The organism is Pelagicoccus mobilis (assembly GCF_016595505.1).
In the GTDB taxonomy this organism is placed as follows: Bacteria; Verrucomicrobiota; Verrucomicrobiia; order Opitutales; family Opitutaceae; genus Pelagicoccus; species Pelagicoccus mobilis.
Genome location: NZ_JAENIL010000012.1, coordinates 1 through 57671, shown reverse-complemented (window position 1 = coordinate 57671; position 57671 = coordinate 1). Strand labels below are relative to the sequence as shown.

The 57671-nt window shown below is 56.7% G+C and carries 52 protein-coding genes (1 of these 52 running past the window's edge); 33 read left to right on the top strand and 19 right to left on the bottom strand.

Translation table 11 applies throughout. From position 1 onward, the window contains the following. The 3 genes in view from JIN87_RS08000 to JIN87_RS07990 are tightly spaced (at most 52 nt apart) and all read right to left on the bottom strand, a layout consistent with a single transcriptional unit that may run on beyond the window. Positions 1-189 carry the 5' portion of a TusE/DsrC/DsvC family sulfur relay protein gene (locus JIN87_RS08000; protein WP_200355021.1) on the bottom strand. The gene continues 129 nt to the left of window position 1, outside the view, so only the first 189 of its 318 coding nucleotides appear in the window; its start codon is at positions 187-189; its stop codon lies off the left edge, out of view. Positions 190-218: 29 nt separating this feature from the next. After that, positions 219-1490 carry a type III sulfide quinone reductase, selenoprotein subtype gene (sqr, locus tag JIN87_RS07995; RefSeq protein WP_200355020.1) on the bottom strand — a complete coding sequence of 424 codons (1272 nt, stop codon included), beginning with the start codon at positions 1488-1490 and terminating at the stop codon, positions 219-221. A gap of 52 nt (positions 1491-1542) precedes the next feature. Beyond that, complete coding sequence (locus JIN87_RS07990) at positions 1543-2928, bottom strand: OmpP1/FadL family transporter (protein ID WP_200355019.1); 1386 nt, start codon at positions 2926-2928, stop codon at positions 1543-1545. A gap of 102 nt (positions 2929-3030) precedes the next feature. On the opposite strand from JIN87_RS07990, the gene JIN87_RS07985 reads away from it, so the two are divergent. Together JIN87_RS07985 and JIN87_RS07980 are read left to right on the top strand one after the other, a co-directional pair. Further along, complete coding sequence (locus JIN87_RS07985; protein WP_200355018.1) at positions 3031-4029, top strand: helix-turn-helix domain-containing protein; 999 nt, start codon at positions 3031-3033, stop codon at positions 4027-4029. Positions 4030-4098: 69 nt separating this feature from the next. Continuing rightward, the gene (locus JIN87_RS07980; protein ID WP_200355017.1) at positions 4099-4773 is read left to right on the top strand and encodes a spermidine synthase; all 675 of its coding nucleotides are present in this window, start codon (positions 4099-4101) and stop codon (positions 4771-4773) included. A gap of 104 nt (positions 4774-4877) precedes the next feature. Here JIN87_RS07980 and JIN87_RS07975 read toward each other — a convergent pair whose 3' ends face one another. The 3 genes from JIN87_RS07975 to JIN87_RS07965 all read right to left on the bottom strand — a co-directional run bounded on the left by JIN87_RS07975 (position 4878) and on the right by JIN87_RS07965 (position 10773). Continuing rightward, positions 4878-8213, bottom strand: coding sequence for a DNA polymerase III subunit alpha (locus JIN87_RS07975; protein WP_200355016.1), 3336 nt, complete (start codon positions 8211-8213; stop codon positions 4878-4880). Positions 8214-8294: 81 nt separating this feature from the next. Further along, positions 8295-9902 carry a Y-family DNA polymerase gene (locus JIN87_RS07970; RefSeq protein ID WP_200355015.1) on the bottom strand — a complete coding sequence of 536 codons (1608 nt, stop codon included), beginning with the start codon at positions 9900-9902 and terminating at the stop codon, positions 8295-8297. A gap of 49 nt (positions 9903-9951) precedes the next feature. After that, positions 9952-10773: a hypothetical protein gene (locus JIN87_RS07965; protein WP_200355014.1), complete on the bottom strand. Its 822-nt coding sequence runs from the start codon at positions 10771-10773 to the stop codon at positions 9952-9954. A gap of 202 nt (positions 10774-10975) precedes the next feature. Between JIN87_RS07965 and JIN87_RS07960 the strand changes: the two genes are divergently transcribed. Continuing rightward, entirely contained in the window at positions 10976-12481 is a 1506-nt protein-coding gene (locus JIN87_RS07960; RefSeq protein ID WP_200355013.1) for a hypothetical protein, read from the top strand. A gap of 163 nt (positions 12482-12644) precedes the next feature. Next, positions 12645-14711: an alpha/beta hydrolase family protein gene (locus JIN87_RS07955; RefSeq protein WP_200355012.1), complete on the top strand. Its 2067-nt coding sequence runs from the start codon at positions 12645-12647 to the stop codon at positions 14709-14711. Positions 14712-14719: 8 nt separating this feature from the next. Here the strand turns inward: JIN87_RS07955 and JIN87_RS07950 are convergent, their stop codons facing one another. Further along, positions 14720-15061 (bottom strand): YkgJ family cysteine cluster protein, encoded by a 342-nt coding sequence (locus JIN87_RS07950; protein ID WP_200355087.1) that lies wholly within the window; start codon positions 15059-15061, stop codon positions 14720-14722. A 65-nt stretch (positions 15062-15126) separates the two neighbouring features. Between JIN87_RS07950 and JIN87_RS07945 the strand changes: the two genes are divergently transcribed. Then, entirely contained in the window at positions 15127-15546 is a 420-nt protein-coding gene (locus JIN87_RS07945) for a cupin domain-containing protein (protein ID WP_200355011.1), read from the top strand. A gap of 70 nt (positions 15547-15616) precedes the next feature. Here the strand turns inward: JIN87_RS07945 and JIN87_RS28895 are convergent, their stop codons facing one another. Next, positions 15617-15811 (bottom strand): zinc ribbon domain-containing protein, encoded by a 195-nt coding sequence (locus tag JIN87_RS28895; protein ID WP_200355010.1) that lies wholly within the window; start codon positions 15809-15811, stop codon positions 15617-15619. 78 nt (positions 15812-15889) lie between these two features. Here JIN87_RS28895 and JIN87_RS07935 point away from each other — a divergent pair, with 78 nt between their 5' ends. Continuing rightward, on the top strand, positions 15890-16312 hold the full coding sequence (locus tag JIN87_RS07935; RefSeq protein WP_200355009.1) for a cupin domain-containing protein: 423 nt from the start codon (positions 15890-15892) through the stop codon (positions 16310-16312). 49 nt (positions 16313-16361) lie between these two features. Here the strand turns inward: JIN87_RS07935 and JIN87_RS07930 are convergent, their stop codons facing one another. Next, entirely contained in the window at positions 16362-16871 is a 510-nt protein-coding gene (locus tag JIN87_RS07930; RefSeq protein ID WP_200355086.1) for a glutathione peroxidase, read from the bottom strand. A 245-nt stretch (positions 16872-17116) separates the two neighbouring features. Here JIN87_RS07930 and JIN87_RS07925 point away from each other — a divergent pair, with 245 nt between their 5' ends. Beyond that, complete coding sequence (locus JIN87_RS07925) at positions 17117-18274, top strand: pyridoxal phosphate-dependent aminotransferase (RefSeq protein ID WP_200355008.1); 1158 nt, start codon at positions 17117-17119, stop codon at positions 18272-18274. 247 nt (positions 18275-18521) lie between these two features. Further along, positions 18522-19277, top strand: a complete 756-nt coding sequence (locus JIN87_RS07920) for a fibronectin type III domain-containing protein (RefSeq protein WP_200355007.1) — start codon at positions 18522-18524, stop codon at positions 19275-19277. Here JIN87_RS07920 and JIN87_RS07915 read toward each other — a convergent pair. Continuing rightward, entirely contained in the window at positions 19274-20428 is a 1155-nt protein-coding gene (locus JIN87_RS07915) for a Nal1-like putative serine protease (RefSeq protein WP_200355006.1), read from the bottom strand. The genes JIN87_RS07920 and JIN87_RS07915 overlap by 4 nt on opposite strands. 212 nt (positions 20429-20640) lie before the next feature. Here JIN87_RS07915 and gpmI point away from each other — a divergent pair, with 212 nt between their 5' ends. The 11 genes from gpmI to JIN87_RS07860 all read left to right on the top strand — a co-directional run bounded on the left by gpmI (position 20641) and on the right by JIN87_RS07860 (position 29701). Then, the gene (gpmI, locus tag JIN87_RS07910) at positions 20641-22215 is read left to right on the top strand and encodes a 2,3-bisphosphoglycerate-independent phosphoglycerate mutase (protein ID WP_200355005.1); all 1575 of its coding nucleotides are present in this window, start codon (positions 20641-20643) and stop codon (positions 22213-22215) included. A gap of 231 nt (positions 22216-22446) precedes the next feature. Continuing rightward, positions 22447-22908 carry a GNAT family N-acetyltransferase gene (locus JIN87_RS07905; protein WP_200355004.1) on the top strand — a complete coding sequence of 154 codons (462 nt, stop codon included), beginning with the start codon at positions 22447-22449 and terminating at the stop codon, positions 22906-22908. Between the two features lie 4 nt (positions 22909-22912). Next, positions 22913-23203, top strand: a complete 291-nt coding sequence (locus JIN87_RS07900; RefSeq protein ID WP_200355003.1) for a hypothetical protein — start codon at positions 22913-22915, stop codon at positions 23201-23203. Then, positions 23193-24227, top strand: a complete 1035-nt coding sequence (locus tag JIN87_RS07895; protein WP_200355002.1) for a GNAT family acetyltransferase — start codon at positions 23193-23195, stop codon at positions 24225-24227. Before JIN87_RS07900 ends, JIN87_RS07895 begins: the two co-directional genes overlap by 11 nt. Before the next feature lie 132 nt (positions 24228-24359). After that, positions 24360-24776 (top strand): GNAT family N-acetyltransferase, encoded by a 417-nt coding sequence (locus JIN87_RS07890; RefSeq protein ID WP_200355001.1) that lies wholly within the window; start codon positions 24360-24362, stop codon positions 24774-24776. An 18-nt stretch (positions 24777-24794) separates the two neighbouring features. Beyond that, the gene (locus JIN87_RS07885; RefSeq protein ID WP_200355000.1) at positions 24795-25610 is read left to right on the top strand and encodes a GNAT family N-acetyltransferase; all 816 of its coding nucleotides are present in this window, start codon (positions 24795-24797) and stop codon (positions 25608-25610) included. A 19-nt stretch (positions 25611-25629) separates the two neighbouring features. After that, entirely contained in the window at positions 25630-26088 is a 459-nt protein-coding gene (locus tag JIN87_RS07880; protein ID WP_200354999.1) for a GNAT family N-acetyltransferase, read from the top strand. A gap of 40 nt (positions 26089-26128) precedes the next feature. Next, on the top strand, positions 26129-26620 hold the full coding sequence (locus JIN87_RS07875) for a cupin domain-containing protein (protein ID WP_200354998.1): 492 nt from the start codon (positions 26129-26131) through the stop codon (positions 26618-26620). A gap of 123 nt (positions 26621-26743) precedes the next feature. Continuing rightward, on the top strand, positions 26744-27271 hold the full coding sequence (gene pyrR / locus JIN87_RS07870) for a bifunctional pyr operon transcriptional regulator/uracil phosphoribosyltransferase PyrR (RefSeq protein WP_200354997.1): 528 nt from the start codon (positions 26744-26746) through the stop codon (positions 27269-27271). A gap of 67 nt (positions 27272-27338) precedes the next feature. Further along, complete coding sequence (locus tag JIN87_RS07865) at positions 27339-28277, top strand: aspartate carbamoyltransferase catalytic subunit (RefSeq protein ID WP_200354996.1); 939 nt, start codon at positions 27339-27341, stop codon at positions 28275-28277. A gap of 125 nt (positions 28278-28402) precedes the next feature. After that, entirely contained in the window at positions 28403-29701 is a 1299-nt protein-coding gene (locus JIN87_RS07860; RefSeq protein ID WP_200354995.1) for a dihydroorotase, read from the top strand. A 251-nt stretch (positions 29702-29952) separates the two neighbouring features. Here the strand turns inward: JIN87_RS07860 and JIN87_RS07855 are convergent, their stop codons facing one another. Further along, positions 29953-32667, bottom strand: a complete 2715-nt coding sequence (locus tag JIN87_RS07855; protein WP_200354994.1) for a tetratricopeptide repeat protein — start codon at positions 32665-32667, stop codon at positions 29953-29955. An 83-nt stretch (positions 32668-32750) separates the two neighbouring features. Between JIN87_RS07855 and JIN87_RS07850 the strand changes: the two genes are divergently transcribed. Continuing rightward, positions 32751-33683 carry a metallophosphoesterase family protein gene (locus tag JIN87_RS07850; RefSeq protein ID WP_200354993.1) on the top strand — a complete coding sequence of 311 codons (933 nt, stop codon included), beginning with the start codon at positions 32751-32753 and terminating at the stop codon, positions 33681-33683. Positions 33684-33690: 7 nt separating this feature from the next. Here JIN87_RS07850 and JIN87_RS07845 read toward each other — a convergent pair whose 3' ends face one another. Further along, positions 33691-34707, bottom strand: a complete 1017-nt coding sequence (locus JIN87_RS07845) for a hypothetical protein (RefSeq protein ID WP_200354992.1) — start codon at positions 34705-34707, stop codon at positions 33691-33693. A gap of 94 nt (positions 34708-34801) precedes the next feature. Here JIN87_RS07845 and JIN87_RS07840 point away from each other — a divergent pair, with 94 nt between their 5' ends. The 7 genes from JIN87_RS07840 (at position 34802) to JIN87_RS07810 (ending at position 43757) form a co-directional block, all read left to right on the top strand. Then, on the top strand, positions 34802-35983 hold the full coding sequence (locus tag JIN87_RS07840; RefSeq protein WP_200354991.1) for a VWA domain-containing protein: 1182 nt from the start codon (positions 34802-34804) through the stop codon (positions 35981-35983). A gap of 143 nt (positions 35984-36126) precedes the next feature. Continuing rightward, positions 36127-36876, top strand: coding sequence for an undecaprenyl pyrophosphate synthase (gene uppS, locus JIN87_RS07835; protein ID WP_200354990.1), 750 nt, complete (start codon positions 36127-36129; stop codon positions 36874-36876). Positions 36877-36908: 32 nt separating this feature from the next. Next, the gene (locus tag JIN87_RS07830; RefSeq protein ID WP_200354989.1) at positions 36909-37742 is read left to right on the top strand and encodes a phosphatidate cytidylyltransferase; all 834 of its coding nucleotides are present in this window, start codon (positions 36909-36911) and stop codon (positions 37740-37742) included. A gap of 163 nt (positions 37743-37905) precedes the next feature. Then, positions 37906-39069: a 1-deoxy-D-xylulose-5-phosphate reductoisomerase gene (gene dxr, locus JIN87_RS07825; RefSeq protein ID WP_200354988.1), complete on the top strand. Its 1164-nt coding sequence runs from the start codon at positions 37906-37908 to the stop codon at positions 39067-39069. A 79-nt stretch (positions 39070-39148) separates the two neighbouring features. Continuing rightward, on the top strand, positions 39149-40618 hold the full coding sequence (gene rseP, locus JIN87_RS07820; RefSeq protein WP_200354987.1) for an RIP metalloprotease RseP: 1470 nt from the start codon (positions 39149-39151) through the stop codon (positions 40616-40618). Positions 40619-40684: 66 nt separating this feature from the next. Next, positions 40685-42802, top strand: a complete 2118-nt coding sequence (ispG, locus tag JIN87_RS07815; RefSeq protein WP_200354986.1) for a (E)-4-hydroxy-3-methylbut-2-enyl-diphosphate synthase — start codon at positions 40685-40687, stop codon at positions 42800-42802. A gap of 124 nt (positions 42803-42926) precedes the next feature. Then, positions 42927-43757 carry a BadF/BadG/BcrA/BcrD ATPase family protein gene (locus JIN87_RS07810; protein WP_200354985.1) on the top strand — a complete coding sequence of 277 codons (831 nt, stop codon included), beginning with the start codon at positions 42927-42929 and terminating at the stop codon, positions 43755-43757. Positions 43758-43870: 113 nt separating this feature from the next. Here JIN87_RS07810 and JIN87_RS07805 read toward each other — a convergent pair whose 3' ends face one another. Beyond that, positions 43871-44557 (bottom strand): zinc metallopeptidase, encoded by a 687-nt coding sequence (locus tag JIN87_RS07805; RefSeq protein ID WP_200354984.1) that lies wholly within the window; start codon positions 44555-44557, stop codon positions 43871-43873. A gap of 224 nt (positions 44558-44781) precedes the next feature. On the opposite strand from JIN87_RS07805, the gene JIN87_RS07800 reads away from it, so the two are divergent. Further along, the gene (locus tag JIN87_RS07800; RefSeq protein WP_200354983.1) at positions 44782-45480 is read left to right on the top strand and encodes a Gfo/Idh/MocA family protein; all 699 of its coding nucleotides are present in this window, start codon (positions 44782-44784) and stop codon (positions 45478-45480) included. 108 nt (positions 45481-45588) lie between these two features. Further along, complete coding sequence (locus JIN87_RS07795; protein WP_200354982.1) at positions 45589-45885, top strand: hypothetical protein; 297 nt, start codon at positions 45589-45591, stop codon at positions 45883-45885. Between the two features lie 111 nt (positions 45886-45996). On the opposite strand, the gene JIN87_RS07790 is transcribed toward JIN87_RS07795, so the two are convergent. Further along, positions 45997-48060, bottom strand: a complete 2064-nt coding sequence (locus tag JIN87_RS07790) for a M3 family metallopeptidase (RefSeq protein WP_200354981.1) — start codon at positions 48058-48060, stop codon at positions 45997-45999. 106 nt (positions 48061-48166) lie between these two features. Between JIN87_RS07790 and JIN87_RS07785 the strand changes: the two genes are divergently transcribed. Next, entirely contained in the window at positions 48167-48952 is a 786-nt protein-coding gene (locus JIN87_RS07785; protein WP_200354980.1) for an AAA family ATPase, read from the top strand. Positions 48953-48965: 13 nt separating this feature from the next. Then, complete coding sequence (locus JIN87_RS07780) at positions 48966-49445, top strand: cupin domain-containing protein (RefSeq protein ID WP_200354979.1); 480 nt, start codon at positions 48966-48968, stop codon at positions 49443-49445. Here the strand turns inward: JIN87_RS07780 and JIN87_RS07775 are convergent. After that, on the bottom strand, positions 49424-49984 hold the full coding sequence (locus JIN87_RS07775) for a GNAT family N-acetyltransferase (RefSeq protein WP_200354978.1): 561 nt from the start codon (positions 49982-49984) through the stop codon (positions 49424-49426). The genes JIN87_RS07780 and JIN87_RS07775 overlap by 22 nt on opposite strands. Before the next feature lie 114 nt (positions 49985-50098). Between JIN87_RS07775 and JIN87_RS07770 the strand changes: the two genes are divergently transcribed. Both JIN87_RS07770 and JIN87_RS07765 read left to right on the top strand, forming a co-directional pair. After that, on the top strand, positions 50099-51091 hold the full coding sequence (locus tag JIN87_RS07770) for an MDR family NADPH-dependent oxidoreductase (protein ID WP_200354977.1): 993 nt from the start codon (positions 50099-50101) through the stop codon (positions 51089-51091). A 120-nt stretch (positions 51092-51211) separates the two neighbouring features. Next, positions 51212-51595, top strand: coding sequence for a DciA family protein (locus tag JIN87_RS07765; RefSeq protein WP_200354976.1), 384 nt, complete (start codon positions 51212-51214; stop codon positions 51593-51595). Position 51596: 1 nt separating this feature from the next. Here the strand turns inward: JIN87_RS07765 and JIN87_RS07760 are convergent, their stop codons facing one another. The 4 genes from JIN87_RS07760 to JIN87_RS07745 form a co-directional block, all read right to left on the bottom strand. Beyond that, positions 51597-53252 (bottom strand): RNA polymerase sigma factor, encoded by a 1656-nt coding sequence (locus JIN87_RS07760; protein WP_200354975.1) that lies wholly within the window; start codon positions 53250-53252, stop codon positions 51597-51599. 64 nt (positions 53253-53316) lie between these two features. Beyond that, the gene (locus JIN87_RS07755) at positions 53317-54057 is read right to left on the bottom strand and encodes a Bax inhibitor-1/YccA family protein (RefSeq protein ID WP_200354974.1); all 741 of its coding nucleotides are present in this window, start codon (positions 54055-54057) and stop codon (positions 53317-53319) included. Between the two features lie 105 nt (positions 54058-54162). Continuing rightward, a complete protein-coding gene (locus JIN87_RS07750) occupies positions 54163-55806 on the bottom strand; it encodes a fumarate hydratase (protein WP_200354973.1) in 1644 nt (547 codons plus the stop codon). Positions 55807-55927: 121 nt separating this feature from the next. After that, positions 55928-57337 (bottom strand): UDP-N-acetylmuramate--L-alanine ligase, encoded by a 1410-nt coding sequence (locus JIN87_RS07745; RefSeq protein WP_200354972.1) that lies wholly within the window; start codon positions 57335-57337, stop codon positions 55928-55930. Between the last annotated feature and the right edge of the window lie 334 nt (positions 57338-57671).

The following is a 57671-nucleotide window of genomic DNA, read 5'->3' as shown; positions in this document are numbered from 1 at the left end:
CCCCGTCCCCTTCTCTTCGTATACTCTGCGGAGATACTCTATCACCATGAAGTGACGGTCATTTAAAAGCCCTACCCCTTCTTCTTCAGCCAGGGCGGCCGCAATGCTCTCGTCCCAGTCATTATGATTCACCATGAAGTTCTCATCGTCGAAACCGACAATCCTACCTGCTATTTCTCTTTGGTTCATTTTCGTATTGATTAATTGATTACTGCGACTCAGCGAGCACCCGCTAAGACAGGAGAGTTCCGCTTCAAAAGGTCAGTTCGCTTCCCCTTGAGCGACATATGAGGCCCTATCCCCAAGGGCAAACCAGGCAACAGAGCATGCCAATAGACATGGCGAAACATGAGTTTCCCCCAGTGGTTTATTCGCGATTCCTTGAGCAAGGGCATAGGCCCCAATTTCGCGAACGGAAAGGTGCCAGGCAGAGGTTCGGTCTCGTAGTTAAAGTCGATCAGCATACCCTTGCCGTACCCCGTTTCCACGAAACAGTTCGAATGTCCGTCGAACCGCGCTTCAAGCTCCTTACCCGCCACAACCGCGAGCAAATTCTCCTCCAGAATCTCCGCTTCGAAGTGGGCCACAGAACCAGCCTTCGAAGCTGGCAAATCCGTAGCATCACCGATCACAAAGATATTCTCTCTAGCAAGCGACCTCAGCGTCTCTTTATCAGTCGGCACAAAGTTCAACTCATCACCGAGTCCAGAACGCTCCATCGCATCCGCCCCCATGTTCGTCGGCACCGCAACCAACAAGTCGTAATCCACCGCCCTGTCATCCCAGGAGACGATTCGCTTTTTGTCGTTATCCACTGAACCGATCGCAAAATCAGTCTCCACATGGATCCGACGCTCGTCCAACATATGTTGTAGTCGTTCCGTGGCGACAGGCTTGGTAAAAGCCCCTGAAAGAGGAGTAACATAATGGATCTCCGTTTTATCGCGAAGTCCATTTTTCGTCAGCCACCAGTCCGCGAGAAACGCGAACTCAAGCGGAGCGACCGGACACTTAATCGGCATCTCCGCCACATTGATCACCATTCGGCCACCTTTCCATTCTCGCAGCCGACGGGCCAATTTACAGGACCCATCAAAGGTATAGAATTCATGGACATCACGGCCCCAATCGTCCCCTTCCATTCCTTCAATCTCATCCGGTCTCGGAGTAGTACCCGTAGCGATCACCAACAAGTCGTAGTGGACAGAGTCACCATTTTCCAGATACACCTTATTCGTATCCGCATCGATCCTCTCAATGGTACCCATCCTCAGATTCACCTTTCGAGAAAGGAAACGCTTCTTAGGCTTAACCACATCCTTTTCGCCATAGATCCCGAAAGGCATGAACAGAAAACCGGGTTGATAGTAGTGAACCGGGTCCTGATCCACCACTTCCACCTGCCACTCTTTCGCAGGCAACTTCCGTACCATCTTATTGGCTATAACCGTACCAGCCGTACCGGCCCCTAATATCAATAGCTTCTTCATTCCTCTTCCTTTCCTAGCATCCTCAAATGCCTATAGCTTTGAACGGGTTGCTCTACTCGCCCCAGAACCTTGAATACATGATCTGGAAATTCGTTTGCCCGTGCTCGGAGACGATTCCAAACGCCGGATTCGTTTCCTTCTGCGTCAGCCCGATCGTTCCCGACCAACTAATACTAGACTTCCTTCCCACCTGGTGCTCTCCACCGATAGTCACATGATCCTCGACCGTCGCCGGGAAGAGCGGATTCAAAAAGTGATCAGGGATCGGATTAGTAGCATGATTAAAGCCAACGCGATACGCGCCTCGCTCCGCCGTTGCGTACTCCACTCCCACAGAGTACACAGTCTGGTCGCTCCAATTCTGATAGAGCTCTGCCGCGATATCCATTCCAGCCATTGGCCCGTTGCTAGGAAGGTCGTTCGCTACAAAACTCATTCGAAACGAATCCATAACCTCTGACCACTCGATCTGCTTTATGTCACCTACGATTCTCCAACGGGTCGCAGGACGATACATCACACCTACCGCATAAGTCGCGGGCCATTGAAAGTCATTTATGGATACATCGCCATCTAAGCCCATCTCCATGTAGCCCATCGGATTCGTGCCACCCACGGAAACCTTCGCCGCATCCGTCGTAAGATCACCCAGCGAGGTTGCCGAGTGATACACCGCGCCAAACCTCAACTCATGACTCAAATCGTAGGTCACGCCCAGATTCGCCGCAAATCCATCCCCCTTCGCTTCCCCAAAAAACTTGTTGCCGTTCTTGAAGTCGAAATAGGCGAACTCAGGCTGCATCTGCATCGAATTCATCGCGTTCAACAAAGTGCCTGAAGCTTTGCCCGACATTTGACTCATCGGATTCGCCATGTCCATCAACTGCTGCCCAGACATAGCCATACAAAGGTCCATTCCAGCCCAAACATAGTCAACAGAACCACCGACCCCTAGCTTCTCGTTAACCTGGTAAGCATACGGCAACATCATACGGCCAACCGAAACCTCCGTCATGTTTCCCAAACCGCGTCCCAATCCCATAAACGAGTCCCCCGAATACTCCGTGCCCATGCCCCCTTGGCCGTAGATGGACAAACCCCAGGCATGATTGCCGCGACGTTTCGCATAGCCCACCGTAGGCATGAAAAACGCATCCGAGCCAGATTCCACAGATCCATAACCCGGCATCGAAGCCGAAACATCCGGCCCCAAAAACCCCAAAGCCGCATCCAGTCGCGCCTCCTTCTTCTGCAACAGAAGCGTAGCAGGGTTGTTCATCGGAGCCGCAGTCCCCGTATCAATCGCAGCCCCAGCGCCTCCAAGCGCTGTCGCCCGAGCCCCGTACCCCTCCATATTCATGCCGTTAGTGCCAAATAGCGAAGTCGCTATTCCGACAGTTCCAATCGCGAAGGTGAGGACTGTTTGGGGCATCTTCATAACGCTTGCTAATATAGTGTCTTTCGTAGATAAGTTCTTCTCAGTCCTTGCGAAGTCGCGCTCACTAATTGCGATTCCCAGTTTTTCCCTCAAAATTCCCTTATGCCTCTTACCCCCGAAAAGGCCGCCTACTACGAAACCGTGATCGAAAAACTCCGCTCCACCGCGGACTACCGGGAGTACGAGGAAGCATTCCAAGACGCCACCGGCCTCCCGCTCACCCTCGAGCCAGCCTCCCAACTCACCATGGCCCTCTGCTCCAAGCATCAAGCACGCACCAGCTTTTGCTCCCTCATGAACAAAGCCGGGCACAGTTGCTCGACCTGCCAAGCCCTGCACCGAGGCATCGAAAAAGAGATGGGTATCGCCGACTCCGACTCCACAGAACGCTCCGCAGCCGAAGGCACCACCCTAACTGAAAAATCCCCCACCAGCGTCGGAGCCGTCAACCAAGCCTTCGGCGACGCGCCTCGCACCTTCGAGTGCTTCGCCGGACTCTGCGAAACCATGGTCCCCGTCAAAGCCGGCAATCAACTGCTCGCCTTCCTCAAAACCGGACAAGTCATGGTCAAAGAACCCACCCGTGACGCCTTCCGCCAGGCCATGGCCCGCCTCCACGACAACAAGCCCGACGCGCAACTCTCCGATCTCGAACAAGCCTACTTCGCCACCCCCATCGTCCCACCCGAAAAATATCGGGCCATGACAACCCTCCTCAAGACCTACGCCAAACAACTCTCCATAGCCAGCGAACGCATCCTCACCGAACTCGACAACAGCGAACCCGACTCCATCCGCAAAGCCAAAGAGTATCTAGCCAACAACTACAGCCAAGCGATCACCCTAAACGACGTCGCCAACGCCGCCGGCATCAGCCCCTTCCATTTCAGCAAACGCTTCAAAGAAACCGTCGGTATCGGCTTCGCCGAATACCTCGGACGCCTCCGCATCGCCGAGTGCAAAAAGCTCCTCTGGAACCCCAATCTCAGCATTACCGAAGCCGCCTTTGAAGTCGGCTTCCAATCCATGGCCTCCTTCAACCGCACCTGGCGAAAATTCGAGCCCCAATCCCCCAAAGAATACCGCCAAACGAAGAATTGAGAACGCCGAATGAAGAACCACTCGCTTAAAACGACTTCTTCATTCTTAACTCTTCATTCTCAATTCACCATGAAGCCACGTATCAAACTCGCCGAAACCAAAACCGACTCCGGACGCGCCCTCGCTCTCTACGAGCAAGACGGAGCCTTCTCCATCAACTACGCCGGACAGGAGCTCATGCACTCCAAAGCATCCGCCTCGGAAAAGTTGCTGGGCAAAATCGGCGGCGAACTCCTCCCCCACGAAGTCCCCTCCCGTCTCCTCATCGGCGGACTCGGCCTCGGCTACACCCTAGCCGCCGCCCTAGAGACGGCCCCTGAAAACGCCACAATCGAAATCATAGAACTCGCCCCCGAGGTCATCGACTGGAACCGCACCCATCTCAAAGAACTCAACGGCACCGCCCTTGACGACCCGCGTGTCCAGATCCAAATCGCCGACGCCACTGCCATCATCCGCAAAGCCGAGCCCGAAAGCTACGACTGCCTCCTACTCGACGTCGACAACGGTCCCGTAGCCATGGTCCAACAAGGCAACGCCAACCTGTATTCAAAATCCGGAGTCCGCACCCTCAAGTCCGTCCTCAAGCCAGGTGGCCATGCCATCTTCTGGTCCGCCGGCCCCGACGAGAAATTTTCCAAGCGCCTCGAGCAAGCCGGTTTCCAAGTCAAAGCCATCCCCGCCAAGACCCACGAAGGCGCCAAACGCGCCGCCTACCGCCTCTACCAAGCCACGAAAAGGTAGGGCGTGACCGCCGGGCACGCCGCACACAACCAGTGAATATTGCACCACAAAAGCCCTTCCCATTCTTCGTGCAACTTCGTGCCCTTAGTGGGTAAACACATAACTCAGTGGAAATCATAACTCGCCGAAGCCGGCGTCGCCCCAGCCACCAACGCCTCGATCCGATCCGCCTTCACATGAGTCACACCCTTGGCTCGTTGCAGTTGCCCTGAGATCACCAAAAACTTCTCCTGCGTAATCGTCAGGCGAAATTTTTCGAACATCTTCGGCATCACGATCGAGTTCGAAATCCCCGTCTCATCCTCCAGCGAGATGAAAACGAACCCCTTCGCCGTCCCCGGCCGCTGACGGCAAATCACCTGCCCCGCCACCTTCACTCGAGCCCCATTCGGCGTCGTATCCAAATCGACCGCACGCCAAACACCAGCCAACTCGCCACGCAGCGACGCCATCGGATGACGCCCCACCGTCACGCCCACACCTTCGTAGTCAGCCTGCAGACGCTCCAAATGCGTCATCACCTCCAGCGGGCTCAAGTTCTCGTCTTCCACTTCCTCCACATGGGCAAACAAGTCATCCTCATCAAGCAAGGTCTCCACCTCCCAAAGAGCAGTACGCCGATCCCCGCAGAAACAATTCAAAGCCCCGATCGACGCCAACTGCCTCAGCTCATCCTTATTGAATCCCGTCCGAAACCGAAAATCCTTCAACGACCGAAACGCCCGCTTCTCCCGCTCCAAAACCATCGCCTTCCCCCTCTCCGAAGCAAGCCCCTTCACCATCACCAGCCCCAATCGAAGCTCCTCCCCCAAGGTAGCGTCCGCTGTCCCAGCGGACACCCCAACCCGATCCTCCCCATTACCCCTTTCCCCAACTTCGTGGTCTTCGTGTCCTTGTCTCTTCGTTTCACTCATCGAGTGTCGCTCCGCTCGGTAGTGGGCAAAATCATCCCAACTCGCCACACACCGCCAATCCGACTCCACCACACAAACCGGCCTCACCCGGATCCCCATCCGCTTCGCATCTTGAATCAAAGTCGCCGGCGAGTAGAACCCCATCGGCTGATTATTCAAAAGCCCCGCAAAAAACTCCGATCCGTAGTGACACTTCAAATACGTGCTCGCATACGCCAACAAACCAAACGAAATAGCATGACTCTCCGGAAAGCCATAGTGAGCAAAGCTAGAGACCGACTGCACCACCTGCTCAATCTTCCCCTCTTCAACTCCCTTATCCCGCATCGCTCCCACAAGTTTTCCCAAGACCTTCCGCATCCGCTTCTCATTCGTGCTAAACGTACTCACCGCACGCCTTAGCTCCTCCGCCTCAGCCCCAGTAAAGCCCGCCATCACCATCGCCACCTTCAGGATCTGCTCCTGAAAAATAGCCACCCCAAGCGTACGCTCCAAGGTCTCCACCAAACGCTCATCGATATACTCGACCTTGCTTGGATCCTCCCGTCGCTCGAGATACGGATGCACCATTTTTCCCTGAATCGGCCCCGGACGAATAATCCCCACTTCCACCACCACATCATAGAAAGTCCTCGGCTTCATGCGCGGAAGCGTCGCGATCTGAGCTCGGCTCTCGATTTGAAATACTCCCACCGTATCCGCCCGACACATCATATCGAAAGTCGCCTCATCATCCTTAGGGATCGTAGCCAGCTCTATCTCTACTCCCTTCGCGTTCAAGCTCTCCATCGTCTCCTGCATCACGGCCATCATCCCCAGCCCTAGCAAATCCACCTTCACGATGCCGAGGTCCTCACAATCATTCTTGTCCCACTGCACCACCGAACGTCCTGGCATGGACGCGGGCTCCAAAGGCACCACCGTATCCAACGTACCTTGGCAAATCACCATCCCCCCCGAGTGCTGCCCCAAGTGACGCGGCAAACCGAGCACCTGCTGACACAGCCTCACCAAAGCCTTCCCACGCGGATGCCCCTTCGCGATCCCCGAGCCCTCAAGCTGCTCCTCCAGTCCCACGCCATGATCGTAGTTATGGCTCCCATACAAAGAAGAAAAACGCCCTAGAGCCTCCTCCTCAAACCCCAAAACCTTACCCACTTCACGAGCCGCGCTCTTCCGTCGATAAGTAATCACATTCGCCGTCATCGCCGCGCCATGTCGCCCGTAGCGACGATACACCTCCTGGATCACCCGCTCGCGCCGACTTCCACTCGGCAGATCAATATCGATATCCGGCCAACTCCTCCGCTCCTCATTCAAGAACCGCTCAAACAACAAGCCCGCCCCCACCGGATCCACCGGCGTAATCTCCAAGCAAAAGCACACCACGCTATTCGCCGCGCTGCCACGGCCTTGAGCCATGATTCCGTTCTCGCGACAATACTTCACCAAATCCCAAACGATCAGAAAATAGCCCTCGAAACCCAGTTTCTCGATCACCCGCAACTCATGCTCGATTTGCCTCAACACCTTCGCGCTCGGCTGCCCTCGATATCGCTTCTTCGCTCCAGCAAGCACCACCTTCCGCAAATAAGTCGCCATCGATTCCCCCGCCGGCACATCGAAGCTCGGGAACTCGTATCCAAGATTCTCTAACGAGAATTCCACTTGCTCCGCAATTCGCAGCGTGTTTTCCACCGCCTCCGGAATATCCCGGAACAGATACCGCATCTCCGCCGGAGCCTTCACAAACCGCTGCCCATTCCGACTCAACAATCCACCAGCCCCGTCCAGCTTCACCTTTTCCCGCAAGCAGGTAAACACATCCATCAAAGCCCGCTCGTTCGGCCGGGCATAGCTCACCCCATTGGTCGCCACCACAGGCAGACCTTCCGCCACCGCCAAGTCCCGCAGGCCCGACACAAGCCGCTCTTCGCCTCGCTCATGCCGACGCTGCAGCTCCACGAAAACATTGCCCTCACCAAAAGTCCTTCGCAGCTCCGCCACCCTCAAACGCATTCCATTCCCGTCACCACTCCTCCAATACTGACTCAAAACCCCTTCCTCATCCCCCGTCAAAGCCGTCAATCCCTCCACGCGCCCCACCAAGTCAGACCAAGCCACCCGCCCCTCGCCCTTCCTCAATTCATTGTGGGAAGCGGCCTTGTGCCGCGATTCTCCAACCATTACCCCCTTCTTCGTGGGAGCGTGCTTGTCACGCGATTCTCCCAAATGCGTATCCGTCAACAACCGACACAGATTCTGATAACCACTCCGAGTCCGCACAACCACCGGCAGCACCGTCCCATCCGCCATCGGCAATTCGCACCCAACAATCCCTCGAATTCCCTGCTCCAAACAAGCCGAATGAAAGCGAGCCGATCCATAAAAACCACCCCGATCACAGACCGCCATCGCCGCCACGCCCCGATCCGCGCACGCCTCCGCCAAGTCATCCGGCTGCGACGCCCCCCGCAAAAACGAAAACGCCGACCGCCCATGCAACTCTACATACCCTTCACTCATAACAGGTAGCGTCCGCTGTCCCAGCGGACATTCTCCTGGAGATTACACCTTCGTGGAACTTCGTGCTCTTCGTGGGCAACATCAATAACTCCCCTCCACCTTCCATCCATCGCCGCTCTTCGAAATCCGATACACTCCCCCCTTGTTCAGCTCCACATCCCACTCCACTCGGTTCCAACTCCCCGTCTCTTCCCACCAATGCCCCGAGTGAAGCCAAGGGCCTCTTGCCGCCTTCACAAACCCCGACACCTTATCAGACCGCACCCACATCGGCAGGCGACCCTGAAACTCGACCTCCGCCTTCACCCCCGGCCTAAACCGTCTCAGTGGCATTCCGTATTCACGATCCAACTTCAACTCCTTCACAGGTGGCACCTCTCCCGGCATTCCCTCCAGTCGCACACCATCCGGACGACCGTCCTCCTCCAACACCGGACGTCCCACACGCTCCGCCCCCACGATCCCCGCCACTCGCGACAAGGTCTGCGTAAAGCGATACGGATTCTTCAAACTGCTCTCAAACAAGCCCAACTGACGCTGCTTGAAGTCGACAACCTCCAATCGCAACACCAACCGCACCACAGGCGACTCGGTCTCCAAGCCCTCCAATCGCCCCGCCAACAAACGAAACAAAGCCTCCTCATCACTCGTCGGCTCCGGCAGCTTCTGCGCCACCACCAGCGGATCTCCATACGCCAAATCCAGCTCCACTCGCATCAAGGCCGCCACCTTGTGAAACCCTCGCATACGTACACAGAGCACATCCACGAAACGCTTCAACAGAAAGAGCAGCGGATCCATCGAATCCACCTCGTATTCAAACTCCCACGACTCCTCAAACTCCGGCGGTTCCTCCGCCACCGCGACCACCCGCTCCTCACGCCCAGTCAAACGATCCCAAAGCAACAAGCCCTCCATCCCCAAGCGAGCCCCCACCGCCGACCGCTTCAGCTTAGCGAAATCCGCCACCGTACGAATCCCCCACTTCGCCAACACATCCCGCAGTCCACCACTCATCTCCACCTTCCCCAAAGGCAAAGCGCTCAAGAACTCCCCTTCACTAATACTCCTCACACACTGAGCCCCCTCTTCATACTTCATACCTCCCACTTCCCCCTTAACCACCAGCACTTCCCCTTCACATTCCTTCGCCGCCAACAAAGCCACCACGCACGACTCCGCCACTCCCACGCCGACCTTCACGCCAGCAGCATCCAACTCCCGCACAATCGCCCCACAACGCCCGATCGACTCCTCAAGATCAACGCCCCGCAAGTCCACAAGCACGACCCCCGCTTCTTCAATTTCCACTCGCGGAGCCAAAGAGTACCCCATGGCAAACACCATTTCCTCCACCATCCGCTCCGCCTGTTCCGAGCGATAGCGAACCACCAGTCCCTCGCAGCGCGCCAAAGCCTGCGGCACCGAAAGCCCGACCACTACACCTTCACGCTCCGCCACCTCCGTCATGGCCAACACCGCCGGCTTCTTCGCCCCCGCATCCACCACCACAACAGGTAGGGCGTGACCGCCGGGCACGCCGCTCTCCACCTTCAAAACCGCCTGCAACAAAAGACGAGGAACCTGAAAAACCAAAAACATTACAAAATCATAATCCTCCTCATAATCATAATCTTCCTCATCCTCATAATCTTCCTCATCCTCATAATCTTCCTCATCCTCCTCCAACTCGCTCTTAGATTAAGAGGATGATTATGAGGAAGATCAGGACCGGACTTCAGCCAACCGCCACCCGCTGCACCAATTGCGCAAAACCTTCACGCTCACGCGTCCGTTTCCGCAAGACTTCAAACCCAACGTCACTCGCCAACTCACTCAGCGACGCATCCATTTTCTCAATACCCAACTGCCCAGCCAGTTCCAAGCGCATTTGCGCGCTCGGAATCATCGCCTTCGGCGTCAACACGCAGGCATACGCACTCGAACGCTCCACCAAACGCTGCAAGCGATACCAGTCCGCCGACTTCACCCGACGCAGTTCACGCTCTTCGCAACCACGCAAATCCACCAGCACCATTCCCAGGTTTTCGTCACGCAGCAAAGCATCCGCGCACTTCATCGCCTCCAACGACGAACGGCATCGCACCCACAACAAATGCTCCAGCAATGCCGGCGGCGTCGACTGCGGATCAAAGCCATCCGCCCCATCCACCAAAGCCACAAAACGCTGAGCCCGACGCATCCCCGCCAGCAAGTGAAGCAGCAGCACCTGCCCACCCGAGCTCGCCTCCGGCTCGGCCACCTCCGCAAGCAGCCCCGAGCGAAGCCCTCCATCGAGAGCCTCGTCCCAAGAGTCGACACCAGTCCCCAGAATTTCCGATTCCGCAGGAGTCGCGCGCTCGACACCAAGCTCGTCAAACCGCTCCTCAAGACTGGCCGACTCGCTGTCTGCACGAGCGGTCGCCATGTCATCATTCCAAGGCGCCGCGGAAACAAGGTCAACGCCCTCGCGCCCCGCCAAATGCAAAGCCTCCGCAGGCGCCTCAGCCCCAAGCGCTTGCCCCTCAAAAAAAATTGCCTCGCCCGATTCGTCCGTCACCCGCCCACCCTAGCGCAAGCCCTAGGACATCCACCGTCCGAGACATCCCAAAATCCTGCTGGCCGCAGGCCACCCTGTTGCTGCGAAGCAGCATCCCTGTTAAAACCAGCAGGCTCCCCCTTTATCCCAATTACCTCCAGCCAACTTTCATCTGGAATTTTCCAGCAAAAGCTCCCACTACATCCCCGCAGTTACCCAACTCATGAAAACCCTATTTCTCGTCATATCCAGCGCCATTTCGATCGGCGCCCTAGCCAGTCTCCCCTTCATGTACAACGCCGGTTTCACCGCAGGCGTTCAAAGCGTCGCCTCGCCAGCACCCCTCACTGAAGAAGCTGCAAGCGTCCCCGAAACGGCCCCACCCCACGCGCCCACCACTCCCCTGGCTGCCACAAACGAAACAGAGTCCACCACGCCCGCAGAGCAAACGCCACCCCCCACCCCTTCCCAGCTCCTCAACAACAAGATCGACAGCATCACAGCCAACACCCCCATCTCCGAAGCCATGGAAATCTGGGCCGAGATCGAAGCCCTCCCCGTCGGAACAGAAAAGAGAAGCAAAACCCTCCGCTTCCTCCGCGCCTTCGGGCAAGCCCACGGGCAAGAAGCCTTCCTCGCGTTCCTCGACAACCCCAGCCCCAACGCCCTTCGCAACCTCGGACCCGTCGCCGCCGGCTGGGCCCAAAACGCTCCCGTCGACGCATGGGCCGCCCTCTTAGCCGCCTCCAACAATGGAGCCATCCGCGGCGTCGACCTCCGCTCCACCATTTCGGAAGTCGCCCGCACCGACCTGACAGCCGCCCTCGGCATGATCGACGACCTGCAAGGCAGCCGCCGCAACGCCGAATTCAGAGCCCTCGTAAACAACCAGAACGACGCCGCCAGCTTCGAAACGATTTTCCACAACACCCTGCAAATCCAAGATAGCCAGCTGCGCTCCCGCAGCATGCAAAGCCTCTTCGACGCTTGGTCCGACTTCGACTTCGACGCCTCACTCACTGCTATCGAAGCCATCCCCAATACCCAAATAGCCCGGAGCTCCATGCACGGCATCCTCAACAGCTGGGCCCAGCGCGATGGAGCCGAAGCCTTCGCCTACGCCCTCGAAAACCAAAACGACCCCAACGTTTCAGGCGCCCTCCTGAGTGTCACCAGAAACTGGCTACGCACCTCCACCACTTTCGACACCGACGAAGTCTTCCACGCCATCTCCAGCCTGCCCGACCGCGACCAAACCCTGTTCAACCTCGCCGGCGATCTCGTCGCCGCCAATCCCGAAGCCACCATGGCTATGATCCAGGCGATCGAAAACCCAGAAATGCGAAACAGGACCTACCAACGGTCCATCTCGCAATGGGGACGCAACGACATCGATAGCGCCGAAAACTTCGCCCGAGCCCAGGAAGACCAGATGTCAAAAGCAGCCATGCTCTCCACCCTCTCCCGCGGCCGCATGGAACAAGGAGGCAGCCTAGACCTCTACGCCGACGCCATCGGCGAACTCGAAAGCCAAGCCCACCGCCAGCGCGTCCTCATCGGACTCCGACGCAACGTCAGCAGCATGGGCGGACGAGCGACCGATGAACAAGTCGCCGCCGTAGACAACATCCTCGACCGCTACTCCAGCGACATGAAAAACGTCACCTTCATGCCCGACGGCAGAGTCCGCATCCGACGCCCAGCGCCACCCCCAAGAAGCAACCCATAGCATTCACGAACACGCACTAATGCTCACAAGCAGCATCGCTTCTCAAACGATGCGATACCCGTAGATACGCATTTTCATCTGGTCCCAGACACATCGCTCCCTAGTAGTTTCTGCAAAAGCGAATCAACCGTCTTCCGGCCGCGCCGGATCGAGACCAGACATCATGCCGAAACTGCAACTACTCAGACAAGTCGTACTCAGCGTATTGCTGGTTCAACTACTCAGCGCTTTCTCGATCGCCAAGAAGGAGACGCACCCAGACTTCATCCCGCTCAAAGAGCTCGTAAAGGCACCCCTTCCCGAAGCAATCGCCATCTCCCCCAACGGACGCTACCTCGCAGGACAACGCTATGAGGAATTCGGCGAAACCTACCGCCAAACCATCTTTTGCTACGATCTCCAAGAAGGCAAAGCCTGGAGCCTCGGAAACGGAAAATACGACAACTGGATCAGCAGCATATACTTCCTCACCGACGAACACCTACTTGTTCGCTTTCGCTTCAGCGACTCATGGGTAAAAATCCACATTAGCGGATCCGATACCAAGACCATTCTCCCGGATCCTCGCAATGTGAAGCACCCCCTTTTCTTCCTCCGCAACGCTTGGATCATATCAACCTACATTCCCGAGGCCCCAGGCTCCATCATCGTAGACCTCGACGATTTCTCAAAATACACCGGAGAGAAGAACAACAAGTTCCTCAAAGAAGCGAACATGCCTCGAGGTCTCTACAAAGTCGATACCAACAGCCTCGAATGGGAACTCCTCGTCGAAAACAAAGGCCAAACCCTCTACTACGAGCTCGACGAAAACGACACCCCAAAACTCGCCTACCAGCTTCCCGGCATCGAGTACGACAAGTTCGGAGATCGCGACAACATCGACTGGCTCAACGAATTTTGCGTACCTAAAGTTCAACTACTGAACGAGAAAAGCGAAACACGCGAACTCGACATTCCGATAACCTACAAGGAGAGAAACGGGACCGAATCCTTCGCCTCTCCCGAAATCAACACACAAAACAACACCCTTCGCTTCCTGAGCGACAACTACGACACCACAATCGCCCTCAAAGAGATGGATCTCTCAACAGGCGAGATCTCGACCGTCACCAAACGCGAAGATATAGCCATCGACTCCGTCGTCTACGATGCCTGGGTCAATAAAATCGTCGGCGTCAACTATCATGACGGGATCTTCGAGCAGGACTATCTCGACCCTCAACTCCAGAAAATCTACAAATCCCTCAAAAAGCTGCTCCCCGGTTGGTCCGTGCAACTATTCGATTGGGACCTATCCAGAAAACGGATACTCGTCAAAATATGGAAAGGCGATTCCCACGGAGTCTTCTTCCTCTACGACAAAGAAAAAGGAACCCTCGAAGAAATCTACACCGAGGCCCCATGGGCTGACAAATTCTCCGACAAACTCAGCAAGGTAGAACCCATAAGCTACCAAAGCCGCGACGGACTCACCATACACGGCTACCTCACCAAGCCATCCAACCCCAAGCTCTCAGCCCCCTACCCAACCATCTTTTTCATACACGGAGGCCCCTGGGCACGCGACTACTTCGTCTACGACCCCTTTGTGCAATTCTTCGCCAACCGGGGATACGCCGTCGTACAGATAAACTTCCGCGGATCATCAGGCTATACCAAAGCCTTCCTCGAAGCCGGAAACGGCCAATGGGGCAAAAAGATGCAGGACGACATCACAGACGGCGTCCACTGGGCCATCAACCAAGGAATCGCGGACAAAGACCGAATCGGTATCGCCGGAGCAAGCTACGGTGGATACGCCACCCTCATGGGACTCTGCACCACCCCGGACCTCTACGCAGTCGGCATTCCCATGATGTCCGTAAGCGACATCTCTCGACAGATCGACCACTACGAAAGCTACGAATGGGATGAAGCGGCAAAGTTCTGGAAAGACTACGTCGTCCCCGAAAACGGCACAGCCGAAAACCTCAAAGAAGTATCCCCCGTCTATCTCGCCAAAAACGTGCAAGCCCCCATTTTGCTCTACCACGGTCGAAGAGACAAACGCGTCGACGCCAACCACACCAGCCGCTTCGTCAAAGCCCTGAAACGCCATAAGATCAAATTCCAGTCCCTCTACTCCAAAGACGAAGGCCATGGCTTCAGGGATCCCGAAAACCTAGAAGACCTGCTCAAGCAAATCGAAAAGTTCCTCGCGAAAAATATGCCAAGCGACCTGATGTAGCCTCAAAGCTATATCGCATCCACAATTCCGATACGCCTCCTAGCCTCCAAACATTGATCGCTGCCAACCTCAAATCGGCGACAGACACGAGGCCTCGACTCGTAGATCCGACAAAGCAAGTTCTCCCGCAAAAAAGGGCAACAGTCCAGAAATGGCAGAGGAAACAGCCGATAGCTCCTTTCCTCAGACCTCATATGCGCTTCCAGCAAACGGGCCTCCTCACGTATCCGAGGTTCACGCTGCGCATCCGCCTCCCCCGCAAAGATAGGGAAACAGCGACAACAGGCACCGCAAGCGGTACAATCGAAAGCCTCCTTCGAAGCGCTAACCTTTCGGGAATCACAAGGGATTCATAAAGCTCGCGCGCAAAGCCGGCTTTCGCAAAGGTAATCCACACTTCCGACTAGTGATCCCGATGGATATTCTCCACACAAAAAACGCCACTCCCAGTACCGCCAAACAGCAACTCGGCCCCTACCAGATCGAGTCGCTTATCCCCGAGGAGCAAGAAGCCTCCCTTACCGCTTACCGAGTCCGTATCGAAGCAAACCAAGTCACCGCCGAGAGCTACCACAAGATCGCCGAAGAGTGCTACTACGTCCTCGAGGGATCCGGAATCGCCATTCTCGACGGAAAGGAGCACCCGCTGGAGACCGGCGATTTCCTACGCCTACCGCCAGGAACGCGCCATAAGTTCACCACCGGCAAGCAAGCCCTCGTCATGCTCGACCTCCACACCCCCGGCTCACGCCCAAACAAAGACGTATACTTCACCGACAAGACTCCAGAAGGATTCACAAAAAACGGATCCCCCTCTCCACCAAATCTATCGTAAAACTTCGCTCTCATCGGTGGTCAAAAATCCCATTGCAGGATCCAGCATCAACACGCTCTGCAATGAGCAACTACCCGGTCTCGCGTCTAGCCCGCAACGAAACGATCTCCCCATCGTCATCCACCGAAATCGAAAAGTCGATCGGACGACAACACACGGAACAGTCTTCCACAAACGCCTGCGAGGCGAGCGTGCAATCAACGACAATCCCCACAGCTTCCCCGCAGTACGGACAGCTAACGGTTTGATTCTGCTCTAAATTCATATTCGGAAGGGCTAACAGAAAGTAGCTCAAAATCCCCAATTTGCAAAAGGCAGGATAACGATATATTGCTCACCACCCATGAAAAAAAGATACGCCTTCTCCTTCTTCGCCCTAGCCGGACTCGCCTCCTCCTTGGCCTTCGGACATCCGCAGCACGAAAGCGACACCGTCCCTAAAGCAAGCGAACTCAAGGTAGACAACCTGCTACGAAATCCCTTGGCCGGAGCCGAAGGACTGGAAGTCATCATGAGCCACGTATCCATTCCTCCAAATACATCGCTCCCCAAACACTGGCATCCAGGCGAAGAGTTCGCCTACATTCTCGCAGGAAACGTCACCCTTTGGCAGGAAGGCAAGGAAGACATTCACTTCAAAGCAGGCGACGCCGCCATGGTTCCCCTCAAACAAATCCACACCGCCATTACCGGCGACGAAGGCGTTACCCTCCTCATTTTCCGCGTCCACCAGCAAGGAAAGCCAGAAAGAGTCCTCGTCGACTAACCAAACATTTCCGTATCCTGATAACGGATACCTTCAAAAAAAGCTACTACTACTCGATCGCGCTATCGATCACAGAGAGCAGCTTCTTCGACTTCGGCGAAACATACGGACTAAACCGGGCAACGATCACACCCTCCCCGTTGACGACAAACTTGCTGAAATTCCACCCGATCTTTCCAGGAAACGGCGACTCCTCACCCGTCAAATGCGAAAATAGAGGGTGGCGATTCGGCCCGTTCACCTCGATCTTGGAGAACATAGGGAAACTCACCCCATAATACTTTGAGCAAAATTCCTTGATCTCCTTGTCTGTCCCAGGTTCCTGCCCCCCAAACTGGTTGCACGGGAAGCCCAGCACTACCAAGCCCTTCTCCCCATAATCAGCGTTCAGCTGCTCCAGCTCCTTGTACTGGGACGTGAAGCCACACCGCGACGCCACATTCACGATCAACAACGTCTTCCCTCGATACTGCTCCAAAGTCGTTTCGTTACCATCGATATCGACTACGGTGATCTCATAAATCGACGGGCCCGCAAACACATGCAGGCTCGCAGCCATCATCATCAGAATCGCAATCAGCTTCTTGGTCATATCAAATCGTATAAAAAATCCTAGGCAAAGAGGATTGGCTGGCAACCCTTAGCCAAATTCGTAGCCCCTTCGGTGAAAAGGGACGAAACACATCCGAACCTGATTGAAGAAATCGACCGCCTTCGCCCTGCTTCAAAAAAGCTCGTCACCCAACAGAGAAGGTTGCCATTTCACTTCCCTCCCTACGCCATCATCCAAACCACTTTCCCAACATGCCTTCCCCCGCCAACCGCCTCGCCCAGTTTTCAGAATCCGTCATCCGCGGCATGACACGCCTCGCCAATAGCTGCGGAGCCATCAACCTCTCCCAAGGCTTCCCCGACTTCGAACCGCCCGAAGCCCTGCTCTCAGCTCTCGAAACCGCCACCCGCGGCCCCTACCACCAGTACGCGGTCACCTGGGGAGCTCCCGGATTCCGACAAGCCCTCGCTAAAAAAATCAACCGCAACACCGGCCTCGAGATCGATCCCGATCAGCACCTCGTCGTCACCTGCGGCAGCACCGAGGCCATGATGGTCGCCATGATGACCGCCTGCAACCCAGGCGACAAAGTCATCGTCTTCTCCCCCTTCTACGAAAACTACGCCGCCGACGCCATCCTCTCGGGAGCCGAACCGATCTACGTTACCCTCAACGCTCCAGATTTCGGATACGACAGCGACGAACTTGCCAAAGCATTCGAACAAAATCCCAAGGCCATCATCGTCTGCAATCCCTCCAACCCGACCGGCAAAGTCTTCACCCCCAACGAGCTCCAAGAAATCCTCGACCTCGCGGAAAAGCACGACGCCTACGTCATCACCGACGAACCCTACGAACACATCGTCTACCAGCCCCACGTTCACACCTACGCCGCCAGCCTCCCCGGAGCCTTCGAGCGCGTCATCACCTGCAACTCCCTCTCCAAAACCTATTCCATCACAGGCTGGCGACTCGGCTACGTGCTCGCGTCCGCCGAAGTCATCGCCCAAGCCCGAAAAGTTCACGACTTCCTCACCGTAGGCGCCGCCGCCCCCCTGCAAGAAGCCGCTATCGCCGGCCTCGAACTCCCCGACTCCTACTACATCGAGCTTCAGCAAGCCTACACCCGCAAGCGCGACATCTTCCTCGGCTACCTCCGCCAAACCGGCCTCCCCTTCACCGAGCCACAAGGCGCCTACTACGTCATGGTCGACATCTCCTCCCTCGGCTTCGCCACCGATACGGAAGCAGCAGAATGGTTCGCTCGCGAGATCGGCGTCGCCGGAGTCCCAGGCTCCAGCTTCTTCCGCGAACCCGAGCATCGCTTCATCCGCTTCCACTTCGCCAAGAAGGAAGAGACCCTGCACGCCGCCGGAAAGAAGCTCCTAGCGCTTTCCAAACGCGCCTGATTTCCAGGACGCCTCGCTGCAAGGCACCTCAGTCTCCGCCACTTAACCAGAGCTTCTGCGTGGTATAAGTTCAAGTGAATCCAAAATCTGAACACAGACGCTTAGGATTCCCTAGGGGCCTATCCCTAGTTTGTGTTAAAACGAGGTAATCTTGAATTTTAAAATCGACCTACCCCCATCCTTCGCTAATCCAAACCCCGATCCAGAATCAAGGGTCGCACCTTAAAAAGCGAATCAGTCCAAAATTTTGTCAACATCGCCGTCATCGACGATACGACCCCACGCCAAGCGCTGCTCAATCGCCCCCAAACGAGCCTGCGCCATCTGGCTGTGGCTAGTATTCACCACTCTACTACAAGCAAATGTCAGTCTCACTTGGCAGGATAATTCCGACAACGAGACCGGCTTCGAAATCGAACGTTCGATCAACGGCGGGCCCTTCGAACGTATCGCCTCCGTTCCCGGAGACTCCGCAACATTCACAGATTCAAGAGTTAACGAAGGAGACCTCTACCAATACCGCGTACGGGCCTACAACCAGTTCGGCAAATCAGGATACACGAACGTCGCGCCCATCGAAATCCCCGGCCCCATCTCCTTCGAAGACTGGATCGCCCGCATGCTCCTAGGCGGCTCCTTCCCCTCCGGAATCGAGGCGCCCGACCAAAGCCTCGCGGACACCGATCTACCCAACCTCCTTTGCTACGTTCACGGGATAAACCCCTTCAATCCCAACCGCTCCTATCTCGCAAAAACGCGAACCGTCACCATCGACGGACATCCCACCCGAGTGATCGATCGAGCCCTTTTCAAATACTCGATCGATGTGAATACGAAACTCCTCGAGTCTAAGGACTTAAACACGTGGCAAGAAGTTGAATACGAGTCATTCTACACTCGCGAATCATCCTACCACAATTGGGAACGCATCATCCTCCCAGATCAAAGCCGATCAAAGTTCTACCGCATCGAGCTCTCGCTCCAATACCAAACCAAAAGCTAGAACGCGACAAACCGCCCCGTCTCGACCAAGCGCACCGGCACCCCATCGATCTCAGAGATGTCCGACGCTTCCCCCTCCAGCGTCTCCACAAAGATCGCCACATAAGGCTTTCCAGAGTCATCCACGCCTACGCCGTGGCCAACGCCTTTCGCCACTCGCCGAGCGAGCGCTTCAGCTTTCTTGTTCGCAGCCATCGCCTTAGCGATCTCAGCCGCGTTTCCGCGATTCTTCTTACCCCCATTGCCACGACCGTTGCCGCCACCACCGGAGCTATCCTCCTCGCTACCGGTTCCATCCAGGCCAACCATCGTCGCATTGAAAAATCCCAACACATCATCAATCGGGTTGGCGATCGCGTGAGTCGAACTCCCCGCAAAAAGCAATCCGATGGCCCGCGGCCGATCCGCCTTGTCCTCGACAAGCAAAGACCCCGAATCGCCCCCCGCAAGAAAACTGCTACCCGAATTGTCCACCACAATCTGTCCCTCGAACAGCCCGACCCCAATTTCGACGCCCGCACACTCGTCATCGTATGCCACCTCCACGTTCACGTCCAAATACGCCACCGTGCTGCGAGTGAAGCCAGTGGTACGCCCACTCTTCTTCACCGCTTGCCCGACACTCGCCGCCACCGTCTGATTCGAAATCTGCCCGATCTGCAAAATCGCTCCGCTAAGATCAACCGCTCCCGGAAGGATCTCCGCGGTAGCCGCATCGATATTCGAACCCAACAACGGATTCGCCACCCCAGACAAAGAAGCCACATCCCGGTAGGCGCTCGATCCGCAGTTCGTATCGATCAACGCAGGGTGGATAACTGGATCATCCAGCTGAGCCGTCACCCCGTTCCCACCTGGAACAACATCCGCCGCCAAAACGTGGAAATTGCTGAGGATGTGCTTCTTACCATCAAATTCGATCAAGGCTCCCAACGTTCCACCACAGCAGTAGCCATTCGCCAAATCAAACTGCCAGCCACCGCTGGTCCCGAGCTTGATCTCATCCGTTTGCAGAGCCCGGTGGTCCACCTGCGTACCGCCGTCATCACCTCCCCGATTCGGCCCCTTGCCTGGAGGAGGAGGACCATACAAACTCGCAGTTAACACAAGGCCAGCAACCGCTGGGACGGAGGCGCGGATAAAACTCTTCATAAGCGTTGGGGTTCGGTATCGGCCGCCAGCCACTAAACTTGCGACCCAAGAATTCAGAAAACATAATAAGAATCATTAGCCGCACAAGCGCGACCTGCCGATAAGCCCCATCGCCCCAGCCCCGGAACCCGATTTGGTCCCAAGCCAAATCACTACAACCTTGTCATCAATCCGCTTCGTCCCCAAAGAGGGTGCCTCAAAATCTTCACATCATGAGCGAAGCGAAAAAACCAGTCCTCCTCGTCATCCGCGACGGATGGGGAGCAAACAACAATGCCGACCAAGACGGCTACAACGCCGTCAAGCTGGCCGACACTCCAGTTTCCGACCGTCTCACTGCTGAATGGCCACGCACCGAGCTCGCCGCTTGCGGCCTCGACGTTGGCGTCCCCGCCGGCATCATGGGTAACTCCGAAGTCGGCCACCAAAACATCGGCGCCGGCCGCATCGTCGACCAGGAGATCGTCCGCATCACCAAAGCCTTCTCCGAAGGCACCGTCACCGGCAACGAGGCCCTCGAAGGAGCCTTCGCCAAGACCAAGACCGGCGGCAAGCTCCACTACATGGGCATCGCTTCCGACGCTGGCGTACACGGCCTGCTCGAGCACCTTTACGGCCTCGTCGAAGAAGCCAAGAAGGCCGGCGTAGAGGAAGTTTACGTCCACCTCTTCACCGACGGCCGCGACACTCCACCTTCCTCCGGCAAGGGCTTCGCCGAGCAGTGCGAAGCCAAGCTCGCGGAAATCGGCCTCGGCAAGATCGCTTCCGTTTGCGGACGCTTCTGGTGTATGGACCGCGACGAACGCTGGGACCGCGTCGGCCGCGCCTACAACATGCTCACCGGCAAGGAAGGCGAAAAGGCCACCTCCGCTCCAGCAGCCATCCAGAATTACTACGACAACCCAACCTCCGACTCCAACGTAGGCGACGAATTCGTCCCACCAACTTGGATCGTCGACGACGCCGGCAACCCGCTCGCCACTATCGGCGACGGCGACGCAGTCGTATTCTACAACTACCGCGGCGACCGTCCACGCGAGCTCGCCAAAGCCTTCATCCAAGACGACTTCGACGGTTTCGACCGTGGTGAAAAGCTCGACCTCTTCTTCGTCGCCATGACCGAGTGGCAAAAAGGCCTCTGCGAAAACGTCGTTTTCTACAAGCCAGAGAAGATGAAGAACGTCCTCGGCTCCTACCTCATGGACAAGGGCCTCACCCAGTTCCGCTCCGCCGAAACCGAAAAATTCCCGCACGTCACCTTCTTCTTTAACGACTACCGCGAAGAGCCATTCGAAGGCGAAGACCGCGGCATGGCCAAGTCTCCCAAGGTCGCCACCTACGACCTCCAGCCAGAGATGTCCGCCGACGAAGTCACCGAACTCGTCAAGAACGCCATCCTCTCCGGCAAGTACGACTTCGTCCTCGTTAACTACGCCAACCCCGACATGGTCGGCCACACCGGCAACCTCGAAGCAGTCAAGAAAGCCTGCTCCAAGGTAGACGAAGGCATCGGCATCCTCCTCGACGCCATCGACCAAATGGACGGCGGTGCCTTCATCACCGCTGACCACGGTAACGCCGACCAGCTTTGGGACACCACAGTAGACGGTCCACACACCGCCCACACACTCAACCCAGTCGAAGCCGTCGTCTACGGCAAAGCCTTCAAAGGCAAGGAGCTCGTCAACGACGGCGACCGCCGCCTCGCCGACATCGCTCCAACGATCCTAGCGATGATGGGCCTCGAAAAGCCCGAGGAGATGACCGGCATCAACCTCATCAAATAAACACGTGGGAAGCGGCCTTGTGCCGCGATCATACAACCCAAGGTAGCGGCCGCTGTCCCAGCGGCCATAAAACCTCCCCTTTCCCAAGCGGTGCGGAGCCCCCAAGCTCCCACCGCTTTTTTTACAGGAGGGCAACGCTCCGTCGTTGCCACAACCTCCTCCCCCGTTTCAAACTCCCCAAATCCACTCCCCCCCTCGTAGCGCCCCTCCAACTACACCCCCTGCTGTCCCATGATCACCATCGAAGTCGACGACCTCAGCGGCCCCGAGATCGCCACTTTCCTCGAAGAGCACATCGCCGACATGAAATCCGTCTCCCCTCCCGAGAGCAAACACGCTCTCGATCTCGAAGGTCTTCGCTCTCCCGACGTCACCTTCTGGTCCCTAAAATTCCAAAACCAACTCGCCGGCTGTGCCGCCCTCAAGACAATCGACTCAACCCACGGCGAAATCAAATCCATGCGAACCTCCTCCGCATTCCGCGGCCAAGGCATCGCCTCCAAACTTCTCATCCACTTGATCGAAGAAGCAAAATCCCGAAGCTACCAACGCCTGTCCCTCGAAACCGGTTCCATGCCCTTCTTCGAACCCGCCCGAAAACTGTATCAAAAATTCGGATTCATAGACTGTCCCCCCTTCTCCCAATACAAAGAAGACCCCAACAGCGTTTTCATGACGCTCGAACTAGAATAATCCAATGCTATCCAACCTACTTGTATACGGGCTATCGTTGGCCCTAGGAGGCATTGCTTCATACGCATACGCGGACAGCATGCAAAAGAGAAGCATTCTCCTCCTCGCCTCCACTCTGCTCGTGCCCCTCTATTGGATTGTTACCATGCGAACTTTCAATGTAGAGCTTCTTCTCCCTCGCATGTCCGGACGGGCCGGAGCGATCCTTTTCATCCTACCGCTCTTCTGGTCCTTCTCCTTCGGCTCCTCGTTCTTTTTCGAGATAAACAGACTTAGGAATCGAGATGACCGCTAATCACCCCAGTCGCTTCAACATCGTCGGCTGCAGCGGCAGCGGCAAATCCACTTTCGCTCGCAAACTCGCCAACAAACTCAACGCACCCTACGTCGAGCTTGACGCTCTATTCTGGGGCCCCAACTGGAGTGAATCCACCGACGAAATCTTCTTCCAAAATTTGGATACAAAACTAACAGGCGACGCCTGGGTGATCGACGGCAACTACACACGCACCATCCCCATCAAATGGAAACATGTGCAAACCGTCATCTGGCTCGATCTCCCCTTCACCCGCACCTTCTGGCAAGCCCTACTTCGCGCCACACGCCGAGCCTATAACAAAGAAGAACTCTGGCCCGGCACCGGCAACACCGAGTCCTTCCGAAAGACATTCCTCAGCCACGACTCCATCCTCCTCTGGACCCTCACAAGCTACCGCACCGTAAGACGCCGCTACCAAAAACTCCTAGCAGATCCCCAATACTCCCACATCCAATTCCTCCACTTCCGCTCCCATAAACAAGCCAACGCCTACCTCGACCAACTCCCCAAAATTCAAAATAACATCTCAAAATCTGTGCACTCTGTGCAATCTGTGGTTAATACAAACGCCACACCTCTCATGCAAATCCGCCCCTTCCAAGAAACCGACCGCCCCGCCCTCATCGCACTCTGGAAAGCCTGTGGCCTCATCGTCGCCCACAACGATCCCGACCGAGACATCGAACGAAAGCTCCAAGTCTCCCCCGAGTGGTTCCTCGTCGGCATGCTCGACGGCCAACTCGTCGCCTCCTGCATGGCCGGCTACGACGGCCACCGCGGCTGGATCAACTACCTCGCAGTCTCGCCCGATCACCAAAACAAAGGCTTCGCCCGCCAGCTGATGTCCGCAGCGGAAGCCTCACTGCTCGCCGCCGGCTGCCCCAAAATCAATCTGCAAATCCGGGAAACGAATCAAGCCGTCATCGACTTCTATCAAAAGCTCGGATACACCATCGATCCTGTCGTCAGCATGGGCAAACGCCTCATCCCAGACAACTAGAGCACTTTTCTTTTGAACAGTCGCACTTCACTTCAGGCATCTTAAAGTGGGAAGCGGCCTTGTGCCGCGATTCTCAGCGCCCAAACAAAAGAAAAATGCTCTAGCTTCCGTATCCAAAACTCCCACTCCCCAATGTCCAACCACATCCGATACTCTTTCCAAAAAGAACTTCCCCAAGACCAGGTCGTCGAACTCTACGCCGCAAACGACTGGTCCTCAGCCAAAATCCCCCAAACGCTCCTGCCCGCCCTCCGCGACTCGCATTCACTTGTATCCGCTTGGGACAAAAACGAAAAACTCGTCGGCCTCGGCAACGCCATTTCTGACGGACACCTAGTCGTCTACTACCCGCACCTCCTCGTCCACCCGGACTACCAAGGGCAAGGCATCGGCAGCCAAATTCTCGAACACCTCAAAACCCGCTACAAAGATTTCCACATGAACATGCTCACCGCAGACGGCAAAGCCATCGAGTTCTACCAGAAACACGGTTTCGAGCGAGCCGGAAAAACCGAACCCATGTGGATCTACTCCGGCAACGACCACTAGCCAATCTCCCAAAGTCCTTTGAACAATCTTGGATACAAATCCGACTGCCTCATCCAGCAGTACGCAGGCGAAGTCGAAGCCAAGCCCAGATACACCGTCATCCGTTCCACAAAGAACCCAGACTACCACTGGGGCAACCTCTTGGTGTACGGCCAAGCTCCCAAAGCCGACTCATTCAAAAAGTGGATACAAGACTTCCAATCAGAATTCGATCAAAGCACCGAACACCTCACATTCGGTTGGGAAGAAGAATCCAGAGGAAACACAGCCCATTTCGAAGACCTCGGCTTTGAGCTGGAACACAACATAGTACTCACCTCAAACGCCCCAACGCCTCTCGTAAAATCCTCCGCCCCGATCGAGTGCCGTAAACTCCAGAGCGACGAGGAATGGGAAGCGATCGCCCAACTCCAGTCCCTCTGCGAACGCGACTCTCCCAACTGGAAACCCTTTCTCGAATTCAAGCGACGCCTCTACAACAGCTACCGCCAACTTCAAGAAGCCAAACACGGAGCCTGCTGGGGCGCCTTTCTCGAAGGTACCCTCGTCGCCGACATGGGACTCTTCTTCAACTCCGACCGTTCCTATGGCCGATTCCAGTCCGTCGAAACCCACCCCGAGCACCAAGGACAAGGCATCTGCTCCGAGCTCCTAAGCCATGTGATTGCAGACGCCTACGAAGCGTATCCAAAAATCGAACTCATCATAGCCACAGAGCCCAAGAACCCCGCTCTGCGCATTTACCAACGAGCCGGCTTCGCTCCACACTCCGAACAATACGGAGTCAGCCTCCCCAGACCTCTTTCCCAATCCGAACAAACTCAGATCTCCTAAGCCCCAACGCTCCTGATCGATGCAAGTCGCTTTCAAACCCTCACAACCGGAAGAAGCAAAAATCCTCAGCGAAATAGCCGTCCGCTCAAAAGGGTACTGGGGTTACTCTCAGGAGCAACTAGAGCTCTGGCGAGAAGGCCTCTCGACCTCCCCAGAATATATCGCCGCCAACTCCGTACGCAGCATCTGGCACGGCCAGCAAATCGTCGGCTACTTCTCGATCGTCAAGTCATCGCCCCCTCTCCTCGACAACCTTTGGCTCCTTCCAGAAGTCATCGGCAAAGGCGTAGGCAAACAAGCGCTCACTGAGATCAAAACACTCGCAGCCCAGCTCGGTCTCAGCGAACTCATCATCATCTCAGATCCCGACGCCGAAGGCTTCTACCTCCACCACGGAGCCATCCGCATCGGCGAACACCCCAGCATCCCCCAAGGCCGGATGCTCCCCAAGCTGCGACTCACCATAGGTAGGGCGTGACCGCCGGGCACGCCACCACAAAACCGATACACCCATCCCAATGAAAATCGTAAACACCCAAAACCTCAAAGAGTTCGGCTGGACCTCCCCATCCGGAAAATTCGCCGGAGCCGGCAAGCAAGTCTCCGAAGCCCTCGGCCGCAAACCCAAGTCCACCGACCTCCAAGAGCGCCACCCCTTCGACGTCGAAATCCTCCGCGTCCCGCCCGGAAAAATACCGTATCCATTCCACTCACACAGCGCCCAATGGGAATTCTACCACGTCATATCCGGCACCGGCCAAGTTCGCTACCTCGAAGGCCAAGACCCCATCGGCCCCGGCGACGCCTTCCTCTTCAAGCCCGACGAACCCCACCAGCTCATCAACGACGGCGAAGAAGACCTCATCGTCTACGTCATCGCCGACAACCCCATCGGCGAATCCTGCCACTACCCCGACTCCGGCAAATGGCTCGTCCGCTCCCCCAAGTCCCGCATCCTCCGCTCCGAGCCCCTCGACTACTACGACGGAGAAGACGAAGGTAGGGCGTGACCGCCGGGCACGCCGCACAACCCAATCAACAGACAACCTGTCGCAATCACCCAAAACCTACCACCCATCACCCAATTTCCCTTTACCCCTCAGTCCACTCCCACAAAGTCACAACGACTCCAGATGAAAACCATTGACTCCTCAGAAGTAAACGCCGCCATCGACTCCCTCGCCGACGCCATCGCAGCCGCTCACCCCAAGGCCGACAACCTCGTACTCGCCGGCATCGCCAACGGCGGCATCCCCCTCTGCTCCCTCCTCGAAGCCGCCCTCGCCAAACGACTCGGCACCTCCATTCCCAAGGCAGTCATCGACATCTCCTTCCACCGCGACGACATCGGGCACCACCCCATTACCAAGGAAGTCCAAGCCACCCACATGGCCACCGACCCAGAGGACTCCACCATCATCCTCGTCGACGACGTCCTCTTCTCAGGCCGCACCGTCCGGGCCGCCATCGCCGAAGTCCTCACCATCGGCCGCCCCTACGCCGTCGAACTCGCCGTCCTCGTCGACCGAGGCAACCGACGCCTCCCCTTCGCAGCCAACTACGTCGGCCTCACCGAGCAAACCACGCCCGATCAAAAAGTCGCCGTCCACCTCGACGCCAACGACCCGACCAAATCGCAAGTCGAAATCCTCAACGCCTAACTTCACGTGGAAGCGTGCTTGTCACGCGATTCCCCCAAAAAACGCATTCTCCCAGATAAACCGAGCAATGTCCTGGAACCGTAAAGATCTCATCACCATCGAAGAACTCTCCGCCGACGAGATTAACACCATCTTCGAAACAGCCGACGCCTTCAAAAAAGTCCTCGGACGCAAGACCGCCAAGACCCCCGCCCTTCGCGGAAAAAACGTGGTCAACCTATTCTTCGAAAACTCCACCCGCACCCGCGTCGCCTTCGAGATGGCCGCCAAGCGCCTCTCCGCCGACGTCACCTCGCTGGACATGAAAACCTCCAGCACCTCCAAAGGCGAGACCCTCCGCGACACCGTCGAAAACATCCGAGCCCTCGCCGCCGACATCATCATCATGCGCCACTCCGCACCCGGAGCCGCCGGATACATCGCCAAGATCCTCGATATCCCAGTCCTCAACGCAGGCGACGGGGCCCACGAACACCCCACTCAAGCCCTGCTCGACTGCTTCACCCTCCGCGAAAAATTCAGATCCCTCGAAGGCAGAAAAATCGCCATCCTCGGCGACATCCTCTTCTCCCGCGTCGCTCGCTCAAACATCTGGGCCATGACCAAACTCGGAGCCGAAGTCACCCTCGTCGGTCCTTCCACCCTCGTCCCCAAAGAATTCGAGAAACTCGGCGTCCAGGTCTCCCACGACCTCAAGCCCGCTCTCGCAGACAAAGACGCCGTCATGCTTCTCCGAATACAGCACGAACGCCAAAACGCGTCCGCCTTCCCTTCCCTCAACGAGTACACCAGCATGTTCGGCCTCAACAAAGAGCGACTCTCTTGGCTCAAGAAAGACGCCGTTATCATGCACCCCGGCCCCATCAACCGCGGGGTAGAGATCGACTCCGAACTCGCCGACTCCGACCAATCAGTAATCCTCGAACAAGTCACCAACGGCCTCGCCGTCCGCATGGCCGCCCTCTACCTCTGCAACGGCGGCAACTCCGAAGCCGTCGCCGTCTAACATCTCACTGTAGGGTGGGGCGCCGACCCGCCATCCCCCCAACCAGCGACAAAAAACCAAGCTCCTCAACACCAGCCAAACTTCGGGCACCCTTAGTGCCCTTCGTGGGCAAAAAAACTTTCCCAATGTCCTCCGCCACCATCATCAAAAACGGCCGCATCATCGACCCGAAGAACAACCGCGACGAAGTCGCCGACCTCTACATCGTCGATGGAAAAATCTCCGAAAAACCAAATCAGGACATCCTGGATACCGCTGAAGTCATAGACGCAACCGGACTCGTCGTCGCCCCAGGCCTCGTCGACCTGCACGTCCACTTCCGCGTTCCCGGCCAAAAGCACAAGGAAACCATACGCAGCGGAACTTCAGCAGCAGCCGCAGGAGGATTCACCTCCGTTGTCTGCATGCCAAACACCTCCCCTGCCGTCGACTCCGTCGGCACCGTCCAGCTCATCAAAGACGTCGTCGACAAAGAAGGCCTCGTAAACGTCTTCCCCACCGGCACCATCACCGTCGGTCGCAAAGGCGAAGCCCTCGCCCCCACCGGATCCCTTTCCCGAGCAGGCATCGTAGCCATATCAGACGGAGGCAAGTGCGTGCAAAACACCGGCCTCATGCGCCGGGCCGTCCAATACGCCCACATGTTCAACATCCCCGTCATCGACCACTGCCAAGACAGCACTCTGGCAGGTGACGGCGTCATGAACGAAGGATTCGTATCCACAAAACTAGGACTAAAAGGCCTCGCCGCCGCTGCCGAAGAAATCATCGTCGCCCGAGACACCGTCCTCTCAACTCATACCGGAGCCCACATCCACCTCCAGCACATCAGCTCCAAAGGATCCGTCGACATTATCCGCCGCGCCAAATCTCGCGGCGTACACGTGACAGCCGAAGTTACCCCGCACCACATAGGACTCAACGATTCCGAGATCGAGAGCTTCAATACCAACTTCAAGATGAACCCGCCCCTCCGCACGGAGGAAGATCGCCTCGCCCTTATCCAAGGGCTCGAAGACGGCACCATCGACTGCATCGCCACCGGACACGCCCCGCACACCGACTACGAGAAGGATGTCGAATTCGACTACGCCCCCTTCGGCGTCATCGGGCTTGAAACCGCGCTCGCCATCTCGCTCGGTCAGCTCTACCACAGCAAACGCCTCTCACTCAGCGCCACCCTATCACTTCTCACCAGCAAACCAGCCGAGATTATAAACCTAGACAAAGGTAGCCTCGCCGCCGGAGCCGACGCCGATATAGCAATCATCGATCCGAACGAAACCTGGACTCCCCAGAACAAAAAGTTCTTCAGCAAGTCCAGCAACTCCCCCTGGATCGACCGCGAACTCAAAGGCAAAGTCAAAAAGACCCTCGTCGCCGGCAACCTCGTCTTCGACGAAAACAAGATCCTAGCAGAATAACCGGAGGGCAACGCTCCGTCGTTGCCAACAACCAGATCCGAATGAAACAAACGCGTTAGGTCCGCTCTTCCGTCCTGAAAGAAACATAGGTACCTTCGGCATTAGGCCCGTCAATTCCTACGTCGAGCAAAGCGAGACCCTGACAAGCCCCAAGCCATGGCAATAACTCAACTTACAGCTTGCAGGAGACACAGTTACTCCGTCGTTGCCTCAACCTCAAAAGAACCGTAGTCAACAAACAACTACAGTAATCATCCCAAAACTGAAGGGCTCCATTCCGGAGCCTTTTCCTTTTTCCCCTCCGACTCTTCGGTCTCCTCCGGGTCCAATTCCTCCGCCTCCACAGGCCCCTTCCATTCGATGCCAAGCCGTTGGGCGACATCCATCGCCTTACGATTCCCCGCCACCGCAAGCTCCTTGATTTGTATCCACAACAAATCGTCCTCCGGCCGATCCAATTCCCCATTCGCCATCATACGCCCGAGGTACAAGATCGCGAGCGACATCCCCTTGTCCGCCAAGTCATCCATCTCCGCCAAGCCTTCCAACTCATCCCTCTTCACTTCCACTCCCTCGATCTTGTAACGAGCCATGTAGTAGCGAGCCGGCTTAAATCCGATTTCCGCAGAAGCTTCCATCCACTTAACGCGCTGCTTCATATCCCTACGCACCCCGTTCCCCTTCAAATAACAGTTGCTCAGCTCGTAAGCCGCCTTCGCTGCAGCGTTCTTCTCTCCATCCACCTTGCGAGACTCCTTGTAAACACGCTTCAAGATCGAGACCCCCTTTTTCGGATCCGACTCATCCGATATCTCACGTAAATGCAGCATCCCCAAGATCAACTTAGCCTCCGCAAACTCCAGCTCCTCACAAAGCAAAAACGCTTTTTCCGGATCATGGCCATGCCAATCCTCGGTCCCCATCAAGCGAATCAAAGCCAATACAGCTGACTCCCATTCAGGCGTCCCCTCCAAAACGGTCTCCATGTATTTATTAATCCAGTACAGAGATCGGTCCAAGTTCTTCGACACATACACCCCGCGTTCATAAAAACGAGCGATATCAAGCATCGCCCGCTTATCCCCCATCTCCGCGCACCGCTCCACCCAATAAGCATACTCGCCATCGTCCCCTTCGAACGTTCCGTTCGAATAAAGGCGCTGCAGCTTCTGGGCTGACAACAAATCCCCGCCATCCGCCGCCTTCGTATACCACTCGGCAGCTGCCTCCTTGTCCACTTCACGTCCCCTGCCTCGCAGATAGGCCTCAGCGATATTGAAACACGCAACGACATGACCCCGCTCCACCGCCAGCAAGTAGTAGTCCATCGCCTTCTCATAATCCTTCTCCCCAAGCTCGCCATCCGTATGAATAGCTCCCAGATTATTGGCAGCCCACGCATCTCCAAAATCGCTCGCCCGCTCGTAGTACGCCACCGCCTTCAAAGCGTCAGCCTCTACCCCAAGACCTTTCTCATAAATGTAACCAACTTTAAAATACGACTGAGCATGCTCTTGAGCGCTCGCCGCTTCAAAATACTCCCGTGCAATTCCATAATCCCGTTCCCCCAAGTGGCCCCAGTAGTAGAATTCCGCATACGCATGCTGCGATCTCGCGTACCCCGCTGCCGCACCAAGCCGAAAACGCTCCCTCAACTCGAACGTCGCTCCCGTCGCCTCGACCAACCACCCCCTAGCCAGTCGCATCCCCATCGCATAGGACGCGCGTACATCCGAAGATTCAGCAGCCTCGCAGCGTTCAAGGTCCTCGATGTCTCGCAACAACTCAGGCTCGACCTCCCGCTCCAGCAGTAGTTGAGCAGAATAAAATCCCGACTCCGCCGCACGATCCAAAAGCGTATCCGCCCGAGCCTCATCGATTCCCACTCCCCAACCATTGAGCAAAAGGACCGCTAGATTGTAGTTAGCCAACACCCAGTTCTTCTCCGAAGCCGCTTCCAAAAGCCTCGCCCCTTCCTCGAAGTCCTGCCCCCCGCCGATCCCCTCGCAAAGCAGATAGCCCAAAAGGAAAGACGCTTCCGTGTTCCCAGCCTCCGAGGCCATCCTCAACAACACCCGCGAAGACTCCGGATCATGATCCTCGGCCCCCTCCACCAACAGCGCCTTCGCCAAATTAGTCTGAGATTGCACCAGATTCTTGGTATGCACTTCCGCCATCTCGCGCCCCATCTTTTCGATCTGCTTTTTCAACATCGGACTGGCGGACTCCATACGAGTCGTCTCAAGATTCCGTCTGACCTGGTCAAACGCCTGCAAGTCGGATTGCTCAAAAAACTGCTTCGACAACTCCGCATCCCGCTCCATCAGCTTCCCCTCCGCGTAGGCCATCGCCAAATACATCGACGCCCAGGCATCTCCCGTCGCCGAAGCCCGATTCATCATCAGCAAGCCCTCTTCGACCTGCTTCTCTCCTCCCAACCCGTCAATCAACAACAAGCCCATCAGGTACGACGCCCGCGAACGGATCGCACGCTGCACAGACAGATCCTCGATCCGCTGAGCAAACGACCAATCCAACCCCGTAAGCGGCTTCAAATACAAGCGAGCCGCCGCATGATCCGCCTCGCCGCCATTCGATCCCCCAAACGCGAACTCACCAGCCGCTAGCATCGCCGGCGCATGCCTTTGCTCCGCCGCCAAGCGAAACCAATACTCCGCCCGCTTACCATTCGCCTTCACTCCCAGCCCATGCTGATAACACAAGCCCAACAAATGCTGAGCATCGGCCATCCCCCTTCGGGCCAGAGGCTTCGCCCCACGAATCGCCTTGCGGTACTCTTCAGAGACAAACGCGCCATACACCTCCGCAAACGCCTCGTCCCGCTCCGCTTTCTCCAGCTCCCCGCTCGCCTCGAACGCCTCATCGTCAAACGCCTCCTGAGCATGGAGAGACACCCCGCTCAAAACGGCAAAACCGAGGAACAAAACTAATCGAGAAATAAACATACCAAGAAAGCTAAGAAGCCTAACTCTTAAGGCTTACTCCATAGAATCCATCCTCCCGCTCATCAACGAATAATTCCCCCAGTATGAACCGCCGCACATTCCTCGCTTCCAGCACCGCAATCGCCGCCTCCGCCACAAGCCCAAGCCTCTTCTCCCAAACGCCCCAGGCACCGAAGCGCTCCCTCCGCATCGCCCACATGACAGACATCCACGTCATGTCCGGGAAAAACGCGCCCGAGAAAATGGCCATGGCCCTCCAGCATGTCCAGAGCCTCAGCGACAAGCCCGACCTCATCCTCAACGGAGGCGATTCCATAATGGACGCCCTCAAGAAAAGCAAAGCCGAGACCCGAGCCCAGTGGCGAGAATGGCGAGCCGTCCTCAAAAACGAACTCGAACTCCCCTTCCGCAGCGCCATCGGAAACCACGACGTCTGGGGTTGGGCCCTCGACGATCGCCGCAGAAACGTCGACTACGGCAAAAACTGGGCCATGGAGGAGCTCGGCTTGAAAGACCGCTACTACAGCTTCTCCCAAGCAGGCTGGCAGTTCGTAGTGCTCGATAGCGTCTACTTCGATGCCGCCTCCAGCAAAGGCTACACCGCCAGGCTCGACGAAAAACAATTCGCCTGGCTCGCCCAAACCCTTGCCGAGCTCGACGCCAGCAAACCCATCTGCATCCTCTCCCACATCCCGATCATTAGCTTCTGCCCCTTCTTCGACGGCGAAAACGAAAAAAGCGGCAACTGGCATGTACCCGGACCGTGGATGCACATCGACGCTCGCCGCATCAAAGACCTCTTCGCCCAACACTCGAATATCAAGCTCGCCCTCTCAGGACACATTCACCTCGCCGACCAAGTCCGCTACCTCGGCATCGACTATCTCTGCAACGGCGCCGTCTGCGGCGGCTGGTGGGACGGCCCCTACCAGGAATTTCCGCCCGCCTACGTACTCGTGGACCTATACGAAGACGGATCCCACAAATCCGAGTTCGTCCCCTACCTCAAAGGCTAGCCTTCGCCTAAAACCGAGGAGCTCCCCCGCGCGGTCCGCCACGGCCACCGCCAGGTCCGCCGCGTCCGCGATCCGGATTCTCCAGCATAAACTCAATCTGACGCTGATCCCGCTCGCGCTCCGCCAACTGGCGTTCCGCGTAAGCCGCCAGCTGCGCGTCATTAAGCGTTTCAGACGCCGCCTCCAAAACCATCGAGTCATATTCGGCCCGCTCCTCAAAGTAAGTCGAAACATCGCTTCCACTCAAATCCTGCATCCCTCGACCGCGCAATTGAGCAAGATCCTTAGTGTATTCAAAGGATTGCGACACCTCTTTGATCGAAGTCACAAGCCCCTCGCTCTGAACATCCGTCAAAGGCGTATCCGTAAAGCTAAGACTCGAAGCCAACGCCTCGACCTGCCCACGATAAGGGAGACTATCGGTGTAATCTTGCAGGGCCGCCGCATTCTCTTCTCCCAGCAACGCAGCGATCTCGCCTTGCAACACGTCGTGCTGAAGCTGACGCTCCTCGCTTACCAAAGCCCGTTCGTCCTCGTTCGCCGCGCCAAATCCACGCATCCGCATCTCCCAATTCACCACGCCGCTCTCAGCCATCAGCGTTCGCAGCACCTCAAGCTCGTCATCGCTTAAATCCAGCGTTTTGAAAAACTCCGCATAACGATTGTCGATCCGGTTCATCTGCCGCTCGATCATATCAACCCGCATCTGAGGGTCCTCAAATGCCGCCAGCATACGCCCCATTCGTTCCTGGCGCCGGGCTGCCCTTTCCTCTTCGCTCGGTCTCTCTGGCTCGGGAGCAGCTTCAGGCTCCTGCCGGTACACGTCCTCCGTTGCCGCCGCCGCGACCTGCTCTTCCACAACGTCGGGCATCTCCTTTTCAGCAACCGCTTCAGCGACCGGTTCCTCCACAGCAACGTTCGCTTCCAACGAAGCTTTCAGGCGATTCACCTCGGTTTGCAGATAGGCAGCGTAGCCCGCCGCTCCCAGCAGCAGGACAGACAAAGTCAGAGTAGATGTTTTCATAGAGGCTCGAGCTGTACAGTCATACGTAACCAAGCCGCGATTAGATGCAACAATCTGACATCGCCGGAACATCTGAACAACCAAAGGGTCCCCCATGAACATGTCCAATTCACGTGCCCTTACCCTAGTGGGAGCGCTCGCCGCTCTCTCCACCCTCCCTTTTACCAGCTTCGCCCACCCACACGAAGAAGCCGAGGATCACCAGCATAGCGACGAGCAAGTCATCCAAGCCCCGACCATGGAGGTCGTGTTCGTACTCGATACCACCGGCTCCATGAGCGGACTCATCTCCGGAGCAAAACAGAAGATCTGGCAGATCGCGGACAAAATGAAATCCGCCAAGCCCACCCCCAACATCAAGTTCGGACTCATCGGCTATCGGGATCGCGGCGACGCCTACGTCACCAAAAAATTCGGACTCAACGACAACATCGACGAAGTCTACGCCAACCTCATGCAATTCCAGGCCAACGGCGGCGGCGACGAACCCGAGTCCGTGAACCAGGCCCTCTACGAGGCCGTCTCCGAAATGCAGTGGAACCCCGATCGCGACACCCTCAAAACCATCTTTCTCGTCGGCGACGCACGTCCTCACATGGACTACCCAGACGATGTCAAATTCGACGTCAGCTGCCAGCTCGCCCAAGCCAAAGGCATCCTCATCAACACCATTCAATGCGGCAGCCTCGGCGGCACCGCCTCCTTCTGGAAAAAGATTTCCGGCTCCACCAACGGCACCTACGCAGCCATCCTCCAAGACGGAGGCAGCATCATCGTGGACACCCAGTGGGACCCCGTCATCCAAGAGCTCAACATCGAGCTCGACGCCACCATCATCCCCTACGGCACCAAACTCGAGCAAAGCTACGCCAAGAAAAACCGCAGCCTGCTCTCCTCCATGACAGGAGCCGCCATGGCAGACCGCTCCAGCTACCTGATCAAAGCAGGAAAAGGCAAAGCCATCGCCGGCGACGGCGACCTCGTCGAACTCATCATCTCCGGCAAGCTCACCATCGAAACCATCGACCGCGCCAAGCTCCCACCCAGCTACCAAAAGCTAGACGAAGAAGAGCTCCAGAAACGCATCCAAGACAAGATCGCCAAACGCCAGCAGATCCAGGCAAACCTCGTCACCAACGTAGCCAAACGCAACGAGTTCATCGAAGCGGAAATGGAAAAGCTCAGCAAAGAAGACCAGGACGAAGTCTTCGAGCTCAGCGCCTTCCAAGTCATCGAGGCCCAAGCCGAAGCCGCCGGCTACAGCTTCGAAAAGTAACAGGAGGGCAACGCTCCGTCGTTGCCTAATAACCGTTCCCCCAAAACGGCCCCGAGCTGGCCGTTCCTCAACACCCCCAATAACGCCTTGCCAAAGGCCAAACCCCATTCGATCCTCCCCGCTTATTCTTCCCAGCACCTGGAATGAGCGGCGAATCCAATACCAAACCAAACCCCACGCACATCGGCGTCATCATGGACGGCAATGGTCGCTGGGCTAAGCAGCGCGGGCACTCCCGCCCTCGCGGGCACAAAGAAGGAGCCAAGGCCACGCGCGCCATCATCGACGCCTGCCAAGAGCTCGGCATCCGCTATCTCACCCTCTACGCCTTCTCCGCCGAGAACTGGAATCGCCCGGATATCGAGGTCAAGGCCCTCATGGAGCTGCTCGAGCTCTTCCTCAACCGCGAGACCAAGACGCTCATCAAAAAACGCGTCCGCCTCCACGCCATCGGCCGCATCGACGAGCTCCCCGATCGCGCCCGCAAGGCCCTCAAAAAAGCGATCGACGCCACCGCCGAATTCGACGACTGGCACCTCACCCTCGCTCTCAACTACTCCTCCCGCAACGAAGTCCTCGACGCCGCCAAAGCCTTCGCCCAAGCGATCACAGACGGCAAGATCTCGCCAAACACACTCGATTGGGGCGACTTCTCCAAACACCTCTACACCGCCGAGCTCCCCGATCCGGACCTCATCATCCGCACCTCCGGAGAGACTCGCATCAGCAACTTCCTCCTCATGCAATCCGCCTACGCGGAATTCTATTTCACCGAAACCCTCTGGCCCGACTTCGGCAAAGAGCAACTCCAGGAAGCCATCGCCTGCTACCGCAATCGCGAGCGACGCTTCGGCAAGACAGGCGAGCAAATCGCCACCCAATCCCCCGCCTAAGCTCTAATCCCCTAAAGCCTAGACTCCTAAAAATGGCCAAACGCCTTTTCAGTACACTCCTCCTCTGGGCTATCGTCGTCGGCTCGGTCATGATCACCCCCGAAGCCGCGGTCTGGCTCATCGCTATCGTCAGCTTCGGCACTCAGTGGGAACTCTACGGGCTGATGGAAAAGATGGGCCGCAAGCCCTTCAAATCTCTCGGCTGCAGCTTCGGCACCTTCATGATCCTCGGGCCCTTCTACGTACAGAAGCTACTCGACCATCCCGCCCCCGGCCTCTACGGCAGCATCATCGCCGTCACCATCGTCGCCGTCTGCCTGCGCATCCTCGTCCATCGCCAAGTCGAAGACCGCATCGAAACCCTCGGCTCCACCCTCGTCGGCCTCATCTACGTCCCCTTCATGCTGACCTTCATGGCCCGCATGCTCACCATCACCCCCGAAATGAACGAAGGGCTGATGCTCATCCTCTGGCTCATCGTCACCGCCAAGTTCTGCGACGTCGGAGCCCTCGTCTTCGGCAAACTCTTCGGCCGCCACAAGATGTCCCCCAACACCTCCCCCGGCAAAACCTGGGAAGGCGCCATCGGCGGCGTCATCACCTCGATCGGCCTCGGCTACCTTTTTGTTTTCCTCGCCGGACAACACTTTCCCGACTTCTTCACCCCTCTTTGGGGAGCCGTATTCGCCGCGCCCATCGCGGCCCTCTCCATCGTCTCCGACCTTGTCGAAAGCATGATGAAACGCGCCGCCGGCCAAAAAGACTCCGGCTCCTTCATACCAGGCATCGGTGGAGCCTTCGACTTGAGCGACTCGCTCATCCTCACCTCACCCACCGCCTTCCTCCTCTTCGGGCTGCTCCAATGAAACTCCGCGCTCAGCCAGGAGGGCAATGCTCCGTCATTGCCGCGACAACCACATCAAAAAAACAAAGCTCTACCAACCGCAACTCGCTGAGAAATGGAGCCACTAACCGAGGTTAGTTTACAGCCTTTCCCCACAACACCTAAGGCTTAAGCATCTCTTTCCCATGAACATCGTCCTCCTCGGCGCCACCGGATCCATCGGCGAAAGCACTCTCAAGGTCATCCGCAAACACAGCGACCGACTCAACCTCGTCGGCATCGCAGCGAACCGGAACCACGCCAAGCTCGCGCAAATCGCCCGAGAGTTCCAAGTCCCCCACGTCGGCCTCTTCGACGAAGCCGCTTACGCCGACGCAAAAACCAACCCAGACTTCGCCAGCGGCACCCAATTCTACTCCGGACTCGCCGGGCTCGAGGAACTCGCCGCCCTCCCCGAAGCCGACACCACCCTCGTCGCCGTCGTCGGCACCCACGGACTACACCCAGCCCTCAGAGCCATCGAAGCCGGCAAGACCCTCGCCGTCGCCTCCAAGGAGATCCTCGTCCTCGCCGGAAAATTCATCATGGAAGCAGCCGCCAAAACCGGCTCCCGCATCCTCCCCGTCGACTCCGAGCACAACGCCATTTTCCAGTGCCTCGACGGCGCCCCGCACAAGCACATAGACAAGGTCATTCTGACCGCTTCAGGCGGTTCCTTCCGAGACCTGCCGCTCGACCAGTTTTCAAACGTCACCGTCGAGCAAGCCCTCAAACACCCCAATTGGGACATGGGACCCAAGGTCACCATCGATGCAGCCACCATGGCCAACAAAGGCCTGGAAATGATCGAAGCCCGCTGGCTCTTCGGCATGCAAGCCGATCAGGTCCAAGCAGTTATCCACCCGCAAAGCATCGTCCACTCCATGGTCCAGTACATCGACGGCTCCGTACTGGCCCAGCTTTGCCCTCCGGACATGACCTTCGCTATCCAGCACTGCCTGCTCTACCCCGATCGCGGACCAGGCACCGTCGAGCCCCTCGACTTCACCCAAGCCATGCAACTCGATTTCCGAGCCCCCGACCTGCAACGCTACCCTTGCCTCGCTCTCGCCCGCCAGGCCATGGAAACCTGCGGCGTCGCCACCGGAATCTTCAACGCTGCAAACGAAGTCGCCGTCGAAGCGTTTGTCTCAAGGAAGCTAAAATTCATTGAAATCGCTTCCGTGATCGAAAAAACCCTCGAATCGATCGATAATATAGAACCAGGCTCCCTGGACGAAGTCCTCCACTACGACCAGCTCGCCCGACAAAACGCTACCAATTTCATCCAAAGCCCAACCAAACTGTAGGCCGCCGCGCCAAGGCGACGCCACAATCCAAATTTCAATAGACCTGAAACCGGGAACCTGAACCCCGGAACCCATAACAATGAATTTCACCGAACTACTCGATAAAGGCTGGGGCATCCTCATGGTTGTCCTCTTCTTCGGCGGCTCCATCTTCGTCCACGAACTCGGCCATTTCCTCGCCGCCAAATGGCGCGGCCTCCACATCGAACGCTTCTCCATCGGTTTCGGTCCCAAAATCGTCTCCTGGACCAGCGGCGGCGTCGAATACCGCCTGTCCTGGCTGCCACTCGGCGGCTACGTCGCCCTTCCCCAGCTCGCTGACATGCGTGGCATCGAAGGCGACTCGTCCATCGACGTAAAAGCGATGCCTCCCATCAGCTACACCTCAAAAGTCATCGTAGCGGTCGCCGGAGCCGTTTTTAACATCATCTTCGCCTTCCTCCTCGCCACGCTTCTCTTCTTCACCGGTCGCCCCACTTCAGAAGACCGTGCCTCCGTCGAAGTTGGCTACCTCAGCGAAACCCTGCAAAACGCGGAAGGCCAAGAAGTTCCCGCTCCAGCCAAGCAAGCTGGCATGCAAATGGGCGATCTCATCCGCTCCATCGATGGCGTCCCCGTACACGACTGGGACGACATCCACCAAGGCATCGCCCTAAGCGCCGGGAAAGCTGAAACAGGCGAGCGAAAAATCGAGTTCATCGTCGAACGAGACGGCAAAGAGCTCCCACTCCAAGTACAGCCAATCATCTCCCAAGGCATGAAGCTTCGACAAGTCGGACTCCGCCCCGGCTACACCGTCATCGCCACCGCCCTCTACAAAAACTCTCCCGCCATTACCGCTGGCATCCAGCCAGGCGACATTCTTCTCGAACTCGACGGCACGCCAATCAGAAGCGTCGCATTCTACAGCGACTACCTTGAGGACAAGGCTGGCCAAGCCGTTCCCCTCAAATACCAAAGAGGAGAAGACGTATTCGATACAACCATAACCCCCGAAGAAGTCGCCATCTGGTCAGACGGACGCACTGCTGTTCTCAGCGGTATCGCCGGTTTCGATACAAACCGCAGCCTCCTCCACCAGACCCCCTGGGAGCAAATGAAAGAGGTCGTCAGCACCACTTGGACCAACCTCCAAGCCCTGCTCAATCGCAACTCCGATATCGGCATCTCCCACATGAGCGGTCCCGCAGGTATCATCCGCGTCATCTATAGCGCCGCCCAATACGACATGCTCAACACAATCTGGATCGTCGTTTTCATCAACGTCAGCTTGGCCATCTTCAATCTCCTGCCAATCCCCGTCCTCGACGGCGGTCACATCGCCTTCGCTACGATAAATAAATTTCGACGTCAGCCGATGAACCCGAACGTCATCGCCTCCCTCCAAGGCAGCTTCATGATCCTCCTCTTCGGCATGATGCTCTACGTCACCTTCTTCGACGTCAGTCGTTGGGTTTCGGATACATCCGAAAGCAACGAGATCAAAGAGACCCGCATCGCCCCCGTCTTCGGCCAAAAAGCCGAGCCAGCATCCGACCCGACAGAGTAAAAGGTAGCGGCCGTTGTCCCTAACGGCCACAGCAACAGAGATACCTGTGCACTCAGTGCTTAAACAATGAGCTCCTACTGTTCCTCCCGTTTCGCAACCCTCCGTCGCGTCAGTCGCGAAGTTAAAGTCGGCTCCGTAGGAGTCGGCGGCGCCAACCCGATCCGTATCCAGTCGATGACGACGACGCTCACGCAAAACGTCGACGACACCGTCAAACAGTCGATCGCCCTCGCAGAATCCGGCTGCGAAATCGTCCGCGTCACAGCTCCCAACAAAAAGGCAGCCCAAGCCCTCAAGGACATCCGAGCCGACTTTACCGCCGCAGGGTTTGGCCACATTCCCCTCGTCGCCGACATCCATTTCCTCCCTTCCGCAGCCATGGAAGCGGTCGAACACGTCGAGAAGGTCCGCGTCAACCCGGGCAACTACGCGGACTCCAAAAAGTTTAAAATCCTCGAGTATTCTGACTCTCAATACGACGCCGAACTCCAACGCCTTCACGACGATTTCTCTCCACTCGTAAAACGAGCCAAGGAACTCGGCCGCACCCTCCGCATCGGCACCAACCACGGCTCCCTCTCCGACCGCATCATGAACCGCTACGGAGACACTCCGCTCGGCATGGTCGAGTCCGCCCTCGAGTTTCTCCGCATCGCCCAGTCGCACAGCTACTACGACATGATTCTCTCCATGAAAGCGAGCAACCCCAAGGTCATGATCGAGGCCTATCGCTTGCTCGTGGAACATATGGACAAAGAGGACATGCATTATCCGCTTCACCTCGGAGTCACCGAGGCAGGCGACGGCGAAGACGGCCGCATCAAGTCCGCCATCGGCATCGGCAGCCTCCTCATGGACGGCCTCGGAGACACCATCCGCGTCTCCCTCACCGAAGACCCTGTCTACGAAATCCCCGTCGCTCGAGCGCTTGCACAAAAGATCGAAAAGCAATGGCAGGTAGAGTCCGACCGCCGGGCGGAGCGCAAGTCCCTCATCACCGACACTCTCGATCCCCACAACCCGATCCCAGAGGATCCCCAAACTCCGGCCCCCGGTACCCCCACAATCGATTCCATCGACCCCTATCACTTCGAGAGACGCCAAATTACAACCGTCCAACTCAGCGACTCAACTAAGCTCGGCTTCGAAGAGCCCCCCACCGTCATCACCCCCGTCACGCATCCGATATCCGAATACGTGACAATCGCGGCCGAGGCCAAAACCTCTCGCCCCAAGCTGGGCGATTCCAAACTGGAAGGCATCCTGCTCAAAGCCAACACAATCGCGGACCTCGAAAAACTCACCGAACTCTGCGAAGGCATCAAAGGGGCAGCCGAATTCATCGTCGTCGAGCTCAACCCGCAACTCCCCCTCGACGAGGTATCGCTCGCCCTCCCGCATCAACCTTTCCCACTCGCGATCCTGAGAGATTTCGGAGACGAGGACTACAACGACTACAAGCAATTCGTCCACCTCTGCTCCCAGTTCAAAATCCGCCCCATCATCGGCGTATCGCCAACGGTAGCAGACGGCATCCTCTCCGAGCCGGAAGCAAACCTCATCGTCACCCTCCACTCCCGCCTCCCCGCGCCCGCCCCCAAACACGTCATCGGCCAATACCGCCTACTCGCCGATCGCCTCAAGCAGTGGAAAAATCAAGCCCCCCTCTGGATCCGCAACTTCCCCGGAGCGCAGACCCCAGAACCAGGGACCTTCCTCTCCAACCTGCTCGACGCCTCCATCCTCACTGGATCCCTTCTCTGTGACGGCCTTGGCGACATGATCAGCGTCGAGTCAGACAACGACCTCGTCCGCTCCACTCGACTCGCCTACAACGTCCTGCAAGGCGCCGGCTCTCGCATCACCAAAACAGAATTCGTCGCCTGCCCCAGCTGCGGACGCACCCTTTTCGATCTGCAAAGCACCACCCAACGTATCCGCGAAAAGACCGGTCACCTAAAAGGCGTGAAGATCGCCATCATGGGCTGTATCGTCAACGGCCCCGGCGAAATGGCAGACGCGGATTTTGGATACGTCGGCGGAGCCCCCGGAAAAATCAATCTCTATGTCGGAAAGGAATGCGTGAAATACAATATCCCGCAAGCCGAAGCCGACGAACGCCTCATCGACCTCATCCGCGACCACGGCAAGTGGGTCGACCCCAAACCAGTAGCAATTTCGTAGCGCCCCAGGTAGGGCTCGACGGCCCGGCGAGCCGCAGAGCCAAATCCATACAAACTCTCCCACCTCCAAATAAAAAAGTGTGGATTCCCCAGTCCACCCCCATAGAGTCCCACCATCCCACTCTATGAATCCCACAACATCCGCTAACCTTTACATCGGCGTGGACGGCGGTGGCACTCGCACTCGAGCGACCGCCATGGACGAAAATGGCAATGTCCTCGGCTCGGGCGTCTCCTCCGGCTCAAACCCCAACAACATCGGCTTCTCCAAAGCTGCCAACAGCATCCTCGACGCCATCGAAGGCACTCAGGTCAGCTTCAACGAGAACACAACCCTTTGCCTCGGCATCGCCGGAGTCGCGAGCGAGGAAGACCGCGAAGCCCTCCGCTACGAGCTCATCAGCGCCATCCCTGCCCTGGAGAGCGCGCGGCTGATACTCACCCACGACCTCGCCATCGCTCACCATGCCGCCTTCCAAGGCGCCCCCGGCATGATCCTCATCGGCGGCACCGGCTCCGCTTGCTACGCCAGAGACGCAAACGGCAAGTCGTTCCGAGCAAGCGGGAGAAATTTCCATTACGACGATCCAGGAAGTGGATACGCGATCGGACGAAGAGCGATCGACAATAAACTCCTCCTCTCTACCGACGCTCGAGAATCCATCGCCGCTCTCGCCCCCAGAGTCATAGAACTCGCCAGCGAAGGAGACCTAAAAGCGCTCGATATCCTCCGAATCGAAGCGGAGCACATCGCCAAGCTTGCCCGCCTCGTATTCCTCGAATTTTCGAAATCCGAACCAAATCCCAAACTCGCCCTATCCGGAGGTATTCTCAAAGCCGATACGCTCTACCGGGCCAGCGTCATTTTCGAACTCCAGAGAGCCCTTCCGGGAATAGAAATCATCGACCCGCAAACGACCCCCGAACGAGCCGCCGTAGAGCTGGCGAAAGGTTAAGGCCCAAAACAGAAAAGAGCCGCCTCTTGCGAGACGGCTCCCTCCTCTGTTTCTCTTCCCTCCTGCTAAGCGATCTAGGTCAGCTTAGCAAAAATACTTTATGTTGTTTGTCCCTAGTCCCGGTTGCCCCCCAGCATCGAGACCAAGTAAATCAGATAGCCTAACGAAGATACAAACGCAGCAACGTACGTCCAGGCTGCAGCATCCAGCGTTTTATTTACGCCAACGAGCTCATCCTGCCCTAAAATCCCCAGAGAAACGAGCTCCTGCTTCGCACGGCGGCTCGCGTCGAACTCCACTGGCAAGGTGATCAAGTGAAAGGCGGTCATGACTAGATATGCTGCCACGCCGAGCTTCAAAAAGAGTCCGCCCATGCCCGCTCCGAACAAGAAGAACGGCCCGAACATGATAAACGGCATCAAGCTCGCGGCGAAGTTCGTCACAGGGATCATGGCCATACGCGCCTTGAGCATCGAGTAGCCGACCTTGTGCTGGACGGCGTGCCCGGCTTCGTGGGCCGCCACTCCCAGAGCCGCTAGACTCGTTCCGTTGTAATTGTGCTCGCTGAGCGCCAAGCGCTTGTTGACCGGGTCATAGTGGTCGGTCAGCTCGCCCGCGACGCGAACGATTTCCACGTCGTAGATCCCGGCCTTCTGCATGACAGCCAGCGCCGCCTCACGTCCTGTAATGTTACCCCTAGAAGGCACTTGCACGTACTTGCCGTAGGCTGACTTGACCTTGTTCTGCGCCCAGAAAGCGAGGATGAAGGTCGGCACAATGAGAATTAGAAAAGCAAACATGGTTTAGATTTTAGTGTTGTTGAGTACTGGAGATAGCAACGAGCATTCCAAGTTCCAGAATGCGAAATAAATTTCGTACGACAATTAGACTACCCCCTTATCGACAGCGGGTTACAACTCAATAGATTTTTTCCACCAAAAGCTCCAATCTTGCCGACGGGACAAGAAGTCGCAAACTGCGACACGAACCGAATCGCAAGTGTCCCCTTCACCCCTACCCCACTATGAAGACTCCATCGATCGCCTTCGCATTCTTGCTAATCGCGTCCCTGTGTAGCTCCGCCCCTACCAAGCTAGCCATCGCTGGCCTCACCCACACCCACGTCCACTGGATCTTCGAAAGTGCCAAAAACGGCGAATTCGAGATCGTCGGAATTTCAGAGCCCAACCGAGAGCTCGCCCAACGCTACTCAAAGCAGCACGGCTTCAGCATGGACCTAGTCTACGACGACCTCGCAAGCATGCTCGCCGCGACCCGCCCCGACGGCTTGACCGCGTTTGGCTCAATCCGTGAACACCTCGAAGTCGTGCAAACAGCAGCTCCCCTCGGCATTCACGTCATGGTCGAAAAGCCGCTCGCAGTCAGTCTGGAACACGCCCGGCAAATGAAATCCATCGCCGAAAAACACGGCATCCATCTGCTCACCAACTACGAAACTACCTGGTACCCGACCAACCATAAGGCCTACGAACTCTTGAAAGAGGGAGCAGTCGGTGACCTAAGGAAAGTGATCATCAACGACGGCCATCGCGGCCCCAAGAAGCTAGGCATCAACAGCGAATTTCTCGACTGGCTGCTCGACCCAGTCGAAAACGGTGGCGGCGCCATCACCGACTTCGGCTGCTACGGAGCGAACCTCATGACCTGGCTCACCAACGGAGAGCGCCCCCTTTCCGTCACCGCCATCACCCAGCAATTGTAGCCGGAGAACAACCCCAAGGTCGACGACGAGGCGACCATCATCCTCACCTACCCCAAATCTCAAGCCCTCATCCAAGCATCTTGGAACTGGCCGATCGGCCGAAAGGACATGGAGATCTACGGACTCGAAGGAGTCATCTACTCCGACAACCGCCACCAGCTTCGCGTCCGGATCGCAGAAGGCTACGATGGCTACGACGAACAAGTCTACGAACTGGAAGAGCGCCAAGCTCCCTACAACGATCCCTTCTCCCTCTTCGGTTCAGTCATCGACGGCAGCCTCGAACTCCCCAAATACAGCCTCTCTTCCCTTGAGAACAACATGATCGTCATGGAAATCCTCGACGCCGCCATCCAGAGCGCAAAAAGCGGCCGAACCATAGCGCTTTCTCAACCAAACAAGTAGTATCTAAGAAAGTCGCCAACTTTTCGAAAAGGTAGGGTCTGACCGCCGGGCAGACCGCGCTGCAGGATCTAACTCCCACGCGTGTCGGCCCGGCAACCCATAAGCAACGCTCTAAGCCAATCCGCTACGTACCAGCAACGCATTCGCGTCTGGCTCCCGTCCCATGAAGTCGTGGAACAGTTTCGCAGGATCTTCGGAATTGCCCTTCGAAAGCACGCACTCGCGGAAGGCCCGGCCTGTCTCCTCATTGAAGATCCCTTCCTTCTCGAAACGTGTAAACGCATCCGCATCCAAAACCTCAGCCCACTTGTACGAATAGTAAGCTGCCGCGTAACCAACGGGATCTGAAAACAAATGCCCGAATCGACGTACGATAGGACGCGGGAGCGTCTTGCACTCGGCCGTGTATCCAGTCAACGCCTCGCGGATGGTTTCATCCATATCGCCTTCCAGGTAACGTTCTGGGTTCAGGTGCATTTCGAGATCCATCTTCCCCAGACTTAGCTGACGCATCGTAAAACTCGCGCTTTGGAAATTCCGAGCCGCTACCATCTTCTCGAATAGCTCGTCAGGGATCGGCTCGCCTGTCTCGTAGTGCTTGGCAAACTCGTTCAGGCTCTCGCGATTCCAACACCAGTTCTCCATGATCTGCGAAGGAAGCTCCACAAAATCCCAAGCCACATTCACCCCGTTCAGAGACTTAATGTCTACCCGTCCAAGCAAGTGGTGCAACAGGTGGCCAAACTCGTGAAACACGGTTTCGACTTCGTTGTGCAACAAGAGCGCTGGCTTTCCGTCAACCGGTTCCGTCATGTTCCCCGTGATCAAGCCAACATGCGGCGTGCGAGAACCGTCTTCCTGCGGAACGCCCGTATCCAGAAAGTTCATCCAAGCTCCACCCCGCTTGTCTTCACGCGGGTGCCAATCAGCGTAGAAATAGCCCAACAACTCGCCCGACGCATCGAACAAATCGTAGAGCTTCACATCCGCATGCCAGCTATTCTCAGGTCCCTCGTGGTCTTGTATCCGCAAACCGAATATCCGCTCCGCAATTCGAAACATGCCGCTGAGCACGCCATCGATCGGGAAGTAAGGTCGCAATTCCTCTTCATCAAAGTCGTATTTGCTCTGACGCAGCTTCTCGGACCAGTAGGAAAGATCCGCCAGTTCCAGCCTGTCCTTCGGCTGCCCCGTCTGTTCCGCCACAAACGACTCTAGCTCCTCGAAGTCCTTATCGAAGAATGGCTTTGCCTTGTCGTGCAAGTCCTCCACAAAAGCCAAGGCCTTGCCACCACTCTTCGCCATGCGACGCTGAAGCACTTGATCCGCGAAGTTCGTCTTCCCAAGCAGCTCTGCCTTCTCCTGACGCAACTTAAGAATCTCGCGAATCAACTGGGTATTGTCCCACTTGTCCTTCGCCCCAATCAAAGAAGTCTCCTCATAGATCTCCTTTCTCAAAGCCGCGTCGTCCGCGTATTTCAAAACTGGGAAGAAGGAAGGGGCTTGTAGGGTAAATCTCCATACAGGCTTTTCATCCGTCCCGAGATCCTTGCTCTTGGCGCTCTGACGAGCCGCCGCCTTCGCCGAATCCGGCAAGCCGGACAAACGAGACTCGTCTTCGATCAGCAACTCGTAGGCATTTGTCGAATCGAGAACGTTGTCCGAAAAGCTCTTGGTCTTGCCCGCCAGCTCCTTGTTCAAAGCCTCCAGACGCTCCTTCTTGTCAGCTGGCAAATCCGCGCCTGCCTGGCGGAAGTCCGCCATAGTCTCTTCGAAGAAGCGCTTCTGCACTCCCTCGAGCTCGCTGGCTGCAGGCTTCTCCGCGAAACTCTTCAGCGCCGCCCAAAGCTTCGCGTTGAGAGGGATACGAGACGAGTACTCAGTCACCTTCGGCAACATTATGCGGTGCGCGTCACGTAGAGCCTCGCTATCTTTGACAGAAGTCAGGTGCTCGATACGCCCCCAAGCCCGGCCGAGCGTTTCGCCAGCAGCTTCCAAGGCAAGGAACGTATTTTCGAATGTCGCGTCCTCAGGAGAAACCTCGCAAATCGCGTCGATTTCCGCCTGTCCCTCGACAAGCGCAGCTTCGATATCCGCTTCGATCTTGTCTGGAGTAAGAGAGGCCCAATCGACCAGTTTGTCAGGGCTATGAAAGGGGTGTGCTTCTAAACTCATATTGCCGAGCACGCTAATCGGGAGTTTCACCAACACAACCGAGAAGCGCTCTTTTGTGGGAAGCGGCCTTGTGCCGCGACTCCAACAGGACACTCTTCACATTCCAATGCCTTTTCTCAAACGCATCCACTGCCCCATCGCCGACACTTCCGACGACTTCCCCTTTTCACTCCCCTTTCTCCCATCCCTCCACGAACGAGATATCCACAGCGAGGTCCTTTTCCTCGTCGGCGAGAACGGCAGCGGCAAGTCCAGCCTGCTCGAGTCCCTCGCTATCGCCTCCAAACGGATCAGCGTCGGAGATTCCTCCCTCGATCAGGACCACACGCTCGACGAGATCCGCCCCCTCGCCAGCCAGCTCCGACTCGGCTGGAGCCGGCGGACCGGCAAGGGGTTCTTCCTGCGAGCCGAGGACTTCTTCAATTTCATCCGCCGCAACCAGGAGCTCGAGTCGACCTTCGACGGCTACATCGAGAAATACAAAGACGACGCCCGAGTCCGCGGCTACATGGAAGGCAACAAGCGAGCCATCAACGCTCGCTACGGACGCGACCTCAACCACTTCTCCCATGGCGAAGGGTTTCTCGAATTCATCAAATCTCGCGTGCACCCCGGAGGCCTCTACCTCATCGACGAACCCGAAGCCGCCCTCTCCCCCCAACGCCAGCTCGCCTTCGCCCTCTTCCTCCACGAGATGGCCCAGCAAAATTGCCAGTTCATCATCGCCACCCACTCCCCCATCATCCTCAGCGTTCCAAAGGCTGAAATCTGGAATTTCGAAGAAAACCACCTTGCCTCCTGCAGTTACGAGGACCTCGAACACGTGCAGTTCACCAAGAACTTTCTCGAAGCGCCCCATCGCTATTGGAGCCAACTCACAAAAGAAGACTAACCCCTCCACCCCCATGAAAATCATCAACACCCACCAAGTAGAGTCCCAAGACTGGACGTCCCCAAAAGGCAAATACGGCGGCTCAAACAAAAACCTGTCCACCGCTCTCGGCCGCGACGACAAGTCGACCGACCTCCTCAAACGCCACCCTTTCGACGTCGCCATCACCACGCTAGCCCCTGGCCAAACCTATTGCCCCTACCACGCCCACGACGCCCAATGGGAGTTCTACCACGTCACCCAAGGCAAAGGCATCGTGCGCGACCAAGAGGGTGAAACGGAAGTGGGCCCCGGCGACGCCTTCCTGTTCAAACCAGGAGAAGCCCATCAGCTCCGCAACGACAGCGATGAGGATTTCACCTACTACGTCATCGCCGACAACCCAGTCAGCGACCACTGCTACTACCCGGACTCGAAAAAATGGATGGTAGAACAACCCGAGTCACAGCTCGTTCGTTCCGAGCCGCTCGACTACTTCGACGGAGAAGAGTGATTTGACGGGAGCGTGGCCACAATGCCCTTCGCCCCCGGCCACTCTTCCTTCGTCACCGCCCAACGTTCGTGATCGCACCACACTCCATTTATTTGCAGATACTTGGGCGAGAAGCCTTCCTTCCGAAAACCAAGACGGTCCACCAAAGCGATCGAACGTGTATTGGCAGGTTGGATATTAATCTCCAAACGATGCAAACCTAACCCCTCAAACGCTTCATCCACAGCCAAAGCCAGCCCCTCTGTCATCAGCCCCTTCCCGCACATTCCGTCCACTCCCCAGTACCCAACAAAAGCCCCCTGCAACGCTCCCCTCACAATCTCGCTGAGATTGACCACCCCTACCAACGCATCGTCGCTTTTCCGGCACACGAAGTAGCCCGCGTGTCTCGAATTCTGAATACGATTCAAGTAGTCCTCAAACCCTCTGTCAGATAGAGGAGGAAACACCCAAGGGCGATGCATCTCCACGCTCGCCTTAGACGCCCTCACAAACTCGCGGGCGTCCGCTCTCTCCGGTTTTCTCAAATAGACTCTCATCCCAAGTAGCTCAGCTAAATCACCCGATTAGTCACAACGCTTTTTCCCTATCAGCGAGCAAAATCGGCGCATGTACATTGCCTTATGCCAAACACTCGATTCACTCGCAGGCACATGTCCACACAAAAGACTACCGCACTTCAATACACCGAATATGGCAAGGCCGAGGAAGTCCTCTCCCTCGAGACAATCGCCCTTCCCAATCTTGAGAGCGGCCAAGCTCTCCTCAAAGTGCTCGCCGCCCCGATCAATCCGGCCGACATGGGCAAAGTGGGCGGCGTCTATGGCGAACTCTCCCCCCTCCCAGCAGTCGGCGGAATAGAAGGCGTCGCCGAAATCGTAGAAATCAATTCGGAAGACAGCCAGTTCCAAGTCGGGCAACGCGTCTTCGTCCCCAACGGCCTAGGCGCCTGGCAAAGCCACGTGATCGCAAACTGCGCCGACCTCTTTCCCGCCCCCGAAAAGCTCCCGATCGAACAAGCCGCCATGGCTTGGGTCAATCCAGCCACCGCATGGAAAGTCCTGCACGACTTCGCCAAACTCCAGGCAGGCGACGTCATCGTGCAAAACGCAGCCACTTCCGCCGTAGGCAAATTGGTGATACAGATCGCCTGCCACCTCGGCATAAAAACCATCAACCTCGTCAGAAGCCTCGATTCAGAAGAGCAGCTCAAAGCCCTTGGAGCAAGCATCGTGCTTCTCGACGACCGCGACGCCCCCAAGGAAGCCCTCAAGCTCACCGGCGGAAAAAAGGCCAAGATCGGCCTAAACTCGATCGGCGCCTCCAGCCTCCTCGGCATGTGCAAGCTCCTCGACGACGGCGGCACAGTCATCACTTTCGGGGGCATGGACAGAAACCTAGCCCCCTTCCCCACTCGCTACCTCATCTTCAACGACATCAGGCTCCGCGGCTTCTGGGTCAGCAAGTGGTACAAGACAGCCCCGCGCGAAGAGATTCTTGAGCTCCACAACGAGCTTTTCACCTTCATGGAAAACGCGAAAATCGGGGTCAACGTGGCCGCCACCTATCCGCTCGAGCAATGGCGAGAAGCCCTCGACCACGCCAACCGAGCCGGCAAAATCGGCAAAGTCCTGCTCACTCCATAAACGAGAAAACAATTAAAACACGGGTAGGCCGCGTGCGAGCGGCCTTTTCTTTGTCTCCATACGGCCTGCTTCGAAAATTCCCCTTCACACTCCACACTTAACACTCCACACTCCTCCTCCTTGGCCGAGCAACCGTACAAATTCCGTAAGAGTGTAGAGCGACTCATCGCAAACTTCCGAGGCATCCCCGAGAACTATCCCGGAGAGGCTTCCAAGTCCGAGCGTCCCCTCGCCAACGTCCTGGATCGAGTCCTAAACAAGTACAAGATCGGCCAAGAAAAGATCGAAGACAGGATCCTGCAGAATTGGCCCCACATCGTCGGGCCAGCCAACGCCCCCCATTGCAGTCCCTCTCGCATCGAACGCGAACGCACGCTTTTCATTTCCGTATCCAACCCTGTGATACGACAGGAACTTCAGTTCCACAAACGAGACATCCTGCAAAACATCCACCACCTAGAAGGCGGAAAAAAGATCCGCAACCTCGTCTTCAAGTCCGGCTAAGCTATTCGCCCAACGCCTGAAAAAGATCACCTCGATCCGCCTTTTCCAAATGCGTGCGGATCAGCTGGATCGTTTCCGCGCTGCTATCGTGCACCAATACTTCCTCAGCGAGCTTTATCGCCTGGTCCACCTCCCCAGCCCCTGCCAGCAACTCCATGTCAGACGCAGCAGACTTAATCGCATAGGCCTTGTTCCGCTCAATCATCGCAGCACGCTTTTCACCCGAAAACCGACCAGAAGGAAGCCGCTCGTAGCTCATCTGAAAGTTCGCAAAGGCGAGGCCCGCGTATCCAGGGCGCAAAGCATCCTCATAACGCTTTTCCTCCATTAACTCCTTCTTCAGAAAAATGCGGAGGCTCGATTTTAGCCTTTCGTTTTCAACTTGGTCAAAGACCGCGATTGATCGCTCCTGCTCGCCAAGCTCCGCATTGATGCGCGCCCAAGCATGCACATCTATTTCATTTCGATCACTACTGTTCGGCAGATTCAGAATCTCTGTCTCAATCCTATCCCGACGGATCTCCAACTCACGCTTCGCTTCAGGAATTGAGTCTCCAATCTCCAAGATGCTCCTAAGAACAGCAGAGTGACGAACTCCCACAAAACTGCTCCGCTCTTGCACCCCATTATCGAAGAGCCAGAGAAACTCCTCCAACGCCTCCTCAAGCTTCCCATCCTTCTTCCAACCTTGAGCCCGCTGGAACCTAGCCATCACGTCCAACTGAGGCTCCTCTTCGACGACACGCTCCGCAACTTCCCTGAGCTTTTCTAACTCCGCCAATCGGATCGCCGTACGATCAACCTCCTGCGTCTTCGCAGCCAGCAGCCGTTCCAGCTCCGCCACCCTTCGGACCGCTTCCTCGGAAGCAGCAACACTGCGTTCAAGCCGCGCCTCCAATCGCCCGCTCTCCTGAGACTTGATAACAGCGACTCCGACTGCGACCGCAGCCACGCCACCAGCCAATAGAGCAAGCAACTTCGCCCCTCCCAAGATTCCTACGCTCGCCACGCTGCCACCCAACACGCCCTCCACGATCGACCTCGCCAGTCCTGAAGGAGCGGATACAAGGCCATGAGCTCCCACAGCCCCTGCCAAAGCGGCAGAGCTTGAGCGAATGCCTCGTTTTTCCAAAATGCCACTGAGTTTTTCCAACGCTCGATTCACCCGCATCCGTGCCGCATTCTCGCTCAGCCCCAGGCATACACCGATTTGAGCAAACCTCTTTTCCTCAAAAAAACGAAGACAAAGCACATCCCGATCGTTTTCGCCGAGCTCTGCAATCGCTTCGTCGAGCAAAGGACCTGCATCTTCCCAACCAAGCTCCCCGCTCTTGTCCGTATCCAAAATGTCCATAGCCACCACCTCCTCCTCTCTGCGTTTACGCCGGCGCTCCGCGCGCACCATATCACTCGCCGCGAATCGTACCGCCTTGAACAGCCACCCGTTTAGGGCCTCGAAGTCCCTCAGCAGCTTCGCCTTTCTCGCCACGCTCGCGAATACCTCCTGACACACATCCTTAGCAAGATGAACGTCCCCGCCGACTTGCCTCAACGCCACTGAGTAAACCCAGTCGAGATGCCGTTCAACCAACTCGCTGAAGGCTACCTCGGAGCGCTCCTCCTGGAAACTCCGCAAAAGTTCAGAATCGCTTTTCATCACATCAGAGGCAGTCGCTCGTTAAAGAAACCGCACAAAAAGAATGAAGAAAATGTGGATTCCCTCAGCGACTACGCAATTTGGACAGTAAACGAAGTAACTCGATATAAAGCCAGACGAGCGTCACGAGCAGACCAAAGGCCGCGTACCACTCCAAATACTTTGGAGCTCCCCGAGCCGCGCCGTTCTCGATAAAGTCGAAATCGAGCACAAGATTCAACGCCGCGATCACGACCACAAACAGGCTGAACCCGATCCCAATCACTCCGCTTTCATGTATCAAAGGGATAGATACGCCAAAGAAACCGAGAATCATCGAGAGCAAGTAGACAAAAAAGATGCCACCTGTAGCAGCCGCCACCCCGAGCTTAAAATTCTCGGTGGCCTTGATCACTCCCGTCTTGTACGCAAAAAGCAGAGCGAAAAGGACTCCAAAGGTCAGCAGCACCGCTTGGAAAACGATTCCGGGATACTGCATCTCAAAAAAGGCCGAAATCACCCCCAGCACCAAGCCCTCCACCACCGCGTAGAGCGGAGCCGTGTACGGGGCCACCGTCTTTTTGAAAACCGTGATCATCGCGATGATAAATCCCCCGATACTCCCGCCGATCATCCACGGATAGAGTTCCGCAGGATTTCCCGCCGCAAACGTCTTTTCCCAGGTGATGATCGCGGCGACCCAAAGCACGCACACCAAAATGCCGGTCTTGTTGACCGTACCGTTAATCGTCATCGCCTGACTGGCAGAGACAGGACGGCTAACATTGAAGGCTTCGTCGGATAAGGCTGGATTCGAAGTTCTCATGTAGCCGGACAATAAAAAAGGCCTGTCCTTCGACAAGCCTTGAAAAGAGGTTAAACAAGGAGCCCCCGCCGTTCCCAACGAGCAGCCTCCCGGAAACGACCTAGCCTACTTCTTACACTTCGTCGCCTGCTGGCGAATCAGCTTGAAGAAGTCGTTGCCCTTGTCGTCAACAAGGATGAAAGCGGGGAAGTTCTCCACTTCGATCTTCCAGATCGCCTCCATGCCGAGCTCCTCGTACTCGACGAGCTCAACCTTCTTGATGCTCTCCTTGGCAAGAATCGCGGCCGGACCGCCAATCGAGCCGAGATAGAATCCGCCGTGGGCCTTACACGCGTCGGTCACTTGCTGGCTTCGGTTACCCTTCGCGAGCATGATCATGCTGCCACCCGCCGCTTGAAATTGCTCCACGTAGGAGTCCATACGGCCCGCTGTAGTTGGACCGAAACTACCGGAAGGCATCCCCTTCGGAGTCTTGGCAGGACCCGCGTAGTAGATTGGGTGATCCTTCACATATTGCGGCAGACCTTCTCCTGCATCGAGACGCTCCTTGAGCTTCGCATGAGCAATGTCGCGAGCGACGATGATAGTGCCGTTCAACGAAAGACGAGTCTGCACTGGATACTGTGTGAGCTCTGCAAGAATGTCCTTCATCGGACGGTTAAGATCGAGCTCTACCACTTCGGCTTCGGCCTTGGTCTTGAACGCGTCCGGGATGAAGCGAGCAGGATCGCCTTCGAGCTGCTCCACCCAGAGTCCATCCTTGTTGATCTTGGCCTTAATATTCCGATCCGCTGAACAAGAGACGCCGATACCCACAGGGCAGCTCGCGCCGTGACGCGGCAGACGGATGATGCGAACATCGAGCGCGAAGTACTTGCCGCCAAATTGGGCGCCAATGCCGCACTCCTTGGCGCGCTCAAGGATCTTGGCCTCCATCTCGAGATCGCGGAAACCACGGCCGAGGTCGTTGCCGGAGGTCGGCATCGCATCGAGATACTTGGTGGATGCAAGCTTAACAGTCTTGAGGTTCGCTTCCGCGGAAGTGCCGCCAATCACAAACACGAGGTGATACGGAGGGCACGCCGCCGTACCGAGGCTCATCATCTTCTCGACGAGAAAGTCTTCCAGACGCTGCGGGTTGAGCAGCGCCTTGGTCTCCTGGTAGAGGAAAGTCTTGTTGGCGGAACCTCCACCTTTGCAGAGGAACTGGAACTTGTATTCAGCGCCATCAGTTGCGTAGAGGTCGATCTGAGCCGGGAGGTTGGTGCCCGTGTTCTTCTCCTCGTACATGGTGATCGGCGCCGTCTGCGAATAACGCAGGTTCTCGTTCGCGTAAGTTTCGTAAACACCTTTCGAGAGAGCTTCCTCGTCATTGCCGCCGGTCCAGACCTGCTGGCCCTTCTTGCCCATCACGATCGCGGTGCCCGTATCTTGGCAAAACGGGAGCACGCCTTGAGCCGCCACTTCCGCGTTGCGAAGAAGAGTCAACGCAACGTGGCGATCATTCTCAGACGCTTCGGGATCTTCGAGAATAGAGGCGACTTGCTTGAGGTGAGCCGGGCGAAGCATGAAGGAAACGTCACGAATCGCTGTCTTCGCGAGGAAAGTGAGAGCTTCTGGATCAACCTTAAGGATCTCCTTGCCGTCGAATTCCTCCACGGAAACGAACTCGTCGGTCAGGTGACGGTATTCTGTCTCGTCCTTACCCAGTTCAATGATCGGCTGGTACTTAAATTCTGGAGTTGCCATGGCGCGAACCGTAAGCGCCGTTTAGAATACCGCAAGCGCAGGATAATTAGATCCGCTTATCATTAACAAAACTGATACTCGCGATCAGAAGCATGGGAGCCCGCTTGTCACGCGACTCCTCCTACCCGCATTCGGCTACGAATCGGTCAATAACTCCCCCAAACGACCCATTTGTAAAGAAGATGACCAAAGTCCTTTCATCCCCATCTTTCGCCAAGGGCTGGAGCTTAGCGAAAAGCGCCTCATTCGAGTCAAAAGCCTCCGCCTCCGTTCCGACATCCTGCAAGCTCGCCGCCAAGGAGTGGGTATCCATCAACTCCACGCCTTGGCTGTTTCGGCTTTTAACCGCACCGATATAAGCCGCATCCGCAAGACGAAGAGCAGCCACAGTCGGCTCCCGCATCATCTCTAAACGCGAAGTATTACTACGCGGCTCGAAACAGGCAACGACCCGCGTATCCTTGAATCGGCTACGCAAAGCCGACAACGTATCGCGAACAGCCGTTGCGTGATGCCCAAAATCCTCGATCACCTTCAAATCATCCCGCTCCACCCGCATCTGCTGACGCCGCTTCACGCCACGGAAACGCGAAAGCGCGGAAGGGCTTAGATTCACCAGACTTTCATCGCTGGAAAGCGCTGCCGCAAGGCTAGCCATCGCTGCATTGCGAGCGTTGAACAACCCCGTCATCCCCCACTCGATCGAGGCCCAAAGCTGCCCCTGCCAAACGAGATCAAAACGCGAGCCATCAACGGTCGTTTCATAATTCTCGATCCGCAAGTCCGCATCATGAGCGGTGCCCACCCGATAAACGGTGGTCCAATCGAGGTCAGTCAACGAAAGAGCATTCTCGTCATCCGCGTTCACAAGCACGTATCCACTTTTCGGGACAAGCCTCAAAAGGTGAGAGAAGGTCCGCTTCACGTCCTCCAAATCACGGAAGATATCGGCATGGTCGAACTCGAGATTGTTTAGGATAACCACCCGCGGCTGATAGTGGATGAACTTGCTACGCTTATCGAAAAAAGCGCTGTCATATTCATCTCCCTCAATCACGAACGGACCGCCTCGATAACCCTCTCTCCATCCACGAGCCGGATCGATCGGAGCTCCCCCGATCATGTAGCCAGGATCCTGACTCCATTGCTCAAGCAAAAAGGCGGTGATCGAAGTGGTCGTTGTCTTCCCGTGAGTCCCCGTCACCACAATATTACTACGCCGACTCAGCACAAAGCGCTGCAACACATCGGGCAGAGACGTGTACTCGATCGAACGGCTTTCCAGCAAAAATTCGACTTCTTCATTCCCCCGCGAATAGGCGTTGCCCACAACCACGAGATCCGGGGCCAGCGCTTGCAAACGATCCACGCTGTAGCCTTGCATGATCTCGATCCCAGCATCCTCCAAGAGCGTACTCATCGGCGGATAAATCGCTTGATCACACCCCAGCACCTCGTGTCCCATGGCTCTCAAAAGCAAAGCCGCATTGCCCATCGCTGTTCCCGCAATTCCCAGAAAGTAGATCCGCATGAACGAGATGTGAAGTGATGCCCCCGCGAAATGCGATGTAAAAATCCCGTAGCGCAGTGCTTCAGCCCGCGATCACGATGCAGGATCATTTCTCCTCAAACCCGGGCTGAAGCACCCCGCTCCGTTTCGCCCCCCTAAAAAATCAAGAAGCCCCGAGACCAACCAAAGTCTCGGGGCTACGTGTGGGAGAGAGTCGTTTAGAAGAGCAATAAGCTCGTCTGCCTAATATATACGGCGAAACCCTGAGCTGCTTTACCCAATTCCGGTAAACTCTTTGTAAAGGAACCACCTCCCAACCTTGCGCAAAATCATGTCGAACGTTCGACATGATTTT

Excerpts from the sequence above, each read along its gene's own strand:
- sqr (WP_200355020.1), bottom strand. The coding sequence starts at position 1,490 with ATGAAGAAGCTATTGATATTAGGGGCCGGTACGGCTGGTACGGTTATA.
- JIN87_RS07990 (WP_200355019.1), bottom strand. The coding sequence starts at position 2,928 with ATGAAGATGCCCCAAACAGTCCTCACCTTCGCGATTGGAACTGTCGGA.
- JIN87_RS07985 (WP_200355018.1), top strand. The coding sequence starts at position 3,031 with ATGCCTCTTACCCCCGAAAAGGCCGCCTACTACGAAACCGTGATCGAA.
- JIN87_RS07980 (WP_200355017.1), top strand. The coding sequence starts at position 4,099 with ATGAAGCCACGTATCAAACTCGCCGAAACCAAAACCGACTCCGGACGC.
- JIN87_RS07975 (WP_200355016.1), bottom strand. The coding sequence starts at position 8,213 with ATGAGTGAAGGGTATGTAGAGTTGCATGGGCGGTCGGCGTTTTCGTTT.
- JIN87_RS07960 (WP_200355013.1), top strand. The coding sequence starts at position 10,976 with ATGAAAACCCTATTTCTCGTCATATCCAGCGCCATTTCGATCGGCGCC.
- JIN87_RS07955 (WP_200355012.1), top strand. The coding sequence starts at position 12,645 with ATGCCGAAACTGCAACTACTCAGACAAGTCGTACTCAGCGTATTGCTG.
- JIN87_RS07945 (WP_200355011.1), top strand. The coding sequence starts at position 15,127 with ATGGATATTCTCCACACAAAAAACGCCACTCCCAGTACCGCCAAACAG.
- JIN87_RS28895 (WP_200355010.1), bottom strand. The coding sequence starts at position 15,811 with ATGAATTTAGAGCAGAATCAAACCGTTAGCTGTCCGTACTGCGGGGAA.
- JIN87_RS07935 (WP_200355009.1), top strand. The coding sequence starts at position 15,890 with ATGAAAAAAAGATACGCCTTCTCCTTCTTCGCCCTAGCCGGACTCGCC.
- JIN87_RS07930 (WP_200355086.1), bottom strand. The coding sequence starts at position 16,871 with ATGGCTGCGAGCCTGCATGTGTTTGCGGGCCCGTCGATTTATGAGATC.
- JIN87_RS07925 (WP_200355008.1), top strand. The coding sequence starts at position 17,117 with ATGCCTTCCCCCGCCAACCGCCTCGCCCAGTTTTCAGAATCCGTCATC.
- JIN87_RS07915 (WP_200355006.1), bottom strand. The coding sequence starts at position 20,428 with ATGAAGAGTTTTATCCGCGCCTCCGTCCCAGCGGTTGCTGGCCTTGTG.
- gpmI (WP_200355005.1), top strand. The coding sequence starts at position 20,641 with ATGAGCGAAGCGAAAAAACCAGTCCTCCTCGTCATCCGCGACGGATGG.
- JIN87_RS07905 (WP_200355004.1), top strand. The coding sequence starts at position 22,447 with ATGATCACCATCGAAGTCGACGACCTCAGCGGCCCCGAGATCGCCACT.
- JIN87_RS07900 (WP_200355003.1), top strand. The coding sequence starts at position 22,913 with ATGCTATCCAACCTACTTGTATACGGGCTATCGTTGGCCCTAGGAGGC.
- JIN87_RS07895 (WP_200355002.1), top strand. The coding sequence starts at position 23,193 with ATGACCGCTAATCACCCCAGTCGCTTCAACATCGTCGGCTGCAGCGGC.
- JIN87_RS07890 (WP_200355001.1), top strand. The coding sequence starts at position 24,360 with ATGTCCAACCACATCCGATACTCTTTCCAAAAAGAACTTCCCCAAGAC.
- JIN87_RS07880 (WP_200354999.1), top strand. The coding sequence starts at position 25,630 with ATGCAAGTCGCTTTCAAACCCTCACAACCGGAAGAAGCAAAAATCCTC.
- JIN87_RS07875 (WP_200354998.1), top strand. The coding sequence starts at position 26,129 with ATGAAAATCGTAAACACCCAAAACCTCAAAGAGTTCGGCTGGACCTCC.
- pyrR (WP_200354997.1), top strand. The coding sequence starts at position 26,744 with ATGAAAACCATTGACTCCTCAGAAGTAAACGCCGCCATCGACTCCCTC.
- JIN87_RS07865 (WP_200354996.1), top strand. The coding sequence starts at position 27,339 with ATGTCCTGGAACCGTAAAGATCTCATCACCATCGAAGAACTCTCCGCC.
- JIN87_RS07860 (WP_200354995.1), top strand. The coding sequence starts at position 28,403 with ATGTCCTCCGCCACCATCATCAAAAACGGCCGCATCATCGACCCGAAG.
- JIN87_RS07855 (WP_200354994.1), bottom strand. The coding sequence starts at position 32,667 with ATGTTTATTTCTCGATTAGTTTTGTTCCTCGGTTTTGCCGTTTTGAGC.
- JIN87_RS07850 (WP_200354993.1), top strand. The coding sequence starts at position 32,751 with ATGAACCGCCGCACATTCCTCGCTTCCAGCACCGCAATCGCCGCCTCC.
- JIN87_RS07845 (WP_200354992.1), bottom strand. The coding sequence starts at position 34,707 with ATGAAAACATCTACTCTGACTTTGTCTGTCCTGCTGCTGGGAGCGGCG.
- JIN87_RS07840 (WP_200354991.1), top strand. The coding sequence starts at position 34,802 with ATGAACATGTCCAATTCACGTGCCCTTACCCTAGTGGGAGCGCTCGCC.
- uppS (WP_200354990.1), top strand. The coding sequence starts at position 36,127 with ATGAGCGGCGAATCCAATACCAAACCAAACCCCACGCACATCGGCGTC.
- JIN87_RS07830 (WP_200354989.1), top strand. The coding sequence starts at position 36,909 with ATGGCCAAACGCCTTTTCAGTACACTCCTCCTCTGGGCTATCGTCGTC.
- dxr (WP_200354988.1), top strand. The coding sequence starts at position 37,906 with ATGAACATCGTCCTCCTCGGCGCCACCGGATCCATCGGCGAAAGCACT.
- rseP (WP_200354987.1), top strand. The coding sequence starts at position 39,149 with ATGAATTTCACCGAACTACTCGATAAAGGCTGGGGCATCCTCATGGTT.
- ispG (WP_200354986.1), top strand. The coding sequence starts at position 40,685 with ATGAGCTCCTACTGTTCCTCCCGTTTCGCAACCCTCCGTCGCGTCAGT.
- JIN87_RS07810 (WP_200354985.1), top strand. The coding sequence starts at position 42,927 with ATGAATCCCACAACATCCGCTAACCTTTACATCGGCGTGGACGGCGGT.
- JIN87_RS07805 (WP_200354984.1), bottom strand. The coding sequence starts at position 44,557 with ATGTTTGCTTTTCTAATTCTCATTGTGCCGACCTTCATCCTCGCTTTC.
- JIN87_RS07800 (WP_200354983.1), top strand. The coding sequence starts at position 44,782 with ATGAAGACTCCATCGATCGCCTTCGCATTCTTGCTAATCGCGTCCCTG.
- JIN87_RS07795 (WP_200354982.1), top strand. The coding sequence starts at position 45,589 with ATGGAGATCTACGGACTCGAAGGAGTCATCTACTCCGACAACCGCCAC.
- JIN87_RS07790 (WP_200354981.1), bottom strand. The coding sequence starts at position 48,060 with ATGAGTTTAGAAGCACACCCCTTTCATAGCCCTGACAAACTGGTCGAT.
- JIN87_RS07785 (WP_200354980.1), top strand. The coding sequence starts at position 48,167 with ATGCCTTTTCTCAAACGCATCCACTGCCCCATCGCCGACACTTCCGAC.
- JIN87_RS07780 (WP_200354979.1), top strand. The coding sequence starts at position 48,966 with ATGAAAATCATCAACACCCACCAAGTAGAGTCCCAAGACTGGACGTCC.
- JIN87_RS07775 (WP_200354978.1), bottom strand. The coding sequence starts at position 49,984 with ATGAGAGTCTATTTGAGAAAACCGGAGAGAGCGGACGCCCGCGAGTTT.
- JIN87_RS07770 (WP_200354977.1), top strand. The coding sequence starts at position 50,099 with ATGTCCACACAAAAGACTACCGCACTTCAATACACCGAATATGGCAAG.
- JIN87_RS07760 (WP_200354975.1), bottom strand. The coding sequence starts at position 53,252 with ATGAAAAGCGATTCTGAACTTTTGCGGAGTTTCCAGGAGGAGCGCTCC.
- JIN87_RS07755 (WP_200354974.1), bottom strand. The coding sequence starts at position 54,057 with ATGAGAACTTCGAATCCAGCCTTATCCGACGAAGCCTTCAATGTTAGC.
- JIN87_RS07750 (WP_200354973.1), bottom strand. The coding sequence starts at position 55,806 with ATGGCAACTCCAGAATTTAAGTACCAGCCGATCATTGAACTGGGTAAG.
- JIN87_RS07745 (WP_200354972.1), bottom strand. The coding sequence starts at position 57,337 with ATGCGGATCTACTTTCTGGGAATTGCGGGAACAGCGATGGGCAATGCG.